We start from the raw sequence: 41,803 nt of genomic DNA, 5'->3' as shown, positions 1-41,803 counted from the left end.
CTTTTGTCGGGGGTTCCCGGGGGTCGTCCCCCGGGGTTGGTATTGCGGGCTGTGCCGAAGCCGCGGAGGGGCGGCGAGCAGGGCTCGCCGCTTTTGTCGGGGGTTCCCGGGGGTCGTCCCCCGGGGTTGGTATTGCGGGCTGTGCCGAAGCCGCGGAGGGGCGGCGAGCAGGGCTCGCCGCCCCGGGCTGCGGGCCGGATCCAGCGCGGCCCGCAGCCGTTTTATCCCTTAAGGTGCGGCTCTTAAGGAGCTGTTCCTCGGACGCCCGTGACCTTCCAGATCTTGCCGTTGGCCTTCGCCATCAGGTACAGGTCGCCCGCGCGATCGATGCCGAGGCGCAGGTCGACCCGGTTGTCGCCGGCGAGCGTCTTGAGGGTGGTGAGTTGGTTGCTTGAATTGTAAATGTTAAGCCGGTAGAGCGGGGCATAGCTAGCGCCCCGCACCATTTGGCTCTCGTTGGTGTAGAACACCCAGCCTTGCACCAGATCACCGAAAATGTACTTGCCCTGCAGCGCCGGGAACGCGGTGCCGCGGTAGACGAAGCCTCCGACTACCGCGCGGCCGACGTCGGCCGTGCAGGAGGTGCCGGCCGGCGGGTCGTGGTCATAGGCGGCGACCGGATAGTCGTAGCCCAGTGTGGCGTCGTTGGCCGGCAGGGGATAGAGATTGCACCGGTCGGACTTGTTGAACACCCACGAGCCTTCCCGCTGCGGCCAGCCCATGTTGTCGCCGGCCCGCACATCGTAGACGGCCTCGACATCGTGTTCGCCGATGTGGCCTAGGAACAGCTTCCCGCTGCCGCCCCGGTCCCAGCTGAACCGGTGCGGATCACGGTATCCGTAGGCGTAGATCTCGCCCAACCGTCCACTTTGGCCAACGAACGGGTTGCCGGGCGGGATCCCGTACTTCCGGTTGGCGCTGTTGTTGCCTGCCGGGTTGATGCGCAGCAGTTTGCCGAACGGCAGGCTGAGGGTCTGCGGTTCGTTGTTGCCCGAGCCGCTGCCGCGCCCGCCGTCGCCGACCGCGACGTAGAGCAGCCCATAGTCGGCACTGCTCGGTGTGGCGTTGGGATTGAAGTCGATCTGCTGGATGGCATGGATGTTCGTGCCGAACCCTATTCTCAAAAGCTCTCTTCTGGTACCAGAAAAGGTGTTTGAAGACGGGTTGGCCGCAGTCCACTCCGTGACGATGCTTTGCACCGCGGGGTTGGATTGTGTCCAATCCGGCGTGCCGTTCGGCGTCTCGCTGTGCACCGTGTAGAACTTGCCGTTCGTCGCGAACTGGGGGTGGAACGCGACGAAACCGAATCCGCTGCCCAAACCGCGCCCGGACATGAAGTTGCCGCCCACTGTCGCCCGGACGTCCAAATACACGGACGGCGTCCCGCCCGCGGCGCCCAGGAAGTAGAGCCTGCCGTTGAGGTCCGGGACGAATCGGCGCCCATCCGGCAGCTCGCCGAGATAGTTGATGCGGGCGTGCCGTTGCAGCCGCGAGTCGGTGGGTGTCGGGGTGGGGGACGATTGCGGGAACTGGGCCCATTCGGTGAGCACCAGCCCGAGCCCCGACTGGATCGGGTCCTGCGGGATCGGGTTGGCGATCGGGCCGCCGCCCCCGCCCGTTCCATCGTCGACGGTTAGCGAGTCGACGTTGGCGAGCCCATTGGCCGTGGTCGACGTGATCCGGATGATGCTGGTACCGGCCGGAAGCGTCGCCGTGGCGGTCTGGTTGACCCAGGTGGTCCACGATCGGGTGCCCGGGAATGATTGGGTGGAGTGGGTGGTGCCGTTGATGGTCAGGGTCGCGGGGCGGTTGACGTTCACCCCGTTGGCATAGCGGAACGCGAGCGTGCGGCTGCCCGCGCTGGAGTTGGTCACCGTGAACTCGATCGACGCGCCGACGACGTTGTCGCTGTTGACGTAGCCGCTGCCGGTGTAGCCGGAGCGGGTGCTCTCGATGACGCCGCTGGTGATCGTGGCGCTTTCCGCCTCGTACACCACCGGCGCGGCGACGGCGGGTGCGGTCACGACGGCCGTGATCAAGCCGACCACTCCCAGTCCGGCCAGCCGCTTGCTGGTTCTCCTCATAGGGTCGCTCCTTCGCGTGGGTACCGCTGGGACCGGCTGCCCCCAATCTCCAGGTGCGGAACCCGTTAGGCAGGCCGATTGCCTGCCAGTTATTAAATCGATTCAACCCTACGCAGAGATCGCCGTCAATCATCCGACCTATTTGAACGGGCGTGCACGACCCGGCCCGCCTTCAGCGCCAGCTCACGGGCTGGCCGCGTCACCCCCGCCTCAGCCGCGGACGAAACCCGCACGGCGACGAGATCGGCCGGCCCGCCCGGCACAAGCCCATAGGTCGGAAGTCTGAGCAGATGCGCGCCTCCGAACGTGGCCGTCGCCAACGCGAGCTCGATGTCGTCGTCGCGCCGGAACGTGCTTCGATAGGCCACATGCATCGCGCGTTCGAGCATGTCACCGCTGCCGTACGGGCCCCAGCGATCGCGGATCCCGTCGTGTCCACAGCGACATTCACCCCCGCCTCGCGCAAACGTTTCACCGGCGCGACCGGGAAGTCGTACACGGCCGCGGTCACGATGCTCACTTTGGATGACGCGAGCTTCGCGGCTGGAGGCGGCGGGTGCGTCGGATTGCCCGCTCAAGGGGCTGCAGTCAGAACTGGCTGAACAGCGAGCGGTGCAGGTCGGCGCCGCCGTAGCCCTTGGGGGACTCACGCTCGGGCTTGTGCTCCGGGCCGCCGCGCTCGCCGTCACCGACCGTCAGGTCCTGGTGCTCCTCTGCGAAATCGGGCTCCCGCTCGGGCTCCGGCTCGGGGATTTCCTCCGGCGAAACGGGCCTATGTGGGGTGTTCAATGCCAGCTCCCGCCCACCAGGAGCAGCGCGCTACGAACGTCCGCGATGTCCTGATATCGCGCGACCGGGAGCTTGCGCAGCAGCCGGGCCGCTTCCTTGTCGCCCATCTCCACAGCATGCGCCACGATCTCCTGTTTCGTGGCGGGAAACTCGAGATCGCCGAGCGCGTCCTGCACGTGGGACCAAGCTGTCCCCTGCATGCCTGCGCTTTACCCGCCTTGGGCGCGCGCTAACCCAGTGCGGACGCCGTGACCGTGGGCGGGCGGGCCCCGAGGAAGAAGATGCCTGGCAGGCCGCGCGTGTGGAACCCGTCGGTGTAGATCGCGCCGCCGCTCCCGCCGCCCGGGGTCCCGGTCTTGGCGGGGTTGGCCCCGTACCCTGTCGCCTCATTGTTTTTCATTATGCAGTTGAGCACGACCCAGGAGACGCCGATGCTGCTGACTGCGCCCCCGTTCGAGCACGATCCGCGCTCGAAGGTGCTGTTGACCAGGTAGACCGGCCGTCCACGATGCTGGTTGAGCACGCGCAGCGCCGCGCCACCCAGATCGGGCCCGGTCCGGTCGCAGCGGTTGCCGGTGAAGTGCGAGTTGACCACCTTGAACCGTCCACCGCGGACGAACTGGCGCCACCCTGCGGATTGCCCATCACAAACGGCGTTTGCGAAGGCGACGGAGACGCGACGATCGAGGTCACCGCCACCGACGGCGGCGACACAGACGGCGCCACCATTACTGGAGCCGAGGCACCACACCCACCCAGCACGAGACACATCAGCATGAGCGGAATCCGCACGCGCCGATGCTACGCCGCGGTTGCGGTGGGCACCCGCGCGGTCACCACCAGCCGCACCCGCGCCGCCGCCACCTCCGGCGTCGCGTCGGCGTCCACCACCTCGAACTCCTTGAACTCGGGCAGGCTCCGATAACCACTGTCCAATTCGTACAGATACTGCAGATCCTCGGTGTCGTATCCGCGTGCATCGATGCGCGCCTTGGCCACCTCGGGCGGCGTCGTGATGAAGCACACCAGATCAGGCTTGGGGAACACCGAATAGCACAACCGGGCGAACCGCTCGCCCCGATATCCGCGCGCTCGGATCATCGCGTATTGGCAGTACGCATACCGGTCCATCACGGCCGTGCGCCGCCTGAACCGGGAGACGGCCAGCCCGCGCGCGATCCGGAACCACCGGTTGGTCGACTCGACCGCGACGAACACGTTGCGCCCCAACATGTCGATCGCACCCTGCCAGCCCAGCCGCCGGGCGAAGCGGTCGATGGCCACCCGCCCGCCGGGGTTTTCAAAATACTCTGCCGGTACCCCTTGCGCCGTCAGCCATCGCGCCAGGTCCTTGGCGAGCAGCGTCTTGCCTGCACCATCGATCCCGACCAGCGCGATAACTCTCCGTCTCGCCATCGCCCCCATGCTACGGGGCGGGCGCACCAGGTCGACTAAGCGTCGAGCACATATAGGTAAACAGTGACGTCATCAGGGTGGTCCAGGTCGACGAGCGCGCTCCTGACGATGCCGACCTCCAGCGACCCATCATTGACCCCCGACACGTTGCTCGGCGCCCGAGGAGTCGCGTGGCGAATTGTCGGAGGGTTTCGGCAGGATGGGCGGCATGATCGGAGAACTCAAGACCGTCGTCATGGACGCGGCCGACATCGCCGGCCTGTCGGCCTTCTATTCCGGGCTCGCCGGGTGGACACAGCTCTACGCCGACGACCACTGGATCACCATGACCACCGATGACGGCTGGCGCATCGGACTGCAGCACGCGCCCGATCACGTGCCACCGCGCTGGCCCGACCCGGCATACCCACAACAGGCGCACCTCGATCTGCGCGTGCCAGAGCTGGCCGCGGCCTCCGAGCGGGCGGTGGCGCTTGGCGCGACCCTGCTCCAGGAAAGCGAGACCTGGCACACGCTCGCCGACCCGGCCGGTCACCCGTTCGACCTGTGCCGCTACGCCGACAATCCCAGGACCACGCTGATGGGCGTCATGCTCGACTGTCCCGACGCCAAGGAGCTCGCGGTGTTCTACAGCGAGTTGCTGGGCAAGGCGGTCACCTACGAGGGCGACGGCATGGCGATGATCGGTGAGGAGGGCGCCCATCCGATCCTGTTCCAGCAGGTCGATGTCTACCACGCGCCACAGTGGCCGGATCCGGCGCACCCGCAGCAGTTCCATCTCGACGTCACGATCGACGATATCGAGGCCGCGGAGCGGGCGGCGCTCGCGATCGGCGCCCGGCGCCTGCCCGGCGAGGGGGAAAACTGGCGCGTCTACGCCGACCCGGCCGGCAAGCCGTTCTGCCTGCTCTGGTCCGTCTAGTGACCGCTTCCTCCGCGTTCCTCCGCGCCGGCGACGGGAAGGTGGGTGGGGCGATGGGGGAGGGCGGTGGAAGACTGGCGGGGTGTATGAGATCAAGTGGCTGACGGCCGGCGACCAGACGGCGGCCTGGCGCATGGGGAGCCTGGCGTTCGGATACCACGACCGCGATATGCCAGAGGGCTGGACGTCCGACACCCCGGGCCGGCACACGCTCGGACTGTTCGACGCGGACGGCACGCTCGTGGCCAAGGCGGTCGACCGGGAGCAGGGCCAGTGGTTCGGCGGGCGGGTCGTTCCCACATCCGGGATCGCGGGTGTCGTGGTCCTACCCGAGCTGCGCGGCCGTGGGCTGCTGCGGCAGCTGCTGCCCCCGCTGCTGCGGCACGCCCGGGAGCGCGGCGCCGTGATCAGCACCCTGTTTCCCTCGACCCCGTTCCCGTACCGCAGCCTGGGCTGGGAGGAGGTGGGCGCGCTCACCTTCTTCGCGCTGCCGACCGCGAACCTCGCGTCGGCCAAGGCGAGCCCGGCCGTGACGCTGCGCCCCGCGACCGACGCCGACGAGCCGGCCATCAGGCGGCTCTACACGGATGTCGCGCGGGCGAGCACCGGGTTGATGGACCGCGAGCCGCCGCTGTTCGCGGGAAACCCCGTGGGCGCCTTCGACGGACTGACGATGGCCGTCGACGCCGATGGCACGCCGGTCGGTTACGCCAGCTGGAATCGCGGGCCGCGATACGACGAGTCGGGCAAGGTGACCGTCTATGACCTGATCGGCGCGACCCGCCAGGCCACCGACACGCTGCTGGCCATGTTCGCCACGTGGGCGAGCGTCGCGCCGACCACCGTGCTGCGGCTGTCCACTCCGGACCCCGCCTGGCTGACCATCAACCAGGCCGGGGCACGCGTCGACTCCCGCAACACGTGGATGCTGCGCATCGTCGACGCGGCGGGCGCCGTCGCGGCGCGCGGCTGGCCCGAACACCTGGACACGCAAATCGACCTTTATCTGAGCGATCCCGAATGCCCGTGGAACGAGGGGCCTGCCCGGCTCGTGCTCGCGGGCGGGCAGGGCAAGCTTGAGCCCGGCGGCACGGGCGAGCTCCGGCTCACCCCGCGCGGGCTGGCCCTGTGGTATGCGGGGGCCGCCTCGACCGCGATCATCGAGCGGGCCGGCCTGCTGAGCGGGGGCTCATCCGGTACCCACCGGATAATGGACAGCGCCGCGATGGGGCCGCAACCCGCCCTCCTGGATTATTTTTGAGCATGTCTCAAGAATCCCCAGTGGATAAGGCGATCCGCGAGGCGCAGGAGCGCGGCGAGTTCGACAACCTGCCCGGGGCCGGCAAGCCGCTGCCGGGCGCGGGTGAGGGATACCGCGAGGACTGGTGGCTCAAGCAGTGGATCCAGCGCGAGCAGATCACCGGGGCCGTCCCCGCGACGTTGTTGCTCCGCCGCGACGTTGAGGACGTCGACGACGCGATTGCCCGGTGCCGCACCGAATCGGAGGTCCGCCGGTTGGTCGACGCGCTCAACGAGCGGATCGTCAAATCCCAGCGCGGCTACCTGGACGGCCCACCGGTCGTGCTCAAGACGCTCGATCCGCAGGAGTTCGTCCGGCGCTGGTTTGCCCGCCGGGGCGAGGGGTAAACGACCGGCCAGGCGGCCCGGCACAGCGGGCCACACACGGGGGGAAGCAAAAATGGGTAAGAACACGCCCAACATGCCCAGCGGCGGCCGTGAAGAGCTGACCGAGGAGGCCAGGCGACGCGGCGAGCAGTTGCGCGACGACGTGCAGCAGACCGGTCAGAAGGCCGGCCAGAAGACTGCCGAGAAGGGCCGTCAGGCCGGTGAGTCGATCCGAGACAAGGCGACCGGCATGCGAGACAAGCGGGGCAACCAACCGTCGCAATAGATTCCGTGAGGCGGGCGCATCGCGCCCGCCTCACCATGGGCTAGTGGCGGGACAGCCAGTCGGCGACGATGGCATCGACCTTGGCCGCGTGGGCGGTCTGCGGCGCGGGCTCGACTCCGGGCTCCTCGGCCAGCGCGTGACCCATGCCGGGCACCGTGACCAGTGAGCTGATTCCGGGCAGCTGCTGCCAGAGCCGTTCGGCCGGATCACGCAGGTTGGCGTCATCGTGCTCGCCCGTGACGAGCAGGATCGGCACGTTGTGCTTGGCCAGCTCGTCCGCGCGGGCCAAGAAGTCGTAGCGGTCGGCGAGCGCGCGCGAGGCATCCGACCACGGGTAGGCCATGCCGAACGCGGCCTCGTTCGCCGCGACCAGCCCGGAGAGCTGGATCGTCGGGCTGATCAGCGCGGCGGCGCCCACGTCCGGGTCGCCGGCCAGTTCGAGGACGGCGAGGCTGCTGATCGACGCGCCGACCAGTTTGACCGGCCCGTCGCCGACCGGGAACTCCCGGCGCAGGGCCTTGAGCACGGCGGGGAAACGGTCCACCGTCTGCTCGACAACGGGGCCGAACACGTCCAGCACGGGGTCGTTTTGGAAGGTGTGCGAGGGCAGCTGGAGATACACCCGCCAGGCGTCCACGCCGTCGAGGGGCAGGGCCGAGGCCATCGCGAGCTCGTTGCGCGGCGGGTCGAGCATGGGCCACACCACCACGAGTTCGCCGCTGCCGCCGCTGCGGGGTGGATGGGCGAGGAACGGCACATGTGCGGCAATACCTTGCGTGTTCATGATCTCAAGCATTCACCCGCCCGAAGTGAGTGTCGAACAACAGAGTTGATCCATTGGCCAACCGATGGTTGTCAGGCAAGGTAGGGAGCATGGACCTGGATCTTGCGCACGTGCGGGCGTTTGTCTGCACCGCCGAGGAGCTGCATTTCGGGCGTGCGGCGGCCCGCCTGTTCCTCACCCAGCAGGCGGTGTCCAAGCGCCTCCAGCGGCTGGAGGCGACGCTCGGTGAGCCGCTGCTGCTGCGCGACCACCAGGCGGTGGCGCTCACCGACGCCGGGCGGCGGTTCCTGCCGCACGCCCGTGCGCTGCTGAGCCTCGCCGACACGGCGATCGCGGCCACCCGGGCGCCGGTCATGCCACTGCGCGTCGATGTGTGGGGGCCGGTGCACGTGCCGCTGCGCATCATGCGCCAGCTGGCGTTGGGGGAGCTCATCTTCGAGCTGAGCATGCGGCGCGGGCTGGACAGCGCCCTCGCGGCGGTCGAGCGCGGCGAGCTCGATGTCGCGTTTGGACGCCCGCACGACCTCGGCCGCCCCTGGCCCGCGGGCGTTTCCCGCCAACTGTTCTTCCTCGAACCGGTCGCGGCCGCTGTCGTGAATGGACACCCGCTCGCGGACCGTCCTGTGCTGACCTCCGCAGAGCTGCGCCAGACCGGGCTGTGGCTGCCGTTCACCGACAAGCCGAGCGAGCTGGTCGGGCTTCTAAAAGCCTTCGCAAACCATTTGGGGGTACCGGTTGAGGCCTCGCCGCTGAACGTCGGCGTCGAACACACACTCGACGAGCTGCGCCGCCACCCGCATCGGGTGACTCCCGTCGGTGCGCAGTGGACACTCCCGCCGGACATCACCGTCATCCCACTTTCGCCGGCCCCGTTCCTGCCGTGGTCTGCCGTGTGGCGCGACGACAACCGCCATCCGGGACTGCCGCACCTGGTCGAACTGCTGGCCAAGGCCAGCGCGCAGGGCGATTGGCTCGCCTTCGACCCGGCCACCGACTGGCTGCCTCCGCCGGATCGCGACGACCTGCCGACCTAGTCGGCTTGGGGCAGGCGATCACCCGATCCGGTTGTCCGGGCCGCTTGAGGCGGCTCGAATAGGCATCTGCCGATAAACTGAGCACCCTTTGCGGCCGATACACATTTGGGTGATCTGATGTCTCGTTTATGGCTCCGGTGCCGGTACTGGTTCGACAGCACGCTCGCCCGCGGCACGTGGACGAACATCATGCTGCTCATCTTGATCGCGCTCGTGGTGGCGACGCTGCTGACCCCCATGATCCTGGTGCTGACACCACTGGATGCCAACGGTGAGCGCAGAGATGTCGTGGCCACCTTCTGGGACACGTTGGGCAAAGAGTTCCGCTTGGCCCTGCCGCATCCGAGCCAGCCGTGGCAGCTGATGCTGCAACTGCTCCTGGGCGCGGCGGCGGTGTTCTTCGGGGCGGCCGTCACCACCGTGCTGGTCTCCGGGTTGATCGGCAAGCTGATCGCGTTGCGCGCCGTTGGCTCCCGGGTGATGGAGTCCGGTCACGTGGTCATCCTCGGCTGGTCTGAGCAGATCTTCACCATCATCGACGAACTGGCCACCGCGCAGGCCGGTCGCCGCAAGCTCGTCGTCGCCGTGCTGGCCAACGAAGACCTCGCCATGATGAACGCCGCGATCCAGCAGCGCGTCAGGCAACGCAAGCATGTCAGGGTCGTCTGCCGGCACGGCATTCCCATGGACGAAGATGATCTGCTGTTGATGAACCTGGCACAGGCTCGGTCGGTCATTCTGCTCAACCCGCAGAGCCCCGGCGACACCGACCCGGACACCACCACCATCAAGACCCTGCTCGCGTTGAGCACCCAGCCCGACGTCACCACGCCCGTGGTGGCCGCGATGAGCAGCACCGGCAACATGGAGGTGGCGCGGCTGGCGGGCGGTCGGCAGGCCACGATCCTCGACGCCGACGACCTCATCGCGCGGTTGATCACTCATGCGGCGCGGCAGCCCGGGGTCTCCGCCATCCTGACCGATCTGTTCGACTTCGCCGGCGCGGAGGTGCGGCTCACCCGGCAGCCCACACTGGCCGGAAGCACCTTCGGCGCCGCATTGACGGCGTTCGCCGCAGCCGTCCCCATAGGACTGGTCCGGGCGGGCGGCACCGTCCTCAACCCGGAGCACCACACCACCCTGGCCGAGGATGACCAGCTTGTCGTCCTCGCCGAGGACTATGGCCCGCTGAAACTGGTCCCGCCGGGCGGCGTGCCGGTCATCTCGTCGGCGATCGTCGCGGGCGACGCGGTTGCCGCGCAACCGGTCCGGCACCTCGTGCTCGGCTGGAACCGGCGCGGTCCTCGCATCCTGGCCGATCTCACCGAGAACGCCGCCCCCGGCTCGACCATCACCGTCGTTGGCGGCGAACCCGGTGCACAGCTCATGGGCAACGCGCACGTCACCATCCACAGTGGACGGTCGAGCGACAGGTCCACGCTGGCAGATCTTGGTGTGGACTCCTATCACCAAATCATCGTCCTGGCGGCGGACGGCCCGGCGCTCGCCGCCGATGCGCAGGTCATCAGCACGCTGCTGCATCTGCGTGCCATGCTCGGCACCCGGCGGCAGCAGTGCACGGTGGTCAGCGAGGTGCGCGACGACCGGGACCGCAAGCTCATCCAGGCCACCCGGGTCGACGACTTCATCGTCAGCGATCACCTCATCAGCCTGCTGATGGCTCAGCTGTCAGAGCAGTCGGCGATCAGTGACGTGTTCACTCAACTGCTCGGCAGCAACAATGCCAGGGTGTGCCTGCGCCGCGCCGCCGATCTGGTGCAGCCCGGCGCGACCGTCAATTTCGCCACGATCGCGGAGTCGGCACGGCGGCAGGGCCACATCGCCATCGGTTATCGGCACACTCGGGGCACGTCCTCGGTGGCGGGCTTCGGTGTGGTCCTCAACCCGCCACTGGCGACCGAGGTCGTGCTCGGCGAAGGCGATCAGGTCGTCATCCTGACCGCCGACCGCGTGGGACGGTCACAGGCCGTATGACACCCGGGAGGCTCCCGTGGCGCCGGGCGGGACGAAGTCGATCGACTCGAACTCCACGCCCGGCATGGAGCCGACCTCCTGCCGTACCGCGTCGGTGATCAGGATGTCCCAGGCCTTGGCGGCGTCCTCGCCCAACTTGCTGGCGGCGTTGACCTCCGGCCCGAACACGTCCCGGTCCCCGATGCGAAGCATCTTCCCGTAGCCGAGCCCGATGCACAGCAGGATCTGCTCGGTGTCGGACTTGCCCTCGTTGTAGCGCTGCGCGATGCGTTGCATGTCGATCGCACACTCGATAGCGCGCGACGGACGGCGGAAAATGACCATCATGGAGTCGCCCTCCATCTTCAGCAGAATGCCATCGTGGCGGTCGATCCGGGGAACGAGCAGCCGCTGTGACTCATAGATCATCTGGAGAAAGTGGACGATCCCGAACTCCGCCACCCCACGGGAAAACCCGGATAGATCGGTGAACATCACCGCCCAGGTCTCGCCGAAGAGGTCCCAAATGCGGGCGTCTACCGCCGCCTTGTCGGCGTTGGGCTTGAGCCGTTCCTCCATCAGCTTTTCCAGGCGGTCTTCGGAGGCACTCGTGGCAATCTGGACGGCATAAGGCATTGCTATATCTTCACGCGTGAATGACGAACGGGGTAGATCCGCCGCCGATGCTCCCCCGAACGAGACCACGCCGCAAGCCCCTTAGTCTTGGGCTATGACGGCATTGGACATCACGCGGCTGCGCCTGCGGAGCCAGCGCCTTTCGCCTCCGGAAGGCAAGACGCCCGCCGATGTGGTGCGCTGGTTCGGCGCGATCCAGTCGCAGGACCTGCCCGCGTCGCTGTGGGCGGTGGGGCAGCGCATGGCCAAGACCGTCACGGAGGCCGACGTCGAGCGGGCTATCGCCGACAAGACGCTCATCCGCAGCTGGCCGATGCGCGGCACCATCCACCTCATGCCCGCTGAGGACGCGCGATGGATGGTGCGCCTGCTCGCACCGCGCATCGACGCCAAGGCCGCGCGGAACTATCGCGTGGCAGGCCTGTCGCCGGAGACCATCAAGCGCGCGGGCGACGTCATGGCCGAGACGCTCGCGGGCAGGCAGTGCACCCGGGCCGAGGTCTACGAGGCGCTCAACGCCGAGGGCATCCCCACCGACGGGCACAACGGCCAGCAGCGCGGCATGCACCTGCTGGTGCACTGGGCACGGCACGGCCTGATCTGCGTGACACCGCGCCGGGGCAAGCAGCAGACCTTCGCGCTCATGGACGAGTGGATGCCCGGCGGTGTGGACCTGTCCGGCGAGGAGGCCCTGGCCGAGATGGCCCGGCGCTACTTCCGCAGCCACGGCCCGGCCACCATCAAGGACTTCGCGGGGTGGACCGGCGTGACGCTGACCGAGGCCAGGCGCGCGGCCGAGGCGGTGAAGGGCGAGTTCGACCGCGAGACCGGCGACGACGGTGCGGAATACTGGCTGAGCCCGGGACTCGGCGGCCGCGGGCGCAAGGCGCCACCGGTCTTCCTGCTGCCACCCTTCGACGAGTACACGGTGGCATACGCCGACCGCAGCGCAGTGATCGGTTCCCATGCCCTCGCCGCGGTGGGCCACGGTATCGCCTCCAACCTCATCATCGACGGCCGGCTGGCGGGGCTGTGGAAGCGCACGCTCAAGCGCGACAGCATTTCCGTTGAGGTGCAAGCGATTCGCCCGCTGAGCCGGGAGGAGCGGGAGATGATTCCGGCTGCGGTGGAGCGCTACGCCCGCTTCCTCGGGCTCAGCCCAACCCTCGCGCTGAAATGAAACCGTGATCGCGGATGACGACCCGGCATGGCCGGGCATGGCGGAGGCGGCCACGGCCGAACTGCTGGCGGCGGTGCCGGCGATGGTGGAGATTGAGCGCATCGGCTCGGCGCTCACCGCGGGGTCTCCTGCTGACCGCAGACCCCCGCGATGTCATCAGCCGATGCGGTAGGCCCGGATGATGGTCTGGTTGACGCTGTTGTTGGCCCAGTCGTCCGCATAGGCGCGCAACGAGACGAACCCGGTGGTGTTCGGGTGCGGGATCGTCACGAAGCGGTTGCCGCCCACCGTGGTCACCGTCGCCGGCGTCCAGGTCGCACCGTCGTCAATGGACCAGTGGACGGTGACCGCGCGCAGCCCACTCGACGGCGAATCCCGTTGCGCCGCGGCGGTGAGCGGGATCCGGAACGAGGTGTTCTTCGGCGCCAGGTGTTGCGCGTTGAGCGTGGGCTTGCAGTTCACCGTCCACAGTGGAAGCCGAAGCACCGAGTTCGGGTCGACCGTGTCCGAGCTGAAGTTCCACGTCGCCCGAAGTTGCCGTTGAGCGGCTCGCACCAGGTGTCGCCGACACCGTCGACCGACAGCTCGGCCCGGGACGGGCCACTGGTAGTCGCCCAGGCGTCCCCGCGGATGGACTCTCCAAACCGATTAGGAAACCTTCCTAACGATTAGGCTGGGTCATGCCACGGGCAGCGCGCTACCCTTCACCCAGTCATCCCAGTCTTTGTCCCACGCGGTGAAGCCGTTGCCCGGGGCGAGCGGGCGGCCCGTGCCACGGACCGTCACGGGATCGCCGATGCGCGTCAGCTCGAACAGAAAGCGGGCGTTTTCCATCGACACGTTTATGCAGCCGTGCGACACGTTGCGCACCCCCTGATCCTTCACCGACCACGGCGCCGCGTGGATGAACTCGCCACCCCAGGTCAGCCGCTGCGCGTAGTCGATGTCGACCCGATATCTGTTGTTGGGGTTCGGATCGTCCATCGTGTCAAAGACGGTATGCGCGAGCTTGTCCATGATCACGGTCGTCCCGGATGAGGACGGCATGGAATCGCGGCCGAGGCTCACCGGGATCGACTTGATGGTCTCGCCGTTCTTCTTCACCGTCATGTGCTTGGTCTCGTTCTCGACGATCAGCTCGATGCGGTCCTTGGAGATGTTGCCGACGCCGCGGCGGTCCATGTCGCCGTGGCGGCCGTCGCCGATCGGGTGCCCCTCCAGCGCCACCCGCACCTCGATCTTCGTGCCCGGCTGCCAATACTCCTTGGCGCGGTACATCACCTGCTTCGAACCGGTCCAGCTCCACGCGCCCGGCTGATGCGGGGTGGTCTTGACGAACAGTCGCGATTGGATGGTGGCGCGGGCCGACTCGGGCACGCTGCTCTCGAACTCCACGACGACCGGCATGGCGACGCCGTAAGTCTTGTCGGCGAATAGGTACAGGCCCGTGCCGAGGCGCTTGCCCGGCTTGGCCATGGTGGTGAAGTCGGTCGTCTGCGTCGTCTTCTTCCCGTCGGCCGAGGCCGCCGTCACCGTCGCGGTGTAGTGGGTGGAATATTTGAGAGCCTGATCTGGTACCCAATGAGACTTGTCTTCTCGGAAGAAGCCCGTCAATGCGTTGCCCGCGTCGTCGGTGAGCGTGACCGACTCGACCGTGCCATCGGTGACCTTCACCCCGATCTCCGTGCTCGCGGGGACGCCCGCGGCGCCCTTGTCCGGGGTCAGCGCGACCGTCGCGGGCGGGGCCGGAGGCGGGGCGGGCGAGGTCTGCGCGACCTGGTTGGGTTGCTGCAGCGTCGGGGTCTTGGTGCAGGCAGCCAGCATGAGGGCAGCCACGAGTACGACGAGGGGACGGGTCCGCACGGAGGCCATCATGCCCGACGCCGCGTAAATTTTTGGTCCCCTCACGCCACGGGGATCACCGCGCAGATCCCCGGCTTGGTGCCAACCCGGACCAGGTAGCGGTAGCTTTCGCCGGGCTGCACACCGCCTTGGAGGTCTTTGTACTCCCACGTCACGTCAACGAAAGCTAGCCGATCGGTCAACCGATCCACCCGGTTGATGAGCGCCCGTGCGCCGATCAGTCCCTTCGCCGAATAGACCTCGGCAGCGCCCGCGAACGCGGCCTCGACTGACTTGCCGTCGGGCACCGCGATGTTGGCCGATTCGTGCACGACCAGGGACGGGGTCGCGTAGCAGGCGGCGATGGCCGGAAGATCGTTCCGGCCCAGCGCATCGCCATATCTCAGGAAGAACGCGCCGATTTCTTCGTCCACAGGGACAGACTAACGGGAAAGATAGGTCAATACGGCCATGACCCGACGATGCTGGTCGTCGTCCGGTGGCAGGCCGAGCTTGGTGAAGATGTTCTTCACGTGCTTCTCGACGGCCCCATCCGTCACTACCAGGGTGCGGGCGATCGCCGCGTTGGACATGCCCGTGGCCATGCTCTGAAGAACCTGCAGCTCGCGAGGGGTGAGCGTGGCCAGCGGGTCGCGCCTGCGCCGGATCATCAGCTGCGCGACCACCTCGGGATCGAGCGCCGTGCCGCCCGCCGCCACCCGCCGCACCGCGTCGACGAACTCGCCGATCTCGGCCACCCGGTCCTTGAGCAGATAGCCCACCCCGCCGCGCCGGTCGGCCAGCAGATCGTCGGCGTAGGACACCTCCACGTATTGCGAGAGCACGAGGATGGGCGTCCCGCTGACCAGCCGCCGCGCCTCGACCGCGGCCCGCAGGCCCTCGTCGGTGTGGCTCGGCGGCATCCGCACGTCCACAATGGACACGTCGGGTCGGTTGGCGAGCACGGCGTCCACAAACGACGGACCGTCGCCCACGGCGGCCACGACCTCGAACCCGTTCTCGCCCAGCAGGCGGACCAGCCCCTCGCGCAGCAGCACGGCATCGTCCGCGACCACGACTCGCATGTCACCATTCGTGTTACTCATTGGCGTCCCTCCGCTGCGCTCCGCGGCGCATGCCGCTCGATTCGCTCGGGCAAGCCCCCGCTCATGTCGGGAGCTCCGCTCTTATTTCGGTGCCCCCACCGTCGGGGCTGTTGATCGTCAGATCGCCGCCTGTGGCGCGGACCCGGTCGGCCAGCCCGGCCAGGCCATGGCCCTTGGAGACGTGGGCGCCGCCCACGCCGTCGTCGCGGATCAGCACACCGAGCACGCCCGCCGCGCGCACCACGGTCACCTCCGCCACGGTCGCCCGGCTGTGCTTGGCCACGTTGGCCAGAGCCTCGGCCACGATGAAGTACGCCGCGTTTTCGACGGCCGGGTCCAGGCGCGGCAGCGTCTCCTCGATGGCGAGATCCACCGGCACGGTGCTGCGCCCGGCCAGCGCGGCGAGCGCACTGGGCAGCCCGCGGTCGGCGAGCACGGGCGGGGCGATGCCCCGCGAGAGCGAGCGCAGCTCGTCGAGCGTCTCGCGGGTCTGGGTCAGCGCCTCGTCCAATGTGGACACCGCGAGCTGCGGGTCGCGGGAGACCTGCTGCTTGGCCCGGCTGATGTCCATCGCCAGCCGGACGAGCCGCTGCTGCGGGCCGTCGTGGATGTCGCGCTCCAACCGGCGCAGCGCGGTCGCCTCGGCCGAGACTGCGGCCGCCTTCTGCACCTTGAGGGTGTCGATGCGGTTGCGCACCTCGGCCACGCCGGTGAGCAGCGAACGGGCGAACGACGCCCGCAGCAGCGCGCAGCCACGCACGATGAGCGGAAGCGTCAGCGCGGCGATGACGCCGATGCCGGTGATGACCAGCACGCGATTGGACCTCGTGTCGGCCATGCCCATCAGCACGTGCAGGCCGCCGTCCTTGGCGCCGTGCGGCAGCGCCCAGTCATAGGCGAAGTTCAGCAGCCCGCCGAGGGTCATGGCCCACCACACGAGCACCAACGCGAACGTGATGCCCGACACGATCAGGGTGAGCAGACCGTGCACGAGGTCGAGCCACGACTGCAGGTCACCCAGCACGGTCAGCGCGCGCCGCCACTTGCCCTGGTGCTCGGATCGACGGTAGACCGGGCGCACCAGCGGCCGGTCGAGCACGTGCGGCAGGCGGATCCGCTCCAGATCGGCGAACACGCGGGCGGCCAGCAGCGCACCGGCGCCGACCCACACGCCGATGCCGGCCACGGCCGTGCCGACGGCGAGCGCCAGGCCGGGCACGAGCACGGCAAAGGAGGCGATCGCCAGGGGCAGGCCGGTCAGCACATAGGCGCTGTCGCGGCCCAGACCGCGCAGGAAGCTTCGTTTGGTCACGGCTCAACGCTAGGCGCGCGTATGTGCCACAACCATCCAGCAGGACATACAGCTGGCACTATGGCTAGCACTACCTCGACTCAGTCTGCCCGGCCACGCGCTGCGCAGGCGCCTTATCGGCGGCGGCCCGCTCGGCGAGCAGCGCGTCCCGGATCTCGCGCAGCAGCAGGATCTCCTCGTTGGGTGCGGCCGACTCCGGCTCCATGCCCTTCTTGCGGCGCTCGGCAAGCTTGTTCATCGGCAGGACCACGAGGAAGTAGACCACGGCGGCGGTCATCAGGAAGCCGATCAGCGTCCCGACGAATTCGCCCCAGGTGATGTAATTATCCTTGCCTGGCAAGGTAATCGTGCCCGCAAGCGTCGTGCTGTTCGCGCCGATCGCCTTGATCAACGGCTCCAGGAACGACTTGCTGAACTGAGTCACGACCGCGGTGAAAGCGGCACCAATCGTCACGCCGACCGCGAGATCGACGACATTGCCCCGCATGATGAAATCCTTGAACCCCTTTAGCACCCCGTTACTTTATCGGCAGCGGGTTGGGCCGGCGGCGCAGCCGTCCGACCCAAACCCGCGCGAAAAACGTCAGGTCAGGCGGTTCGGACGCTCAGTAGGTGTTTTCACCGCTTCGCGATGAAAAACGGGGCCGTCAGCGGCGGTAAATTGATCGTATGCAGTTCGCGGAACCACCCCGACAGGCAGCTTGGGAACATCGCGAAGCGCGCATCGGATGCGAGGTCACGTATTTCCGGCGCGCCGGCGGCGGGGGCTGGCGGATCGAGGGCAGCACCAGCGCGGTCGAGGCCGGCGTCGCGTGGTCGGTCGAGTACCGCATCGATCTGGATCCCTCCTGGACCACCCGCGCGGCGCTCGTGTCGTGCATGTCGGCGGCGGGGCGGAAATACATCGCGCTGTCCTGGGAGCACGGCTGGCTGATCGACGGCGTTCACCGGCCTGATCTGGACGGGTGTTTCGACGTCGATCTGGAGGCGTCGGCCATGACCAACACGTTCCCGGTGCGCAGGCTCGGGCTGGCGCTCGGGCAGCAGTCCTCCGCCCCGGCGGTGTATGTGCGCGTGCCCGACCTGACCGTGATGCGCCTGGAGCAGGAATACTCGCGTGTGGACAGTCTCGAGTACGACTACCATTCGCTCGCCTTCGATTTTTCGTGCCGGCTCGTCTACGACGATGTGGGCCTGGTGCTCGACTATCCGGGCATCGCGCGCCGGATCCCTTGCGGACAGGCCACTTCCGGCAGCCGATGACCGCAACCGACCGGCAAACGATGGGGGCGACGCAGCAGTAGCACCTGCGCCACGGCAAGCCTACGGAGCCGTCGGTTGAGTTCAGTGGTGTTGCGCGCCGTCGAGCCGGCCCGGCCGAAAGCCCTTGAGCCGCATGCGCAACTGCCAGCGGGTACCTGCCGGGCCGCTGAGGCAGACGGCGTGGTCGGTCAGGCGGGTGACCAGCGGCAGGCCGTAGCCGCGGCTGCCAGGCTCTGATGGCATCGAGCGTCCGATGGCGGCCTCCAGCCGTCCTCGGTCCTCGATTTGGCACACGAGGGCGCCGCCGTGGATCCAGATGCGCAGCGACCCGCCGTCATCGGTGTGTTCGATCGTGTTGCTGGCCAACTCATTGACCGCCAACATCAGGGCGGCGGTCTTGTCTTCGGACAGCCCGGCAGCCTGTGCGTGCCGCCCCACGATGTCGCGGAGCACGGCCAGATCGTTAGGAACGGCATACTCTACGCAGTGCGCGTCGGGCGGTGGTTCAGTAAGCGGCTCACTATCCATAACCTCAAGTTCCGATCATGCTGTGGCGGCGGGGTGTGACGGCACAGCCCAGGGGGAAGCGTGGCAGTAGTCTCCAGTTAACGGCACCGGGGACGCCTGCGCACATCTTCCTCGTATACCTCTACCTGTACCCGCCTGGCCCAGGTTCACGCGGCCGGCGTTGCGAAGCCTGCCCGCATCACCCGGCCGCTGCTGGTGTGCGGGGCCGGAGGCCGCCCAGACGCGTGCGCCGACCGCCCCCGGGGTAAAATGCCGCTGTGCATGCCGTCCGTCAGCAACAAGAGCTCGCGGGTCTTACCGGGCTCGCCCCTGGCGACCACGTGTGCTATGTCATCGGTTCCGAAGACGAGTTCGAGGCCGCCGCACAGCGGTGCCTGGCCGAAGGACTCGCCGCCGGGCAGAAGCTGTTCCGCTTCTTGCCCGCCGCTGCCACCGACCGCCACGCTGCCGGCAATGGGTTGCCGATAACCTTCGCCGACCCGGCACGGGACTTCCTCAACGATGGGCCGCTGGTGCCCGAGGTGATGCTGTCGATGTTCGCCGAGCAGACCTCCATTGCCCGCCGCGAGGGTTACACCGGCATCCGGCTGGTCGCAGACATGGATTGGATGCTGGCTCATCCACCGACGCCTGAGCAAGTGGCCGCGTTCGAGCTGGTCTTGGACAAGGCCGTCGCCGAACTCGGTGTGACGGTGGTGTGCGCTTACCGGCCCGGCTCGTTCGGGCTCGGTGTGACCGAGGCGGCAGCGGTCCACCCCCAGCATGCCGGCTCCGGCCACCCTCCACCGTTGTTCCGCATGTGGTATGTCGATGACGACGCCTGGCAGATCAGCGGACAGGTCGACCTCGCTGCCATCGTTGCCTTCGAGCGGGCGTTGCAGACCGCCGCGGCCGCCGGTCCGGTCCGCACGGTCGGCTGCGCGGGGCTGGCGTTCATCTCGGCGGCTGGGATCGCCGCGCTCTCGCGCCTGGCGGACACCCCGGCCCCGCATCCGATGCTCATCCAGGACGCCTCGGGCATCGTGCGCCGCTGCTGGCAGGTGCTTGGCCTGCATGAGCTTCAACCCTACGTAAAGTTCGGCGACTCCACATCGAGGCACGCGGCCGGAGACGCACGGCCGGCTGGGCACGGTGATGCCGCATGAGTCGCACGGTCAGCTCGCCGGCAGCCAAGCAGGTGTTCCGGCACGAAGCCATGTTCTATGAAGACCTGGCCCAATTTCTCGCCGGGACCGTGCGTTTCCTCCGTGAAGGCATCGAGGCGGGTGAACCGGCGCTGGTTGTCGTCGACGCTGCCAAGATTGAGGCCCTGCGAGCGGAACTGGGCAACGACGCCGCCCGCGTGCAGTTCGCCGACATGGCCAATGTCGGCCGCAACCCGGCACGGATCATCCCAGCCTGGAAGAGGTTCACCGACGAAAATCTGCGCCCTGGCTCGCCTGTGCGCGGCATCGGCGAGCCGATCTGGGCCGGGCGCAGCTCTGCGGAGCTGATCGAGTGCCAAGGCCACGAGACGCTGCTCAACGTCGCCTTCGACGATGGTCCAGCCTGGACGCTGCTGTGCCCATATGACACGGTGGCCCTGCCCGCCGATGTCATCGCCGAGGCACAGCGCAGCCACCCGGTCCTTGTCCGCCACGGCAGCCGCAGTTCCAGCGGCGCATACCTGCATGAACATCCAGCCCCGGCGAGATGGGACCAGCCGCTGCCTCCGCCTCCACCCGGCGCGAGCCGTTACACCGCCGGGCCGGGCTGGGAGACCCTTGCAGCGATCAGGCAAGCCGCCCGCACCCACGCCGTGCGGGCCGGGCTCCCCGCCGACTCTGCCGACAGCTTCACCGTGGCGGTCAGCGAAATCGCCTCCAACGCCCTGACGCACGGCGGGCAAACCGCCACCGTGCACCTGTGGGTCGACGGCCACACCGTGCTGTGCGACGTCACCGACGAAGGACAGCTCGACGCGCCGCCGCTGCTCGGCCGTCAGGAGCCCACCCTGCAACAGGCCGGCGGACGCGGGCTGTGGCTCGCCAACCAGTTGTGCGACCTCGTGCAGGTGCGCACCGGCCCCGGCGGCACTACGGTCCGCCTGCACGCCTACCTCTAGTCCGGGCCTGGGCCTGTTTGGCGACGGCTTGTGGTCGGGGTGCACCCCGGTGCGCGGCTGGTTTTGGCCGTGACCTGGCCACACAGCTGAGCCGAAGGTAGCCGGCCATCGGATCGGCCGGCCCGGCAGTGGGCCGCGGCCCACTCACGTATCGATCACCGCTGCCAGCGTCGCGCCGCTGACCAGATCCATCAGCGCCGCCACCGGCTGAGACCGGCCCACCAGGCGCAGGTTCGCCCGCTTCTGCACGGTGCGAACCAGTAGTGCCGCGGTCGCCCCGTCGATCAGCCGCAGCTCCGACAGATCCAGCACGACCTCGGCATCCGCGGCGGCCAAGTGATCGAGGAGATGGCTGAGCATCGCGGCGACCGCCTGCCGATTGGACACATCCACCTCGCCGGACAAGCGGGCGCCAACCTGACCCTCCAGGTATCGCATCCGCAGGGTCGGCTCCCAATCGGACGGCGGCGGGCAGGTGGCCGTCGCCGGATGTGCCGCCACCAACGCAGCAAGCTCGGACGTGGTGAACAGCCGCCGGTCATACAGGCATACCGCCATCGCGTGCCCCTGCGCGAACACGCGATTTATCTGGACCTCATATCGCGCCAGCGGCTCGACACCGGCAGCCGGGCGTAGCGCCCATCCCATGTCCCCGACCATCCGCAACGCCGCATAACCCTGGCGCCGGGCCATGTCTATCTCCCCGGCCCATGCGGTGATCGTCTCTTCCGGGTCGAACCGGCCCGCCGCCAGATAGCTCTGCTCGGCGGTCATGACCTCCAACTGGCCGTCGGCCTGCGCCTGCCAGACATTCGCGACCCCAAGGTATTCCAGCCCCGCGATCAAAGCCTCCGGGCGCAGCATGTCCGTACATAAAATGATCTTGTGGCGTAGCTGCAGGCCGTCCGAAACGTAATCAGCCGCCACCACCAGCCAGCTCTCGTCGTCGGTAATCACCAAACTCACATGATCGCCCGGCTCGAGGCCACGCACACCGCCCGTTCTACCGGCGGAACCTGCCGGTCGAGGTTCCGGCAGGTTCACCCACGCCATTCCGCTATCTCAATCCCTAACGCTCAAAAATCACAGCATGTGAGCGGTTTTTATACCCCGCCGGGCCCGCGGCAAACATCGCAAGCCGCCGACCAGGACTCGACGTGGCAACCGGCCATCGCCACCGAGCCGGCCGATCAGGAGTACCTTTTTATCTGATTGGGGTCCATCGATGGAAGCGGGTGAAGGCAGGCCCTGCAAAAGGCCGGGCTCACCCACGAGATCGTCACCTTCCCGGGCGCGAACCACGCCTTCTTCAACGACACCGGGCAACGCTTCCACGCCGAGGCGGCCGCCCAGGCGTACCAAAAAGTCATCGACTGGTTCGGGCGCCATTTGGCTTGACGCAACCTGGGGCGAGAAGCGTTGGAAGACATGTGGAATGCCGCACTTCTCGCCCTCACCATGCTGGCGAGCCCGCTGACCCCCGTGCACCACGAGCCACGCGACCTGGACGTCCAGGCCCATCGCGGCGGGCTCGGGTTGCGGGTCGAAAACACGCTCGCCGCCTTCGGCAACGCCCTGCGCCTCGGCGTCGACACGCTCGAACTCGACGTGCAGATCACGCTCGACGGGCACGCCGTTGTCACCCACGATCGTCGGATCAATCCGGCCAAGTGCCTGGGCGCCTACGGGGGCCGATACATCAAGGATCTGACCCTGGCCCAGGTGCGCACGATGGACTGCGGCTCGCAGACCGTCGTGCCCGGCCAGCAGCTCGTACCGGGCGCGCCGATGCCCCTGCTGTCCGAGGTTTTCGACCTCGTCAAGCGCTACCACGCCCGCGACGTCAAGCTGAACATCGAGACCAAGGTGGAGGCCGGTGCGCCGCACGAGACCGCGCCGCGTGAGCAGTTCGTGCAGGTCGTCAACGCCGAGATCGAGCGGGCCCGGATCGGGCGGCAGGTCACCATCCAGTCGTTCGACTGGGGCGCGCTCATGCGCTGGCGCGAGGTCGCGCCTCAAATAGAACGCATCGCCCTCACCAACTACACGTTCCTCCAGGTCGGCCAACCCGGTGCGTCGCCGTGGCTGGGCGGGCTGGACATCGACGACTTCGGCGGCGACCCGATCGCGGCCGTCAAAACCTTTGGTGTCACCGCCTTTTCGCCCGTGCACGGCTTCCCGCAGCACGGCACGGTCAACGACCCGAGCTACGTCCCCTACGTGACCGCCGACATGGTCCGGCACGCACACCGCAACGGCATCAAGGTGATCCCCTGGACGGTCAACGACATCCCGACCATGCGCAAGCTTATCGCCGACGGCATCGACGGCCTGATCACCGACTATCCCGACCGCCTGCGCACGCTCGTGAAGAACCCGCCGCGCGGTTACGAGTCGCCGTTTGACGTGCAGGCCCATCGCGGTGGCGGCAAGCCGGAGAACACGCTCAAGACCTTCCGCAAAGCACTGTCCAACCCGGACATCTCCACGATCGAGCTTGACACGGGCCTGACCCGCGACGGGCACCTGGTCGTCTCGCACGAGCGGCGGATCGACCCGGCCAAGTGTCAAGGAGGCTTCGCCGGCACACCCATCAAGGACCTGATCCTGGCCCAGATCCAGACCCTCGACTGCGGCGAAGGCGAGCGCATGCCGACCCTGGCCGAGGTGCTCGATCTCGTCAAGCCCAGCAATAAGCGGCTCAACATAGAAACAAAGATCTCTCCTCTGGCACCCGACACAGCCGGGCCGGACACCTTCACCCGCAAGCTGATCGAGGCGATCCAGCGCGCCCACATGACCGACCGCGTCACCATCCAGTCCTTCGACTGGCGCACCATCGCACTGGCCAAGAAGCTCAACCCCCGTATCCACACCGTGGCCCTAGTGTGGCAGTACGGTCCGACAGAATGCGCCTCGCCGGCCGACGAGTGCTCGCTGCAAGCCGTTTACGGCGACCCCAGCGTCAAGAGCCCGTGGACCGCCAACCTCGACTGGTGGAAGCACAGGGATCTGGGCAAGCTGATGCGCGAGTCCAAAGCGGACACCGTCTCGTCCAACTGGCAGGTGCACGACCCCAACCAGGGCACGGTCAGCTCACCGGACTGGTACCTGCGCGAGAACCCCGCCTACTTCCACGGCCCCACCGTCGACCGGCTGCAGGAGCGATATCGCCTGAAGGTGGTGCCATACACGGTCAACGACGAGGCCGTCATGCACCGCCTGATCGCCCTCGGCGTGGACGGCATCATCACCGACGACCCGGAGCTGCTCATCAAGGCCGCCCGCCGCCACGGCCTGCGCTAAGGCCTTCGCCTGAACAGCATCAACCCGCGGGAAGGCTATTTCTTCTTTTTCTTGAGGCGCTTGGAAATCGACCGCACACCGACGAGGACAAGCACGAGACCGAGGCCGGTCAGTCCCCAGATGAGGTACTGCCGGCCTCGCTCCTTCTGCTCATAGGTCAGGGTGCCGCAGGTGTCGCCGGGCTGCATCGGCGTGCCCTGGCACATGGCCTCATCGGGCGCCCCGCCAAACGCGAGGAACAGCGACAGCAGGCCGATGAGCACCAGCACATAAGGGTTCTTGAGCACCTTGGGCACGGAGACAATGATATTTGCTCCGGCTGAAGCAAGCCGCGAGGCGCCCCGTCCCTTGAGGGCGACGCCATCCGAGCCGATCTCTGATCCACGAGGTGGTCAAGATCGGCGTGGATGACGTCGCCGGGCGGAAGCGATTACTGCTTCTTGAGCACTTCGAGCCGTTGCCGGTACTCCGCCTCGTCGATTTCGCCGCGCGCGTAGCGCTCGGCCAGCACGGTGAAGGCGCCGCCCCCGTTGTGCCAATGCCAGTGCCTGCGACGGCGCCAGAACAGGCCCCGGATCGCCACGATGATGAGGACCCAGACGCTGATCCAGAAGATCGGCGCGAGGAACCACCAGGCCCCGCCGCCGTGGTGCCAATGATCGGTCAGTAACGTCGTCATGCCTTCCACGATCCGCACTTCGGCCGCAAAAGGCGTCATACGGGGAGCGACACCCGCTCTACTCCCGCTACGGTATCTGTAATACCCGCAAGCGGCTGGGCAAAGCACGGCTTCGCCTGAAGAAGCCTAAACCCATCCGGGCCGCACCAGACCCGACTCGTACGCGAAGACGACCAGCTGGGCCCGGTCCCGCGCACCGAGCTTGATCATCGCACGGCTGACGTGCGTCTTGGCCGTGAGCGGGCTGACCACCAACCGCCCCGCGATCTCCTCATTGGACAGTCCAAGCCCGACCAGCGCCAAGACCTCCCGCTCACGTTCGGTCAACGCCTCCAGCGCAACCGAATGCGAGGGCGCCCTCGATTTCTGCGCGTACTCGGAGATGAGCCGGCGCGTGACTCCCGGCGACAGCAGTGCGTCACCGGACGCCACCACCCGCACCGCGCGGATCAGATCGGCCGGCTCGGTGTCTTTCACCAAGAAACCCGACGCCCCGTCCCGGATGGCCGTGAAAACGTACTCGTCCAGCTCGAACGTGGTCAGCACGATCACCCGCGTCTCGGGCAGCTCCCGCTTGATGAGCCGATTGGCCTCAAGCCCGTCCATGACGGGCATGCGGATGTCCATGAGCACCACGTCGGGCCGCTCCCGCCGGGCCAGCTCCACGGCGGCCCGCCCGTCACCGGCCTCGCCGACGACCTCGACATCCGGCTGGGCGGCCAGCAGCGCGCGGAATCCGGCCCGTACCAAAGCTTGATCGTCAACCAGCAGGACCCGGATCATAGCGGCAGCGCTACCCGGATCTCGAAGCCGCCCTTGGCATTTGGTCCGATCTCGGCCCACCCGCCGAGCGCCGCCGCCCGCTCCCGGACGCCGATCACCCCGCTACCCGAGTCCGATTCGGACATTCGCGCGGGTCCGTCGTCGGAGACGCCGATCAGCAGCGCCCAGCCCGCGTGGTGGACGGACACGACCGCACTGCGCGCCGTGCTGTGCCTGATCACGTTCGTCAAACCCTCTTGGATTATCCGGTACGCGGCAAGCCCCGCGCCCGCCGGGACGTCCCCGCCGATCCCGGTCCGCACCAGCCGCACCGTGAGCCCCGCCGCCTCCGACTGCGCGACCAGATCGTCCAACATGGACAGATCCGGCGCGGGGGAGCGGGGCGCCTGTTCGCTCCTGAAGCCGTGCAGCACCGAACGCACCTCGTCCAGCCCGCCCTTGCTCGCCTGCTTGATGGCCAACAGTGCCTCCCTCACCTCACCCGGATCCGAGTCGAGCAGCTCCAGCGCGATCGACGCCCGCACGGTGATCAGCGAGAGGCTGTGCGCCAGCACGTCGTGCAGCTCCCGCGCGATCTGCAGCCGCTGCTCGCCCGCGCGCCGCTGGGCCTCCTCCTCGCGCCTGCGCCGCTCCTCCTCCCACAGCCTGCGGTACACGATGGCCCGCTGCCGCCGGTTGTCCACGATCTCGGCGATCCCGGCCAGCAGCACGGCCATGCCCAGCCACTTGAGCTCCTCCAGCGCGCTGTCAAAAAGGCGCACGCGCAACAGCCCCAGCCCGATCCACCCCAGCCCGATCCACCCCAGCCACAACCCCGCCAACGCGAGCCATGCCGCAACCCGAGCCCCGTTCACGACCGCGAGGATGACCGCCGCCACGATGCCCGGAACCACCGGGCCCAGCGGGTTGTCCAAAGCCACAAACCCAAGCGCCACAGCACAAACACCAGCCACAGCCCACGCGGGCGACCGCTTGCGCGCGATCAGCAGCACCGTCGGCCCGGCGAGCAGGAGCGCGAAGCCATACCAAGGCACATGGGCCAGGGCACCGAGGACCACCTGGAGCACCCCGAGCGGGATGGGCCAGGGACGGTCATGTCGACGGCGCACCCTCGCATGATCGCCTATGCCGGGCCGCGCCGCATCCGTCCCACGCGGGTGCCGGTCCTACTCCCGCTGGAGTACCCGCTTCAACTTCTGCTCGACCTGCCGGATCTCCTCGCTGCGGTGCTGCGGGCGCAGCAGGTTGAGCGCCTCGCACCACGCCGCCTTGGCGGCCGCCCGGTCGCCCATCGCCAGATGCGCGTCGCCGATGCTCGAAAGGCACGTCGCCTCGACCACGGTCACGGCTCGCGCCCGCCCCCGGGCAAGCGCGTCTTCCAGATAGAACAGAGCCTTGGCGTAACGCCCCGCGCGCAGGTGGATGTAGCCGATGCTGTGCAGGACGAACGGCTCCTCCGCGAGGAACTCGTGCTCGCGGCACAGGGCCAGCGCCCGCCCGCACGTCTCCCACGCCAGATCCAGCTCGCCCAGGTTGGCGTGCGACCAGCCGATGGCGTTGAGCATGGCGGCGGTCCACCGCGTGTCGCCCAGCTGCTGGAACATCTCCAGCGACCGGGTCGCGTGGATGAGCGCCTGCCGGTGCTCGCCGCGCCTGCCGAGCGCATAGCCGATCATGTGGTGAGTGGAGGCCTGCGCGCGGATGTCGCCGAGCTCCATGAACTTCATCAGCGCCCGGCCCAGATGGCACATCGCCTCGTCGTGCCGTTGCAGCTGGGCCAGGGTCCGGCCGAGGTTGCGCTCGGCGATGGCGCAGCCGTGCTCGTCGCCGACCGCGAGCGCGGCTTGCAGACCGGTGCGGTCGACCATCACGCTGCCGACGTGCTCCCCCGAGCGGGCGTAGAAGCCGTGCAGCGTCCGGGCAAGCTCCATCGCCTTGACGTGCCAGCCGCGCTCCACGGCCAGCAGCAGGACCGCGCTGAGCGCCTCCCGCTCGGCGCCGAACCATGCCATGGCCTGCGCCGAGGAGTCCAGCCGCAGGGCGCGATGCCCGGCAACGGGCTCGGACAGGGGTAGGCTGCCTGGTCGCTTGTGGACGTCCAATGCGGACTCGCCGTGGTGTGCGGTCTGCAGGTAGAAGTCGACCAACCGGCGCAGTGCGGGCTCATCGGACGGCGAAGACGGCTCGGCGGTCTCGGTCGCGTACAACCGGACCAGATCGTGCATCCGGAACCGGCCGGGCTGATGCTCGGTGAGCAGATGCGCGCCGGTCAGCACGCGCAGCGTGGCGAGCACGCGCTCGGCGGGCAGGTCCATCAACGCGGCGACGGCGCCCGCGCCGACCTCCTGGCCGGGCGTGAGCCCGAGCATCCGGAACAGCCGGGCCGGGGCCTCGTCGAGCGCGGCGACCGACGTGGCGAAGACCGCCCGCACGTCCGCGGCCAGATCGCCCGTGCCGAGCGCGTCGAGCCGGGCCGACTCCAGCTCGTCGGCGATGGCCGACAGCGGGAAGCCGGGATGCGCGGCGGCCCGCGCGCCCACGATGGACAGCGCCAGCGGAAGCCCGCCACACAAACGCAGAATCCGGTCGGTGGCACCGGTTTCCAGCCGGTCGGGCCCGACGTATCGCTTGAGCAGCGCACGGGACTCGGCCTCGGGCAGCACATCGAGCGCGACCGAAAGCGCGCCGTGCCGGGTCACCAGGCCGGTCAGCTGGTTGCGGCTGGTGACCAGGACCGTGGCGGTCGGCGTGCCGGGCAGCAGCGGGGTCACCTGGGCCGTGTCGCGAGCGTTGTCCAGCAGCAGGAGCAGGCGCCGGCCCGCGACCATCGTGCGGTAGAGCCCGATCTGCGCCTGCGGGTCGGCCGGGATCGCGGCGTGCTCGACCCCGAGAGCGTCCAAAAAGGACCGGATGGCGACGGCCGGCGGCATTGGCTCGTCAAGCGGGTCGAAGCCGCGCAGGTCCACGTAGAGCTGGCCGTCGGGGAAGCGGTCGAGATTGTCGTGCGCCCACCGGACCGCGAGCCACGTCTTGCCGACGCCGCCGAGCCCGCCGATCGCGGTGACCACGACCGTGCCCCCGTCGGCCTGCGCGTGCAGCGCGCTGTCGAGCTCGGCCAGAGGGCTGTCGCGGCCGGTGAACAGGCGCGGCGCTGCGGGCAGCTGTTGCGGCGGCGCGACCCGGTCGAGGCGTGGTGGGGCGGGCGGGGAAGCAGCCCGCCGCCACGCCTCTCCCCACTGCGCGACCTCGTCATGCGCGCAATCGCAGGCGCGCGTGATCTTCTGCACGAGCTCCCACGCGGGCAGGGTGATCCGCTTGAGGCTGAGCGCGTCGTGCAGGGTCGTGCGTGGGATGCCGGTGCGCCGGCTGAGCACCGCCAGCGACGGGTTGCCGGCGGCTATGCGCAGCTCGCGCAAGGCCTGGAGCAGCGCTCCGGCGTCGTTGACCGCACTGGGATCGGGCCGGTCCAGCCCCGCCTGCGATGACATCGTCCTGCGCCTCCCCGTCTCAGGCCCAGCTGGATATTAAGCAGCTCAAGGTTAAGGCCGGGTTAGGGCACTGGACAGCCCGGCAAAAGCAGCGAGACTGAACGTCATGGATTCCGCCGCCATTCGGCTTGGGGCAGTCGCCGCAAGCATCGCTCTCGTATTGGCGTCAGCAACGCCTGCCACCGCGAACATCGGTGGCCAACGGCTCGACATCGACGTGCTCTCCAGCCGGGCCGACCAGGTCAGCGGGGGAGACGCGCTCATTCAGGTCAAGGCCGGCCCGCGCACCGACATCACCGGGGTGAAGGTGACGCGCAACGGCACGGACGTGACGGGCAAGCTCACCGCCGACCCGGCCAAGCGCACCCTGACCGGTGTGGTCGACGGCCTCCACGACGGGTGGAACCTCCTCCTGGCTCGTGGACGCTTTTCTGGTACCGGAATAAAGCTCATAAAAAACCACCCCCTCAGCGGGCCGATCTTCTCGGGGCCCAGGCAATATCCCTTCCTGTGCCGGACCGAGCAGACGGGGCTCGGCCAGCCGGTCATCGACAACCAGGCCGGCCAAGGCTGGAAGGTGCGCGACGCCGCAGGCACGGTGATCGGCTGGAGCCGGGACTGCAACCTGGCCGCGCCGGTGCACGACAGGCTTTACCGCGCGACAGACGGGCAGTTCAAGCCGATGCCCGCGGACGGCACACGCCCGGCCGACATGACCCGGACGACCACATTGGACGGTCGCACGCTGGATTACGTCATCAAGCGGGAGCGCGGCACGATCAACCGGTTCATCTATTCGATCGCGATGCTCGACGACGAAACGGCGTGGAACAAGCGCGTCATCTATCGATTCGACGGTGGCGTGGCGATCGGTCGCGACCAGGGCCGGTTGCCCGGTGGTGCGCTTTATCACGAGGGCCTGTCGCTGGGCTATGCGATCCTGTACTCCACCGGCACGCGGACCGCCACGCATTACAACCTGGTGCTCGGGGCCGAGACGGCGCTGATGCTCAAGGAGCACTTCATTGAAGAGCATGGCGTTGCGCGGTACACCGTCGGCGTCGGCGGATCAGGCGGTGGCCTGCAACAATACGTCTACGGGCAGAACTTCGGCACCCGGATCATCGACGCGGCCATCCCGCAGTACTCCTACCCGGACATGGTCACCCAGACCATCCACATTGGAGACTGCGAGCTGCTGGAATACTACATGGACGTGCTCGACGCGGCCAACCCCAAGTGGCGCGATTGGGAGAACCGCACGGCGCTGATCGGGCTGAATGGGTCCGCATCATTACAAGCCGACGAGTGCACCAAGTCTTGGCGCGGTCTGACACCGCTCACGCTCAACCCGCTGTGGGCGCCGCTGGATCCGTTGTGGGCCAACATGGATCCGCCCGGCATCACGTCCACGGTGCATTGGACGCACGCGGAGGATCTTCGCACCGTCTATGGCGTGGGCGACGATGGCTATACGCTGCGGACATGGGACAACGTCGGCGTGCAATACGGGCTCAGATCGCTCAACAGCGGGCTGATTACCCCGGCCGAGTTCCTGGACGTGAACGCTCGCGTTGGCTCGTGGAAGCCGTCGAGCCAGATGGTGCAGGAGGGTTGTCCGTACGTGCCCGCGTCGTGCTCGGACCCGGCCCAGTTCGATCCGTGGAGCGCACGCAATCGGCAGGACGGGCGGGCCGTCGGGTCGCGCAAGGCGATTCGCGGTGCATACGAGTCGGGGCACGTGTTCACCGGCAAGATCGATATCCCGATCATCGACTGGCGGCACTACCTTGAGGACCAGCTGGACATGCACAACTCGCACCAGTCCTTCGCCAGCCGGCAGCGCATGCTCAACCACGACGGCAACGCGTCCAACCAGGTCATCTGGTTCACGGATGCCCGGCCGGTGCAGGCGTTCGACCAGACCCCGCAGGCGCTCGCGGCCATCGAGGCCTGGCTCACGCGGGGCGTGCGTCCGTCCGACTCCTGCTTCACCACGGCGGGAGCACTGATCGCGAGCGGGCCGGGCGTGTGGGACGGCATTCTTGACCGGCGCCCGGCGGGCGTGTGCACCCAGCGGTTCCCGCTCTACGGCACTTCGCGCACCGTCGCGGGCGGCCCGATCGAGGGCGGCGTGTTCGCCTGCAAACTGCAGCCCGTCGCCACGGCCATCGCTCGCGGCCTGTACGACCCGTGGGTGCCGACAGCCGCCGAACGCCGGCGGCTGGAGGAGATCTTCCCGACCGGGGTCTGTTCCTACTAGTAGGTTGGACCGATGCACGAGCTTGTTCGTTCGGTCTGGGACGACCCAGGTGCGCCACATCCGCCCCGGCGGGTGTGGCGCGACTGGTTGCTGGTCGGCGTTTTCGCCCTGACCGTGCTGCTCGAAGTGCTGCTGCGGACGGATCTGCCGTGGCGTGCCGTGTCGGTGGGCGTCGCTGTCGCACTGGTCCCCACGCTGCTGTGGCGGCGGACGAAGCCGCTGCTGATGCTGACGATCGCGTTTGTCGCCTCGGCACTCGCGCCGCTGTTCACCGAGGGTCGGCCGCTGGAGCTCGGTGCGCTGGTGTTCTTCCTGTTCTTGCCATATTCGTTGTACCGCTGGGGTTCCGGGCGCCAGATCGTGCTCGGCTCGGCGGTCGTGGCCGGCAACTTGGGCCTCGCGCCGGCGCTGGGCCAGGTGAATCTCACCGACACGCTCGGCGGGATGGGTGTGCTGTCCGCGGCCTGCATGCTGGGCGTGGCAGTCCGATACCGGGTGGGGGCGCGGACGCGCACGCTCGATCAGGTCAAGCTGCTTGAGCGGGAGCGGCTCGCCCGCGACCTGCACGACACCGTGGCCCATCACGTCTCGGCGATAGCGATCCGTGCCCAGGCCGGGCTGGCGACCGCGCAGTCTCGTCCGGACGCGGCCGTCGAGGCGCTGCGCCTGATCGAGGCCGAGGCGACCGGTGCCCTGGCCGAAATGCGGGCCATGGTCCGCATTCTGCGAGGCAACAACCAACCGGCCGAGCTGGCGCCCAGCCCGCGCATCCGCGATCTCGAAGGTCTGGCGGGCCGATCCCGCACCGGTCCGGAGGTCGGCGTGACCATCTCGGGTGATGTCGACGGCCTGCACCCGTCGGTGGGCACGGCCATCTATCGGCTCGCGCAGGAGTCGGTCACCAACGCCCGGCGGCACGCCCGCCACGCGACCCGCATCCAGGTCGATGTCAGCGCCGACGACAAGTCGGTGCACCTGCGGGTGAGCGACGACGGCGAGCTCGGCTCCGCACGGGCGCCCGCACCACCGGGATACGGGCTCATCGGCATGATGGAGCGTGCCGGTCTGCTCGGCGGGGCCTGCCAGGCCGGGCCCAACCCGGATCGCGGCTGGACCGTGAGCGCAGTGCTGCCCAGGACGGTGTCGCCCGCGTGAGCAGCGTTCGTGTCATCGTCGCCGACGACCAGGAGATCGTCCGGACCGGACTCGCGATGATTCTCAACGCCCAGCCGGGCATCGAGGTCGTCGGGGAGGCTGCGGATGGGCGTGCGGCCGTCGAGCTCGCGCGGCGGTTGCGCCCCGACGTGTGCCTGTTCGACATCCGGATGCCCGGCATGGATGGCATCGAAGCGACACGAGCATTGGCCGGGCCGGGGGTCGACGACCCGCTCGCCGTCATCGTCATCACCACGTTTGATTTGGACGAGTACGTCTATGGCGCGCTTCGGGCCGGTGCCAAGGGTTTCCTGCTCAAAGACGCGGGGCCGGTGCTGCTGGCGCAGGCTGTGCACGCCGCCGCCAAGGGAGACGCGCTCATCGCCCCGAACGTCACCACGCGGCTGCTCTCGGCCTTCGCCGATGCGGGGCCGAAAGCCGTGCCAAAGCAGCCGATCGAAACGCTCACCGACCGGGAGGAGCAGGTCCTCGCCACGGTGGCGCGCGGGCGGACCAACAGCGAGATCGCCGACGAGCTCTACATCAGCCTGAGCACTGTCAAGACCCACATCGCCAGCCTGATGACCAAGCTCGGCGCGCGCAACCGGGTCGAGATCGCCATGTGGGCCTACGAGACCGGCCGGGTCCAGCCGGGCCGGGTCCAGCCCGGCGGCGTCCAGCCCGGCGGCGTCCAGCCCGGGCTAAAGTATGACGCCCCGGCCGCACTATCGGCCGGTTCAGCTCCGGCCCGCGTTCCGATGAACCGCGCCGCACCGGCCGCCACCATCGAGGCCATGACTTCCTCCCGCAACCGTCGCGAATGGCTGATCCCCGCCGGCTTGATTTTTCTCAGTCTGGTACCGGTCGTGGCCGGCGCTGTCCGTGTGACCGAGTTGAGCACTGGCGGGGCGGTGACCCCGGACAACGCGCAGTACTTCGCGTCGCCCGTGCCCGTGGTGCTGCACATCATCAGCGTCAGCACATACGCCATCCTGGGCGCCCTGCAGTTCGCCCCGGGATTGCGCCGTCGCGGGCGGCGCTGGCATCGCATCGCGGGAAGGATCCTTGTCCCGAGCGGAATCGTCGTCGCGCTCACCGGCATGTGGATGACGCTGTTCTACGACATCCCCTCGACACAGATCCCGGCGCTCAACGCCATCAGGCTCGCGGTCGGCTCGGCGATGGTCGCGTTCATCGTGCTCGGGTTCGTGGCGATCCGTCGCCGCGACATCAGAGGCCACAGCGCGTGGATGACCCGTGCCTACGCCCTCGGCATGGGTGCCGGCACACAGGTGTTCACGCTGGCTCCGGCGCTGATACTAGGCGCGTCCGACGCCGTAACCAGGACCACGCTGATGACCCTGGCCTGGGCAATCAACATCGCCGTCGCCGAATGGGTCATCGCCCGGCGTCGATCCACGTCCCGGCCGGTGCGCCGCCAGGTCCTCACCGGACATCAGGCCGCCTGACGATCGAACCGCTGTCCAGGTAGATGGCGTCTATATAGATGGCGCTTACGTAGATACGATCTACCTATGGTGCGGAGGTTCATTGGCCGGAAATGGGAGCTGCAGCTGCTGGAGAAGCGGCTGGAGCGGGTCGCCGCATCCGAGGAAGGCGTGGCGGTGGCCATCCGCGGCCGGCGCCAGGTAGGCAAATCGCGCCTGGTCCAGGAGTTCTGCGATCGCGCCAAGCAGCCATATGTCTACTTCACCGCGACGAAGGGCGCGTCCCCAGTCGAGGCCGTGAGCCGATTTGTAAACGCGCTCAAGGACTCGAGCCTGTCCCGCGACCGGGAACTCGTGCCGGACGTGGCGGCCGGGAGTTGGCTCGATGCGTTCAGGTTGCTCGCCTCGGCGCTATCCGACGAGCCGACGATCGTCGTGCTTGATGAGATGCCCTGGCTGGCCGAGCAGGACGACATCTTCGAAGGCGCACTGCAGACCGCCTGGGACCGGCAGCTTTCGCGGCACCCGGTCTTGCTGTTGTTGCTGGGCAGCGACGTGCACATGATGGAGCGCTTGACCGCCTACGACCGGCCGTTCTTTGGGCGTGCGGACAACTTTGCGCTTGGACCGCTAATGCCGGCGGAGACCGCCCAAGCCACCGGCTTGACAGGTGCCGATGCCATCGACGCCTGCCTTGTGTCGGGTGGCCTTCCCGGCATCCTCCGAAGCTGGCCGCACGGCACTCCGGCACTCACCTTCATCGAAGCCGAATGTGCCGATCCGGCGGCCCCACTGTTCAGCGTGCCGGAGTCCGCGCTGCAGGCCGAATTCCCGATGCCTGATCAGGCTCGGCGGGTTCTCGAAACCGTGGGCGGAGGCGATCGCACGCATGCCAACATCGCGGCCGCCGCGGGCAGCCGGCATGGGCCGCTCCCATCCGGATCCCTCTCGCCGATGCTGCGCCGGCTGGTGAACGAGAAGCGGGTACTGGCAATGGATGAGCCGCTCTCGACCCAGGCCGGCAAGCCGGCGCTCTATCGAGTCGCCGACAGCAACCTGCGGCTCTATCTGGGCGTGCTGCAGGAAGCGCAGGAGGAAGGACGGCGGGGACGTCCCGATGTCGCTTTCCGTCTGGTGCGACGCCGGTGGACCTCGTGGCGCGGCCGGGCCGTGGAGCCCCTGATCAGGGAGAGCCTGGAACTGGCCGCCGGAGACGACGCGTTCCCCTGGCCGGATGCCGAAAAGGTCGGTGGCTGGTGGAACCGGCAGTTCAATCCCGAGGTTGACCTGGTCGGGGGCGACCGGAAGCCGATCGCCCAACAGATTGCCTTTGTCGGCTCCATCAAATGGCTGGGGGCGGCGTTCGACGATCATGACCTCGCAGACCTGTTGACGAGCGGCTCGAAGGTTCCCGGTTATACGCCGGGCCGGACAGGACATGTGGTGGTTTCGCTGTCCGGCGTGAATGCTCGCGTTGACACGAAACAGATCGGGCTCGTCTGGCGCGCGGAGGATGTGCTCTCGGCGTGGTCAACATCACGGCCATGAACGTGCGACCGCAGGCGGCAAGGCGAGGCGGGCTGTTTCCAAATCCGAGGAGCCTAGGCAACACTGTGGTATGCGACCAATGTGGAAAGGCGCCGTATCGTTCGGCCTGGTGTCGATCGCGGTCAAGCTGTACTCGGCCACCCAGGAGAAGGACATCCGCTTCCACCAGGTGCACAAGGAAGACGGTGGCCGCATCCGATACCAGCGGATGTGTAGCAAGTGCGGCGAAGAGGTCAGCTACGACGAGATCGCCAAGGGCTACGACATGGGCGGCGGCGAGATGGTCGTGCTCACCGATGAGGACTTCGCCGACCTGCCGCTGACCAGCTCGAAGGCGATCGAGGTGCTGGAGTGCGTGCAGGAGGACGAGATCGACCCGATCCTGTACCACAAGGCATACTTCCTGGAGCCCGACGGGGTGATCGGGCTCAAGCCCTATCTGCTGCTGCGTGAGGCGCTGTCACGCTCCGAGCGGGTGGCGATCGTCAAGGTGGCGCTGCGCCAGCGGGAGACCCTCGCCGTCGTGCGGGTGCGCGGTGACCTGCTCGTGCTCAACACGATGCTGTGGCCCGACGAGGTGCGCCAGCCCGAGTTCGACTTCCTGGGCGACGAGGTGACCCTGCGGCCGCAGGAGGTCAAGATGGCCACCTCGCTGGTCGACTCCCTGACCACCGAGTTCGACCCGAACGAGTTCACCGACTCCTATCGCGAGGCGCTGCAGACGGTCATCGACGCCAAGATCGGGCGCGAGGAGATCGTGGAAAAGCCGGAGGTCGAGGAGCCCATCGCCGAGACCATCGACCTGATGGAGGCCCTGCGCAAGTCGGTCGCCAAGGCCCGCGCCGCCCGCGACAACCGCGGCGAGGCAGCCAAGCCCGCGACTCGCACCCGCAAACTCAAGTCAGCCTGACGTCACCAGCGCGATGACCGTGCTGCCGCTGCGAATCACGGTCTCACCGAACGGGGTCGTGCAGATCTGGTCGATCGCGGCCGGAAACGGTACGGGCGGCTCCGGTCTGATTGGTTTGAGCTGCCTGCTGAAGGTGAGCCAGGAGTCGGTGGCGAAGTCGAAAATCCTATGGTTGTCGACCATCAGCACCGCCCGCCCGCCCAATTCGCCGATCTCGAGCTTCTTGACCGGCGCCGCGACAATCCGGCGTTCGCGCCGTCCCACCGCGCCGTGCCGATCTATGACGAACACGCCGTTTTCCCTGGCGACCGCAAGCCAGTCCTGGTTTGCCGCCACGGCCGTCACCGGCGAGGCGTCGCCCGTGTACAAGACTTGGGCCTCGGTTGCTGGCCGGAGTTGCCGGAAATAAACCTCGCCCGACTGCCCGCTCAGGACAACCCATGATGTGCCGTCAGCGGTATATGTGTTGATGGCCGTGAACGGCTGCCCTGTCCACAGTGGAATCGTGGGCAGCGGTGGCTGCCCAGGGAGGTCTGCCAGCGCATCCGCTAGTCCTTGCAGTCCGTGCAGGCTCGCAGCTACTGCGAGTCCCTGCCGCCGATTCGATGGGTCGCCCGCGTCGTATGCGGCCAGCAGCAAAGGACCGAGCCTTGACCGCAACAGCGAGGGGTCGGCCTCTATGAGGAAACCCGGGTCGGCAAGTAGCCCGTCGGGGTCGGGTGCGTGGTCGAGGGCGTGGCGCAGCAGATACGGCTCGGCCAGGTGCCAGTGCAGGGGATCGCCGGGCTTGGGGCGCAGTGAGTTGAGCAGGCGGTCGTAGACCTGCTCGCTGCTGGCCTGCTGGCGCAGATGGTCGGTGAGGCCCTGGTGGAACAGGCGGTAGAGGGTCGTGCCATCGGACTCGGTGCTGTGGCGTAAGTAGAACCGCACATCGTCCAAAGCGGACAGAATGCTTTCGACGGACGGCACCTCTGCCGCGTGCCGGATGAGCGAGGCAGGCATGCCTTCGCCACGGGCATAGGCGAGCGCGGTGAGCACCAGGCGCAGCCAAGGCTTGTCGCCGCGCGTGCTCAGGTCAAGCTCCAGGACCTCCGGAAGCGTTTGTGGCACCCGCCTTCCGAGCCGGGCCGCCTCGGCCTGGTCGTGGATTGGCTCAGGATAGACGTTCAAGATGTGATGCGTGTAGAGGCCCGCCACAAGGAACGCACCCCACTCGGACGGCGAAGATGTGAGCTCCTGCGCGACCGCGCGGGCCAGAGTGTGCGCCGCACCGATCGTGTCGAGGCTGTCCCAGCGATGGTCGGAGGTGAGCAGCCGCGACACGTATTGCTCAACGTCGCGCCGGAGCCGGTCCGGTGGTACCCGGTCGAGGTCGAGCACGCCGTCGCTGGCGAGGTCGCGTAGTGGAGCGAATTCGTCCCACGGGCGCATGCCGACGAGAAGGCGCAGCGGCTCGTCGCCGTAACGGATGCGCACCAACGGGATCAGCAGTTCGTTCATGGTGGCGACGGGATTCGTAGCTTCGTCGAGCGCGTCGACGACGATGACCGGTGGGGCGGGTAGGCCCGCGATGGCCTCGGGCAGGGAGCCTTCGAGGCCCAGCTGACGGGCGATGGATGACGAGATTTCGGCGACGGTCCGGCCACGGGCGTGCACGGCGGCCATCCGGTGGTTGACGTATGGAGCCTGCTCGATGTGCTCCCAGACGGTCGCCGTCGGCTTGCGCAGCAACGGATGCGCCGCGCAGACGAGGACCCCGATCAACGCGGACTTGCCCACGCCCGGACTGCCGGTCACGACCCGCAACCCGACCTCATCCTGCAGGTTGAGCCACGGTGCGAGGATCTTCAGCTCGCGGCTGCGGCCGCTGAAGCACCCGCTCATGTCGCCCGTCGAGCCCTGCCGCCCAAGTGCGCGATGCAAGAAGTGTTGTGGGTCAAGGGCTTCATCGAGATCGTCGAGGAACGGCGTCACACCCGCGTCGACTTGTGGCCGTACGAGCCGGCGCGGGTTTTCCATGTACCAAGGATTCGGAAAAAACGGCAGGTCGAGCGGCTCGGAGCTGATGTCGATCCGGCTTGCCGTCACCTCCTGAGGGATCGCCTGCGCCACGGCGGCAAGCCGGCCCACCTCGCGGCGAATCTTCTGCGCGACCGTTGTGAGTGGAACGTGCCGCAGGGACCGGTCGATGTCGAGCCGGCCATCGGCGAGATCCCGTAGGACGTTGGCCGCCGCCTGGGTCATCCGTCCGCTGTAGGCGGCCTCATCCGGTGCGCAGGCGGCGATGACCCACGCCCGGTTGGCCTCGTCGTCGATATGACTCTGCCAGCTCAGCCGTGCCGCGTTGCCCGCGCTGCAGATGTCCAGGAGAAAGAGCGTGAGCGGCGCCCTGCCCGGCGCGTCCACGACGTTCTTGAGCCAGCGCTCGACGTCGGTGAACTCATGGTATTCGCCGTCGCCACCGATGACGTGCAGCGTGCCGCTGGGTGTGATGTGGCCATGGCTGAGCACCTGCACGATCAGAATGCCGTCCGGGCCGACCTCGGCGATCGTGGCTCTGACCATCTCGCCCAGCACATCGGCGGAAAGCGGGAACTCCGGGCTGAGGACCGAGCAACGGTAACCCAGCTGCGTCAGCTGCGCCGCCAGCTCGTCGCTGCGGTCGTGTGCGAAGGGCAGCGCGCGCCATCCGTCGAAGGAGCAGAGCCCGATGCACAGGGCAAGCCGGTTGTCGGTCATTGAACGATCGAGCGGACAGCGGTGTGGGCGAGGTAGCGCTCGACGGCGTGGAAGGCGAACAGGGCGATGGTGAGCTCGTGGTGGCTGTCCACTTCGAACAGTCCGCCCAGCTTGCGGGGCACGGCCACGAGGTCGCCGATGTCGGCGAGGTTGAGCCAGCGGCCCGCGCGCGGCGGGCGTTTGACAGTGAATGCCAGCCTGTTGTGGATGTAGGGGAGGGCGAGTGGAGAGCCCAGCGTGATGAGCAGGTCGACGCTCAAGTCTTCATGGGCGCACAGGGTCTCGAACGTGACGACCGAGCCGAGGGAGTGTGCGATGACGACCTGGGGCCGGTGCTCGCGCAGCGCTGCGGCGACGCGAGCCCGGACCGGGTCCGGATCCCGAAGATAGCCAACGACCTCCGGGAAGAACTCGGCGATGAACCATTCGACGGCCCGATTTTCCAGGTTGAACCGTCGGCACACCCAGCTGACGATCTGCCGGGGGATGGCCGTGGCCGGGCCCTGTGTCACCTCGTCGGGCGCGCCCAGTGCCAGCGCCCACGAGGCGAGCATCTCCCGCGCCGGCTCGGGCAGCAGGCCCAGCCCCGACCCTTGCGCGATCTCAGCGTTGAGCAGGTCGGCGTAATAGGCCACGCGCATATCGATGCCGGGCAGGCCGAGCGCCGTGCCCCACTCCTTGGCGCGCACCGCCGCAGAGTCGGTCGCGGGAAGGTCCGCAAGGAAGTTGCCCACACCATGGACACCGAGCACCCGGGTCACGCGTGCATGGTATCCATGGTTACTCCCGGCGTCACCTATCCCTGCGCCCGGGCGGGCAGAACCAGGGGAAGATCGGATTGCAATCGCCCGGCTCCGGGTCGGCGCGCTTGCCGTCCCCGCGGTTGTCGTCGCCGATGCGGCCGTAGCGATGGTTGGGCGCAAGCCTCTCGTTTTTGTAGCCCTTGGCCGAGTGCGCCTCGTTCATGAAGTTTTTCCAGAGCAGCTTGGGATAGTTGGACTGCATGTTTTCGCCCTTCATCACATCCGAGCTGCCGGGCATCTTGATGGGCGTCTTGTTTTCGTCCTTGCTGCCAAGCCAGATGGTCGTCGACAGCTGTGCCGTGTAGCCGGTGAACCACACGTGCGCGTTCATCTTCGGGTACAGGCCGTTTTCCCACGTGCCGGTCTTGCCCGCGGACTCGCGGCCGCCCGCGAGCTGGTATTGCCCGGTGGGGATCTTCTTGAGCAGGTGGGTCACCTCGTCGGCCACCTCGCGCCGGATGACCTGTTGGGGCGTCAGCCGCTCGTCGCCGATCGGTATCTGGTCCCACTGACCGGTTTTTTTGTTTTTACGCTGTACCTTGAGGACGAAGTGGGGCTTGTTGTAGACACCGCCGTTGGCGATCGTCGCCGTGCCCGCCGCGTGGTCGAGCACGGTGATGGGGAACTTGCCGATGCCCACATAGGGATCGAACGGCCCGCCCTTGCTCGTGTCGTAGGCCTTGCCGTCGATGCCCCACATGGTCTTGACACCGGCGGCGCTGGCCATCTGCACCACCTTCTGGTGTCCAATCCCGAGCTTGGGCGCGCTGGAGATCTTGTAGAACGGCACGTTGTATGAGGCGACGGTCATCTCCTCAAGCGAGCAGTTGGTCCCGCAGTCGTCGGGGTTGTCCCGGGTGGAGTTGCCCAGGTCGATCGGATCGCCCTTGGACTTCTTCAGCTCGGTCGGGTCCCAGCGCGACTTGACCGAGATTCCGGCGTCCAACGCCGCCGCCAGCGTGTAGATCTTGAAGGACGAGGCGGCCGGGTGTGGTGCCTCGCCCGCATAGTCGATGCCGGTGCCGTTGTTGGTGCCGCCGTAGTAGGCCAGCACCCGCCCGGTCTTCGGGTCGATGACCACCCCGGCTCCGACGATGTTGTCCCGCTGCTTGCTCATGGTCGAGCCGTCCAGGTTGCGGTTGAGCTGCTTCTCCAGCGCGCCCTGGATCACCGGGTCGATCGTGGTGACGATGCGCAGGCCGCCGTCGCGCCAGCTTTGGATGCCAAGCTGGTCGCGCAGGAACGCGATGACGCCCTTCTCCTCCAGTTCGGCCTCGACGCGGTCGATCACGTGGCCGGTGCCGCGGTCGGTGTAGCCCCAGGCCCCGCCGCCGTTCTCCACGAACGGCTGCAACTCCGCGCCCTTGACCGGGTTGGCCGGATCGGCGGGCTCCGGGTATTTGAGGGTCGCCCTCTCCTCTGCCTTCAGCCAGCCATTGTCCACCATGTTGTTGAGCACGTAGTTCCAGCGGTTCTTGGCGTTCTCGGGGTTCTTGGCGGGGTCGAAGCCGTTGGCGCCCTCGGGTTGCTTGAGCACCGCGCCGAGCAGGGCCGCCTGCGCCACCGTCATCTTCGTGTACACATCGTCGGCGGGCATGCCGAAGTAGGCTTCCGCGGCCGCGCCCAGTCCGTGCGCGCCTCGCCCGAAGTATACGGTGTTGAGGTAGAAGCCGAGGATCTCCTCCTTGGTGTAGGTGTCCTCCAGCTTGCGGGCCATGATGGCCTCGCGCACCTTGCGCGCGTAGGTCACCTCAAGGTCGTTGGCCGCCTGCCGCGCGTACTGCTGGGTGATCGT

At 67.9% G+C, this 41,803-nt stretch carries 42 protein-coding genes and 1 pseudogene; 19 read left to right on the top strand and 24 right to left on the bottom strand.

Features of this window, described 5'->3' with window-relative positions:
* Positions 1-242 precede the first annotated feature (242 nt).
* The 6 genes from DM816_RS14530 to DM816_RS14505 all read right to left on the bottom strand — a co-directional run bounded on the left by DM816_RS14530 (position 243) and on the right by DM816_RS14505 (position 4,289).
* The gene (locus DM816_RS14530) at positions 243-2,084 is read right to left on the bottom strand and encodes a PQQ-dependent sugar dehydrogenase (protein WP_117210759.1); all 1,842 of its coding nucleotides are present in this window, start codon (positions 2,082-2,084) and stop codon (positions 243-245) included.
* 125 nt (positions 2,085-2,209) lie between these two features.
* Positions 2,210-2,473, bottom strand: a complete 264-nt coding sequence (locus DM816_RS14525; protein ID WP_117210758.1) for a hypothetical protein — start codon at positions 2,471-2,473, stop codon at positions 2,210-2,212.
* A 199-nt stretch (positions 2,474-2,672) separates the two neighbouring features.
* The gene (locus DM816_RS14520) at positions 2,673-2,873 is read right to left on the bottom strand and encodes a hypothetical protein (protein WP_117210757.1); all 201 of its coding nucleotides are present in this window, start codon (positions 2,871-2,873) and stop codon (positions 2,673-2,675) included.
* Positions 2,870-3,073: a DUF2795 domain-containing protein gene (locus tag DM816_RS14515; protein ID WP_117210756.1), complete on the bottom strand. Its 204-nt coding sequence runs from the start codon at positions 3,071-3,073 to the stop codon at positions 2,870-2,872. The genes DM816_RS14520 and DM816_RS14515 overlap by 4 nt, the downstream gene beginning before the upstream one ends.
* A gap of 29 nt (positions 3,074-3,102) precedes the next feature.
* Complete coding sequence (locus DM816_RS14510; RefSeq protein ID WP_342768705.1) at positions 3,103-3,468, bottom strand: hypothetical protein; 366 nt, start codon at positions 3,466-3,468, stop codon at positions 3,103-3,105.
* Positions 3,469-3,674: 206 nt separating this feature from the next.
* Entirely contained in the window at positions 3,675-4,289 is a 615-nt protein-coding gene (locus DM816_RS14505) for a dTMP kinase (RefSeq protein WP_117210755.1), read from the bottom strand.
* Positions 4,290-4,497: 208 nt separating this feature from the next.
* Here DM816_RS14505 and DM816_RS14500 point away from each other — a divergent pair, with 208 nt between their 5' ends.
* From DM816_RS14500 to DM816_RS14485, 4 genes are all read left to right on the top strand, one after another.
* The gene (locus DM816_RS14500; protein WP_117210763.1) at positions 4,498-5,211 is read left to right on the top strand and encodes a VOC family protein; all 714 of its coding nucleotides are present in this window, start codon (positions 4,498-4,500) and stop codon (positions 5,209-5,211) included.
* Between the two features lie 82 nt (positions 5,212-5,293).
* The gene (locus DM816_RS14495) at positions 5,294-6,472 is read left to right on the top strand and encodes a GNAT family N-acetyltransferase (protein WP_117210754.1); all 1,179 of its coding nucleotides are present in this window, start codon (positions 5,294-5,296) and stop codon (positions 6,470-6,472) included.
* A gap of 20 nt (positions 6,473-6,492) precedes the next feature.
* Positions 6,493-6,858 carry a DnaJ family domain-containing protein gene (locus tag DM816_RS14490; RefSeq protein ID WP_246001940.1) on the top strand — a complete coding sequence of 122 codons (366 nt, stop codon included), beginning with the start codon at positions 6,493-6,495 and terminating at the stop codon, positions 6,856-6,858.
* Between the two features lie 52 nt (positions 6,859-6,910).
* Positions 6,911-7,123, top strand: coding sequence for a hypothetical protein (locus DM816_RS14485; RefSeq protein ID WP_162907471.1), 213 nt, complete (start codon positions 6,911-6,913; stop codon positions 7,121-7,123).
* A 40-nt stretch (positions 7,124-7,163) separates the two neighbouring features.
* Here the strand turns inward: DM816_RS14485 and DM816_RS14480 are convergent, their stop codons facing one another.
* Positions 7,164-7,907: an alpha/beta fold hydrolase gene (locus tag DM816_RS14480; protein WP_117210762.1), complete on the bottom strand. Its 744-nt coding sequence runs from the start codon at positions 7,905-7,907 to the stop codon at positions 7,164-7,166.
* A gap of 89 nt (positions 7,908-7,996) precedes the next feature.
* On the opposite strand from DM816_RS14480, the gene DM816_RS14475 reads away from it, so the two are divergent.
* Together DM816_RS14475 and DM816_RS14470 are read left to right on the top strand one after the other, a co-directional pair.
* Positions 7,997-8,941 (top strand): LysR family transcriptional regulator, encoded by a 945-nt coding sequence (locus DM816_RS14475; RefSeq protein ID WP_117210751.1) that lies wholly within the window; start codon positions 7,997-7,999, stop codon positions 8,939-8,941.
* A gap of 117 nt (positions 8,942-9,058) precedes the next feature.
* Positions 9,059-10,936: a CASTOR/POLLUX-related putative ion channel gene (locus DM816_RS14470; RefSeq protein ID WP_162907470.1), complete on the top strand. Its 1,878-nt coding sequence runs from the start codon at positions 9,059-9,061 to the stop codon at positions 10,934-10,936.
* Here the strand turns inward: DM816_RS14470 and DM816_RS14465 are convergent.
* Positions 10,922-11,551, bottom strand: a complete 630-nt coding sequence (locus DM816_RS14465; protein ID WP_117210749.1) for an adenylate/guanylate cyclase domain-containing protein — start codon at positions 11,549-11,551, stop codon at positions 10,922-10,924. The genes DM816_RS14470 and DM816_RS14465 overlap by 15 nt on opposite strands.
* Positions 11,552-11,645: 94 nt before the next feature.
* On the opposite strand from DM816_RS14465, the gene DM816_RS14460 reads away from it, so the two are divergent.
* Entirely contained in the window at positions 11,646-12,731 is a 1,086-nt protein-coding gene (locus DM816_RS14460; RefSeq protein WP_117210748.1) for a winged helix DNA-binding domain-containing protein, read from the top strand.
* Positions 12,732-12,735: 4 nt separating this feature from the next.
* Positions 12,736-12,903, top strand: coding sequence for a hypothetical protein (locus DM816_RS42565; RefSeq protein WP_162907469.1), 168 nt, complete (start codon positions 12,736-12,738; stop codon positions 12,901-12,903).
* On the opposite strand, the gene DM816_RS14455 is transcribed toward DM816_RS42565, so the two are convergent.
* From DM816_RS14455 to mscL, 6 genes are all read right to left on the bottom strand, one after another.
* Complete coding sequence (locus tag DM816_RS14455) at positions 12,888-13,286, bottom strand: hypothetical protein (RefSeq protein WP_117210747.1); 399 nt, start codon at positions 13,284-13,286, stop codon at positions 12,888-12,890. The two genes, DM816_RS42565 and DM816_RS14455, sit on opposite strands and share 16 nt — an antisense overlap.
* A 123-nt stretch (positions 13,287-13,409) precedes the next feature.
* Positions 13,410-14,603 (bottom strand): L,D-transpeptidase, encoded by a 1,194-nt coding sequence (locus DM816_RS14450; RefSeq protein WP_425455242.1) that lies wholly within the window; start codon positions 14,601-14,603, stop codon positions 13,410-13,412.
* Between the two features lie 32 nt (positions 14,604-14,635).
* A complete protein-coding gene (locus tag DM816_RS14445) occupies positions 14,636-15,007 on the bottom strand; it encodes a hypothetical protein (RefSeq protein ID WP_117210745.1) in 372 nt (123 codons plus the stop codon).
* A 9-nt stretch (positions 15,008-15,016) separates the two neighbouring features.
* Positions 15,017-15,658 (bottom strand): response regulator, encoded by a 642-nt coding sequence (locus DM816_RS14440; protein WP_117210744.1) that lies wholly within the window; start codon positions 15,656-15,658, stop codon positions 15,017-15,019.
* 82 nt (positions 15,659-15,740) lie between these two features.
* Positions 15,741-16,991 carry a sensor histidine kinase gene (locus tag DM816_RS14435; protein WP_117210743.1) on the bottom strand — a complete coding sequence of 417 codons (1,251 nt, stop codon included), beginning with the start codon at positions 16,989-16,991 and terminating at the stop codon, positions 15,741-15,743.
* 70 nt (positions 16,992-17,061) lie between these two features.
* On the bottom strand, positions 17,062-17,505 hold the full coding sequence (mscL, locus tag DM816_RS14430; protein ID WP_117210742.1) for a large conductance mechanosensitive channel protein MscL: 444 nt from the start codon (positions 17,503-17,505) through the stop codon (positions 17,062-17,064).
* A gap of 155 nt (positions 17,506-17,660) precedes the next feature.
* On the opposite strand from mscL, the gene DM816_RS14425 reads away from it, so the two are divergent.
* Positions 17,661-18,254 (top strand): putative glycolipid-binding domain-containing protein, encoded by a 594-nt coding sequence (locus tag DM816_RS14425; protein ID WP_117210741.1) that lies wholly within the window; start codon positions 17,661-17,663, stop codon positions 18,252-18,254.
* 81 nt (positions 18,255-18,335) lie between these two features.
* Here DM816_RS14425 and DM816_RS14420 read toward each other — a convergent pair whose 3' ends face one another.
* Positions 18,336-18,782, bottom strand: a complete 447-nt coding sequence (locus DM816_RS14420; protein WP_117210740.1) for an ATP-binding protein — start codon at positions 18,780-18,782, stop codon at positions 18,336-18,338.
* A 257-nt stretch (positions 18,783-19,039) separates the two neighbouring features.
* Here DM816_RS14420 and DM816_RS14415 point away from each other — a divergent pair, with 257 nt between their 5' ends.
* Both DM816_RS14415 and DM816_RS14410 read left to right on the top strand, forming a co-directional pair.
* Positions 19,040-19,927, top strand: a complete 888-nt coding sequence (locus DM816_RS14415; protein ID WP_117210739.1) for an MEDS domain-containing protein — start codon at positions 19,040-19,042, stop codon at positions 19,925-19,927.
* Entirely contained in the window at positions 19,924-20,886 is a 963-nt protein-coding gene (locus DM816_RS14410) for a sensor histidine kinase (protein ID WP_117210738.1), read from the top strand. Before DM816_RS14415 ends, DM816_RS14410 begins: the two co-directional genes overlap by 4 nt.
* Before the next feature lie 144 nt (positions 20,887-21,030).
* Here DM816_RS14410 and DM816_RS14405 read toward each other — a convergent pair whose 3' ends face one another.
* Complete coding sequence (locus DM816_RS14405) at positions 21,031-21,852, bottom strand: MEDS domain-containing protein (RefSeq protein ID WP_162907467.1); 822 nt, start codon at positions 21,850-21,852, stop codon at positions 21,031-21,033.
* Between the two features lie 282 nt (positions 21,853-22,134).
* Between DM816_RS14405 and DM816_RS45800 the strand changes: the two genes are divergently transcribed.
* Together DM816_RS45800 and DM816_RS14395 are read left to right on the top strand one after the other, a co-directional pair.
* Entirely contained in the window at positions 22,135-22,284 is a 150-nt protein-coding gene (locus DM816_RS45800; RefSeq protein WP_117210761.1) for a dienelactone hydrolase family protein, read from the top strand.
* Between the two features lie 30 nt (positions 22,285-22,314).
* A complete protein-coding gene (locus DM816_RS14395) occupies positions 22,315-24,192 on the top strand; it encodes a glycerophosphodiester phosphodiesterase family protein (RefSeq protein WP_117210736.1) in 1,878 nt (625 codons plus the stop codon).
* A gap of 35 nt (positions 24,193-24,227) precedes the next feature.
* Here the strand turns inward: DM816_RS14395 and DM816_RS14390 are convergent, their stop codons facing one another.
* From DM816_RS14390 to DM816_RS14365, 5 genes are all read right to left on the bottom strand, one after another.
* On the bottom strand, positions 24,228-24,488 hold the full coding sequence (locus tag DM816_RS14390) for a hypothetical protein (protein ID WP_117210735.1): 261 nt from the start codon (positions 24,486-24,488) through the stop codon (positions 24,228-24,230).
* A 134-nt stretch (positions 24,489-24,622) separates the two neighbouring features.
* Positions 24,623-24,871 (bottom strand): SHOCT domain-containing protein, encoded by a 249-nt coding sequence (locus DM816_RS43750; protein WP_211588693.1) that lies wholly within the window; start codon positions 24,869-24,871, stop codon positions 24,623-24,625.
* A gap of 126 nt (positions 24,872-24,997) precedes the next feature.
* On the bottom strand, positions 24,998-25,654 hold the full coding sequence (locus tag DM816_RS14380) for a response regulator transcription factor (protein WP_117210734.1): 657 nt from the start codon (positions 25,652-25,654) through the stop codon (positions 24,998-25,000).
* Positions 25,651-26,763, bottom strand: a complete 1,113-nt coding sequence (locus tag DM816_RS42560; RefSeq protein ID WP_162907466.1) for a sensor histidine kinase — start codon at positions 26,761-26,763, stop codon at positions 25,651-25,653. Before DM816_RS42560 ends, DM816_RS14380 begins: the two co-directional genes overlap by 4 nt.
* A gap of 57 nt (positions 26,764-26,820) precedes the next feature.
* Entirely contained in the window at positions 26,821-29,142 is a 2,322-nt protein-coding gene (locus tag DM816_RS14365; RefSeq protein WP_117210733.1) for an ATP-binding protein, read from the bottom strand.
* Between the two features lie 106 nt (positions 29,143-29,248).
* On the opposite strand from DM816_RS14365, the gene DM816_RS14360 reads away from it, so the two are divergent.
* The 6 genes and pseudogenes from DM816_RS14360 (at position 29,249) to ku (ending at position 36,466) form a co-directional block, all read left to right on the top strand.
* Positions 29,249-31,405 (top strand): DUF6351 family protein, encoded by a 2,157-nt coding sequence (locus DM816_RS14360; RefSeq protein WP_117210732.1) that lies wholly within the window; start codon positions 29,249-29,251, stop codon positions 31,403-31,405.
* A 12-nt stretch (positions 31,406-31,417) separates the two neighbouring features.
* Positions 31,418-32,560, top strand: a complete 1,143-nt coding sequence (locus tag DM816_RS14355; RefSeq protein WP_117210731.1) for a sensor histidine kinase — start codon at positions 31,418-31,420, stop codon at positions 32,558-32,560.
* A 56-nt stretch (positions 32,561-32,616) separates the two neighbouring features.
* A pseudogene (locus DM816_RS42555) lies at positions 32,617-33,207 on the top strand (LuxR C-terminal-related transcriptional regulator); the annotation flags it as partial.
* On the top strand, positions 33,181-34,029 hold the full coding sequence (locus DM816_RS43470; protein ID WP_342768706.1) for a DUF2306 domain-containing protein: 849 nt from the start codon (positions 33,181-33,183) through the stop codon (positions 34,027-34,029). The pseudogene DM816_RS42555 and the gene DM816_RS43470, both read left to right, overlap by 27 nt.
* Positions 34,030-34,095: 66 nt before the next feature.
* Complete coding sequence (locus DM816_RS14345; protein WP_117210729.1) at positions 34,096-35,556, top strand: ATP-binding protein; 1,461 nt, start codon at positions 34,096-34,098, stop codon at positions 35,554-35,556.
* Between the two features lie 70 nt (positions 35,557-35,626).
* The gene (ku, locus tag DM816_RS14340) at positions 35,627-36,466 is read left to right on the top strand and encodes a non-homologous end joining protein Ku (RefSeq protein WP_117210728.1); all 840 of its coding nucleotides are present in this window, start codon (positions 35,627-35,629) and stop codon (positions 36,464-36,466) included.
* Here the strand turns inward: ku and DM816_RS14335 are convergent.
* From DM816_RS14335 to DM816_RS14325, 3 genes are all read right to left on the bottom strand, one after another.
* Positions 36,458-39,205: a hypothetical protein gene (locus DM816_RS14335; protein WP_117210727.1), complete on the bottom strand. Its 2,748-nt coding sequence runs from the start codon at positions 39,203-39,205 to the stop codon at positions 36,458-36,460. The genes ku and DM816_RS14335 overlap by 9 nt on opposite strands.
* The gene (locus DM816_RS14330; RefSeq protein WP_117210726.1) at positions 39,202-39,966 is read right to left on the bottom strand and encodes a serine peptidase; all 765 of its coding nucleotides are present in this window, start codon (positions 39,964-39,966) and stop codon (positions 39,202-39,204) included. Before DM816_RS14330 ends, DM816_RS14335 begins: the two co-directional genes overlap by 4 nt.
* A 31-nt stretch (positions 39,967-39,997) precedes the next feature.
* Positions 39,998-41,803 (bottom strand): transglycosylase domain-containing protein (locus DM816_RS14325; protein WP_162907465.1); only part of this gene is annotated, 1,806 nt, incomplete at its 5' end.

It is taken from the genome of Allorhizocola rhizosphaerae (assembly GCF_003426775.1).
GTDB lineage: Bacteria > Actinomycetota > Actinomycetes > Mycobacteriales > Micromonosporaceae > Allorhizocola > Allorhizocola rhizosphaerae.
The sequence above is the reverse complement of the archived record's forward strand: the minus strand, read 5'-3'. Positions and strand labels throughout refer to the sequence as shown.

What these genes read in the sequence shown, in the direction of transcription:
- DM816_RS14470 (WP_162907470.1), top strand. Translation starts at nt 9,059, where the DNA reads ATGTCTCGTTTATGGCTCCGGTGCCGGTACTGGTTCGACAGCACGCTC.
- DM816_RS43470 (WP_342768706.1), top strand. Translation starts at nt 33,181, where the DNA reads ATGTGGGCCTACGAGACCGGCCGGGTCCAGCCGGGCCGGGTCCAGCCC.
- DM816_RS14355 (WP_117210731.1), top strand. Translation starts at nt 31,418, where the DNA reads ATGCACGAGCTTGTTCGTTCGGTCTGGGACGACCCAGGTGCGCCACAT.
- DM816_RS14505 (WP_117210755.1), bottom strand. Translation starts at nt 4,289, where the DNA reads ATGGCGAGACGGAGAGTTATCGCGCTGGTCGGGATCGATGGTGCAGGC.
- ku (WP_117210728.1), top strand. Translation starts at nt 35,627, where the DNA reads ATGCGACCAATGTGGAAAGGCGCCGTATCGTTCGGCCTGGTGTCGATC.
- DM816_RS14345 (WP_117210729.1), top strand. Translation starts at nt 34,096, where the DNA reads ATGGTGCGGAGGTTCATTGGCCGGAAATGGGAGCTGCAGCTGCTGGAG.
- DM816_RS14515 (WP_117210756.1), bottom strand. Translation starts at nt 3,073, where the DNA reads ATGCAGGGGACAGCTTGGTCCCACGTGCAGGACGCGCTCGGCGATCTC.
- DM816_RS14360 (WP_117210732.1), top strand. Translation starts at nt 29,249, where the DNA reads ATGGATTCCGCCGCCATTCGGCTTGGGGCAGTCGCCGCAAGCATCGCT.
- DM816_RS14440 (WP_117210744.1), bottom strand. Translation starts at nt 15,658, where the DNA reads ATGCGAGTCGTGGTCGCGGACGATGCCGTGCTGCTGCGCGAGGGGCTG.
- DM816_RS14380 (WP_117210734.1), bottom strand. Translation starts at nt 25,654, where the DNA reads ATGATCCGGGTCCTGCTGGTTGACGATCAAGCTTTGGTACGGGCCGGA.
- DM816_RS14465 (WP_117210749.1), bottom strand. Translation starts at nt 11,551, where the DNA reads ATGCCTTATGCCGTCCAGATTGCCACGAGTGCCTCCGAAGACCGCCTG.
- DM816_RS14485 (WP_162907471.1), top strand. Translation starts at nt 6,911, where the DNA reads ATGGGTAAGAACACGCCCAACATGCCCAGCGGCGGCCGTGAAGAGCTG.
- DM816_RS14425 (WP_117210741.1), top strand. Translation starts at nt 17,661, where the DNA reads ATGCAGTTCGCGGAACCACCCCGACAGGCAGCTTGGGAACATCGCGAA.
- DM816_RS14480 (WP_117210762.1), bottom strand. Translation starts at nt 7,907, where the DNA reads ATGAACACGCAAGGTATTGCCGCACATGTGCCGTTCCTCGCCCATCCA.
- DM816_RS14335 (WP_117210727.1), bottom strand. Translation starts at nt 39,205, where the DNA reads ATGACCGACAACCGGCTTGCCCTGTGCATCGGGCTCTGCTCCTTCGAC.
- DM816_RS43750 (WP_211588693.1), bottom strand. Translation starts at nt 24,871, where the DNA reads ATGACGACGTTACTGACCGATCATTGGCACCACGGCGGCGGGGCCTGG.
- DM816_RS14500 (WP_117210763.1), top strand. Translation starts at nt 4,498, where the DNA reads ATGATCGGAGAACTCAAGACCGTCGTCATGGACGCGGCCGACATCGCC.
- DM816_RS14450 (WP_425455242.1), bottom strand. Translation starts at nt 14,603, where the DNA reads ATGGCCTCCGTGCGGACCCGTCCCCTCGTCGTACTCGTGGCTGCCCTC.
- DM816_RS14475 (WP_117210751.1), top strand. Translation starts at nt 7,997, where the DNA reads ATGGACCTGGATCTTGCGCACGTGCGGGCGTTTGTCTGCACCGCCGAG.
- DM816_RS14460 (WP_117210748.1), top strand. Translation starts at nt 11,646, where the DNA reads ATGACGGCATTGGACATCACGCGGCTGCGCCTGCGGAGCCAGCGCCTT.
- DM816_RS14410 (WP_117210738.1), top strand. Translation starts at nt 19,924, where the DNA reads ATGAGTCGCACGGTCAGCTCGCCGGCAGCCAAGCAGGTGTTCCGGCAC.
- DM816_RS14530 (WP_117210759.1), bottom strand. Translation starts at nt 2,084, where the DNA reads ATGAGGAGAACCAGCAAGCGGCTGGCCGGACTGGGAGTGGTCGGCTTG.
- DM816_RS14420 (WP_117210740.1), bottom strand. Translation starts at nt 18,782, where the DNA reads ATGGATAGTGAGCCGCTTACTGAACCACCGCCCGACGCGCACTGCGTA.
- DM816_RS14395 (WP_117210736.1), top strand. Translation starts at nt 22,315, where the DNA reads ATGTGGAATGCCGCACTTCTCGCCCTCACCATGCTGGCGAGCCCGCTG.
- DM816_RS14525 (WP_117210758.1), bottom strand. Translation starts at nt 2,473, where the DNA reads ATGCTCGAACGCGCGATGCATGTGGCCTATCGAAGCACGTTCCGGCGC.
- DM816_RS14365 (WP_117210733.1), bottom strand. Translation starts at nt 29,142, where the DNA reads ATGTCATCGCAGGCGGGGCTGGACCGGCCCGATCCCAGTGCGGTCAAC.